Origin of the sequence: Sphingobacterium wenxiniae (genome assembly GCF_900116225.1) — a bacterium.
Lineage (GTDB): Bacteria > Bacteroidota > Bacteroidia > Sphingobacteriales > Sphingobacteriaceae > Sphingobacterium > Sphingobacterium wenxiniae.
Genome location: NZ_FOZZ01000013.1, coordinates 1 through 57,671, shown reverse-complemented (window position 1 = coordinate 57,671; position 57,671 = coordinate 1). Strand labels below are relative to the sequence as shown.

Annotated in this window: 55 protein-coding genes and 1 tRNA gene (1 of these 56 running past the window's edge); 28 read left to right on the top strand and 28 right to left on the bottom strand. The window is 41.1% G+C overall.

Annotation, left to right across the window (positions count from 1 at the left end):
- A protein-coding gene (locus tag BM375_RS14905; RefSeq protein WP_449618946.1) for a translocation/assembly module TamB domain-containing protein crosses the window boundary here: on the bottom strand, window positions 1-3,370 show its 5' portion. Its footprint begins 1,034 nt before the window's first position; only the first 3,370 of its 4,404 coding nucleotides appear in the window; the start codon lies at window positions 3,368-3,370; its stop codon lies off the left edge, out of view.
- A 39-nt stretch (window positions 3,371-3,409) separates the two neighbouring features.
- Between BM375_RS14905 and tsaD the strand changes: the two genes are divergently transcribed.
- The 3 genes from tsaD to BM375_RS14890 all read left to right on the top strand — a co-directional run bounded on the left by tsaD (window position 3,410) and on the right by BM375_RS14890 (window position 6,258).
- Window positions 3,410-4,411, top strand: a complete 1,002-nt coding sequence (gene tsaD, locus BM375_RS14900; protein ID WP_093367212.1) for a tRNA (adenosine(37)-N6)-threonylcarbamoyltransferase complex transferase subunit TsaD — start codon at window positions 3,410-3,412, stop codon at window positions 4,409-4,411.
- Between the two features lie 112 nt (window positions 4,412-4,523).
- The gene (locus BM375_RS14895) at window positions 4,524-5,399 is read left to right on the top strand and encodes an energy transducer TonB (protein WP_093367211.1); all 876 of its coding nucleotides are present in this window, start codon (window positions 4,524-4,526) and stop codon (window positions 5,397-5,399) included.
- Between the two features lie 106 nt (window positions 5,400-5,505).
- Window positions 5,506-6,258: a copper homeostasis protein CutC gene (locus BM375_RS14890; protein WP_093367209.1), complete on the top strand. Its 753-nt coding sequence runs from the start codon at window positions 5,506-5,508 to the stop codon at window positions 6,256-6,258.
- 56 nt (window positions 6,259-6,314) lie between these two features.
- Here BM375_RS14890 and BM375_RS14885 read toward each other — a convergent pair whose 3' ends face one another.
- Together BM375_RS14885 and BM375_RS14880 are read right to left on the bottom strand one after the other, a co-directional pair.
- The gene (locus BM375_RS14885; RefSeq protein ID WP_093367208.1) at window positions 6,315-6,494 is read right to left on the bottom strand and encodes a spore protein; all 180 of its coding nucleotides are present in this window, start codon (window positions 6,492-6,494) and stop codon (window positions 6,315-6,317) included.
- Between the two features lie 31 nt (window positions 6,495-6,525).
- Window positions 6,526-6,596, bottom strand: a tRNA-Cys gene (locus tag BM375_RS14880).
- Window positions 6,597-6,791: 195 nt separating this feature from the next.
- On the opposite strand from BM375_RS14880, the gene BM375_RS14875 reads away from it, so the two are divergent.
- A complete protein-coding gene (locus tag BM375_RS14875; protein ID WP_093367206.1) occupies window positions 6,792-7,436 on the top strand; it encodes a porin family protein in 645 nt (214 codons plus the stop codon).
- 66 nt (window positions 7,437-7,502) lie between these two features.
- Here the strand turns inward: BM375_RS14875 and rpsJ are convergent, their stop codons facing one another.
- The 9 genes from rpsJ to BM375_RS14830 form a co-directional block, all read right to left on the bottom strand.
- A complete protein-coding gene (gene rpsJ / locus BM375_RS14870; protein WP_002993539.1) occupies window positions 7,503-7,808 on the bottom strand; it encodes a 30S ribosomal protein S10 in 306 nt (101 codons plus the stop codon).
- 182 nt (window positions 7,809-7,990) lie between these two features.
- Complete coding sequence (fusA, locus tag BM375_RS14865; RefSeq protein WP_093367205.1) at window positions 7,991-10,114, bottom strand: elongation factor G; 2,124 nt, start codon at window positions 10,112-10,114, stop codon at window positions 7,991-7,993.
- Window positions 10,115-10,223: 109 nt separating this feature from the next.
- Window positions 10,224-10,691: a 30S ribosomal protein S7 gene (gene rpsG / locus BM375_RS14860; RefSeq protein ID WP_093367203.1), complete on the bottom strand. Its 468-nt coding sequence runs from the start codon at window positions 10,689-10,691 to the stop codon at window positions 10,224-10,226.
- Between the two features lie 19 nt (window positions 10,692-10,710).
- Complete coding sequence (gene rpsL / locus BM375_RS14855) at window positions 10,711-11,118, bottom strand: 30S ribosomal protein S12 (protein WP_093367202.1); 408 nt, start codon at window positions 11,116-11,118, stop codon at window positions 10,711-10,713.
- A 113-nt stretch (window positions 11,119-11,231) separates the two neighbouring features.
- Complete coding sequence (locus BM375_RS14850) at window positions 11,232-12,575, bottom strand: mechanosensitive ion channel family protein (protein ID WP_093367200.1); 1,344 nt, start codon at window positions 12,573-12,575, stop codon at window positions 11,232-11,234.
- Between the two features lie 61 nt (window positions 12,576-12,636).
- Window positions 12,637-13,998: a nucleoside permease gene (locus BM375_RS14845; protein WP_093367199.1), complete on the bottom strand. Its 1,362-nt coding sequence runs from the start codon at window positions 13,996-13,998 to the stop codon at window positions 12,637-12,639.
- A 24-nt stretch (window positions 13,999-14,022) separates the two neighbouring features.
- Entirely contained in the window at window positions 14,023-14,649 is a 627-nt protein-coding gene (locus BM375_RS14840) for a bifunctional nuclease family protein (RefSeq protein ID WP_093367257.1), read from the bottom strand.
- A gap of 134 nt (window positions 14,650-14,783) precedes the next feature.
- The gene (locus tag BM375_RS14835; RefSeq protein WP_093367197.1) at window positions 14,784-15,755 is read right to left on the bottom strand and encodes an electron transfer flavoprotein subunit alpha/FixB family protein; all 972 of its coding nucleotides are present in this window, start codon (window positions 15,753-15,755) and stop codon (window positions 14,784-14,786) included.
- Between the two features lie 17 nt (window positions 15,756-15,772).
- Complete coding sequence (locus BM375_RS14830; protein WP_093367255.1) at window positions 15,773-16,510, bottom strand: electron transfer flavoprotein subunit beta/FixA family protein; 738 nt, start codon at window positions 16,508-16,510, stop codon at window positions 15,773-15,775.
- Between the two features lie 506 nt (window positions 16,511-17,016).
- On the opposite strand from BM375_RS14830, the gene BM375_RS14825 reads away from it, so the two are divergent.
- Both BM375_RS14825 and BM375_RS14820 read left to right on the top strand, forming a co-directional pair.
- Entirely contained in the window at window positions 17,017-17,352 is a 336-nt protein-coding gene (locus BM375_RS14825) for a tetratricopeptide repeat protein (protein ID WP_093367196.1), read from the top strand.
- 67 nt (window positions 17,353-17,419) lie between these two features.
- Window positions 17,420-17,833 carry a copper resistance protein NlpE gene (locus tag BM375_RS14820; RefSeq protein ID WP_093367194.1) on the top strand — a complete coding sequence of 138 codons (414 nt, stop codon included), beginning with the start codon at window positions 17,420-17,422 and terminating at the stop codon, window positions 17,831-17,833.
- 47 nt (window positions 17,834-17,880) lie between these two features.
- Here BM375_RS14820 and BM375_RS14815 read toward each other — a convergent pair whose 3' ends face one another.
- Window positions 17,881-20,562: a cation-translocating P-type ATPase gene (locus BM375_RS14815; protein WP_093367193.1), complete on the bottom strand. Its 2,682-nt coding sequence runs from the start codon at window positions 20,560-20,562 to the stop codon at window positions 17,881-17,883.
- A gap of 143 nt (window positions 20,563-20,705) precedes the next feature.
- On the opposite strand from BM375_RS14815, the gene BM375_RS14810 reads away from it, so the two are divergent.
- On the top strand, window positions 20,706-21,689 hold the full coding sequence (locus BM375_RS14810; RefSeq protein ID WP_093367191.1) for a calcium/sodium antiporter: 984 nt from the start codon (window positions 20,706-20,708) through the stop codon (window positions 21,687-21,689).
- 38 nt (window positions 21,690-21,727) lie between these two features.
- Here the strand turns inward: BM375_RS14810 and BM375_RS14805 are convergent, their stop codons facing one another.
- The 5 genes from BM375_RS14805 to rsmI all read right to left on the bottom strand — a co-directional run bounded on the left by BM375_RS14805 (window position 21,728) and on the right by rsmI (window position 26,304).
- A complete protein-coding gene (locus BM375_RS14805; protein ID WP_093367190.1) occupies window positions 21,728-22,861 on the bottom strand; it encodes a cysteine desulfurase family protein in 1,134 nt (377 codons plus the stop codon).
- Between the two features lie 19 nt (window positions 22,862-22,880).
- Window positions 22,881-24,512 (bottom strand): apolipoprotein N-acyltransferase, encoded by a 1,632-nt coding sequence (gene lnt / locus BM375_RS14800; RefSeq protein WP_093367188.1) that lies wholly within the window; start codon window positions 24,510-24,512, stop codon window positions 22,881-22,883.
- 7 nt (window positions 24,513-24,519) lie between these two features.
- Window positions 24,520-25,188 (bottom strand): PH domain-containing protein, encoded by a 669-nt coding sequence (locus BM375_RS14795; RefSeq protein ID WP_093367187.1) that lies wholly within the window; start codon window positions 25,186-25,188, stop codon window positions 24,520-24,522.
- Between the two features lie 81 nt (window positions 25,189-25,269).
- Window positions 25,270-25,572 (bottom strand): GIY-YIG nuclease family protein, encoded by a 303-nt coding sequence (locus tag BM375_RS14790; RefSeq protein ID WP_093367185.1) that lies wholly within the window; start codon window positions 25,570-25,572, stop codon window positions 25,270-25,272.
- A gap of 66 nt (window positions 25,573-25,638) precedes the next feature.
- Window positions 25,639-26,304 carry a 16S rRNA (cytidine(1402)-2'-O)-methyltransferase gene (gene rsmI / locus BM375_RS14785; protein ID WP_093367184.1) on the bottom strand — a complete coding sequence of 222 codons (666 nt, stop codon included), beginning with the start codon at window positions 26,302-26,304 and terminating at the stop codon, window positions 25,639-25,641.
- A gap of 471 nt (window positions 26,305-26,775) precedes the next feature.
- Here rsmI and serS point away from each other — a divergent pair, with 471 nt between their 5' ends.
- The 3 genes from serS to BM375_RS14775 all read left to right on the top strand — a co-directional run bounded on the left by serS (window position 26,776) and on the right by BM375_RS14775 (window position 29,660).
- A complete protein-coding gene (gene serS / locus BM375_RS14780; RefSeq protein ID WP_093367182.1) occupies window positions 26,776-28,047 on the top strand; it encodes a serine--tRNA ligase in 1,272 nt (423 codons plus the stop codon).
- Window positions 28,048-28,798: 751 nt separating this feature from the next.
- Window positions 28,799-28,957, top strand: coding sequence for a hypothetical protein (locus BM375_RS17375; RefSeq protein ID WP_212611695.1), 159 nt, complete (start codon window positions 28,799-28,801; stop codon window positions 28,955-28,957).
- 73 nt (window positions 28,958-29,030) lie between these two features.
- On the top strand, window positions 29,031-29,660 hold the full coding sequence (locus BM375_RS14775) for a hypothetical protein (protein WP_093367181.1): 630 nt from the start codon (window positions 29,031-29,033) through the stop codon (window positions 29,658-29,660).
- 4 nt (window positions 29,661-29,664) lie between these two features.
- Here the strand turns inward: BM375_RS14775 and BM375_RS14770 are convergent, their stop codons facing one another.
- The 3 genes from BM375_RS14770 to BM375_RS14760 all read right to left on the bottom strand — a co-directional run bounded on the left by BM375_RS14770 (window position 29,665) and on the right by BM375_RS14760 (window position 33,036).
- The gene (locus BM375_RS14770; RefSeq protein ID WP_093367179.1) at window positions 29,665-30,366 is read right to left on the bottom strand and encodes a class I SAM-dependent methyltransferase; all 702 of its coding nucleotides are present in this window, start codon (window positions 30,364-30,366) and stop codon (window positions 29,665-29,667) included.
- Window positions 30,367-30,368: 2 nt separating this feature from the next.
- The gene (pncB, locus tag BM375_RS14765) at window positions 30,369-31,580 is read right to left on the bottom strand and encodes a nicotinate phosphoribosyltransferase (protein ID WP_093367178.1); all 1,212 of its coding nucleotides are present in this window, start codon (window positions 31,578-31,580) and stop codon (window positions 30,369-30,371) included.
- A 121-nt stretch (window positions 31,581-31,701) separates the two neighbouring features.
- Window positions 31,702-33,036 (bottom strand): DUF6600 domain-containing protein, encoded by a 1,335-nt coding sequence (locus BM375_RS14760; RefSeq protein WP_212611694.1) that lies wholly within the window; start codon window positions 33,034-33,036, stop codon window positions 31,702-31,704.
- Between the two features lie 226 nt (window positions 33,037-33,262).
- Here BM375_RS14760 and BM375_RS14755 point away from each other — a divergent pair, with 226 nt between their 5' ends.
- The 5 genes from BM375_RS14755 (at window position 33,263) to BM375_RS14735 (ending at window position 37,009) form a co-directional block, all read left to right on the top strand.
- Window positions 33,263-34,021 (top strand): MlaE family ABC transporter permease, encoded by a 759-nt coding sequence (locus BM375_RS14755; RefSeq protein ID WP_093367176.1) that lies wholly within the window; start codon window positions 33,263-33,265, stop codon window positions 34,019-34,021.
- A 7-nt stretch (window positions 34,022-34,028) separates the two neighbouring features.
- Window positions 34,029-34,802, top strand: a complete 774-nt coding sequence (locus BM375_RS14750; protein WP_093367175.1) for an ABC transporter ATP-binding protein — start codon at window positions 34,029-34,031, stop codon at window positions 34,800-34,802.
- A gap of 6 nt (window positions 34,803-34,808) precedes the next feature.
- Entirely contained in the window at window positions 34,809-35,810 is a 1,002-nt protein-coding gene (locus BM375_RS14745; protein WP_093367173.1) for an MlaD family protein, read from the top strand.
- A gap of 1 nt (window position 35,811) precedes the next feature.
- Entirely contained in the window at window positions 35,812-36,501 is a 690-nt protein-coding gene (locus BM375_RS14740; RefSeq protein WP_093367172.1) for an RluA family pseudouridine synthase, read from the top strand.
- 196 nt (window positions 36,502-36,697) lie between these two features.
- Window positions 36,698-37,009 carry a hypothetical protein gene (locus BM375_RS14735; RefSeq protein WP_093367170.1) on the top strand — a complete coding sequence of 104 codons (312 nt, stop codon included), beginning with the start codon at window positions 36,698-36,700 and terminating at the stop codon, window positions 37,007-37,009.
- A 126-nt stretch (window positions 37,010-37,135) separates the two neighbouring features.
- Here the strand turns inward: BM375_RS14735 and BM375_RS14730 are convergent, their stop codons facing one another.
- Window positions 37,136-37,426 carry a DUF4286 family protein gene (locus tag BM375_RS14730; protein WP_093367169.1) on the bottom strand — a complete coding sequence of 97 codons (291 nt, stop codon included), beginning with the start codon at window positions 37,424-37,426 and terminating at the stop codon, window positions 37,136-37,138.
- A 188-nt stretch (window positions 37,427-37,614) separates the two neighbouring features.
- Here BM375_RS14730 and BM375_RS14725 point away from each other — a divergent pair, with 188 nt between their 5' ends.
- The 9 genes from BM375_RS14725 to BM375_RS14685 all read left to right on the top strand — a co-directional run bounded on the left by BM375_RS14725 (window position 37,615) and on the right by BM375_RS14685 (window position 46,557).
- The gene (locus tag BM375_RS14725; protein WP_093367167.1) at window positions 37,615-39,507 is read left to right on the top strand and encodes a S9 family peptidase; all 1,893 of its coding nucleotides are present in this window, start codon (window positions 37,615-37,617) and stop codon (window positions 39,505-39,507) included.
- 4 nt (window positions 39,508-39,511) lie between these two features.
- Entirely contained in the window at window positions 39,512-41,191 is a 1,680-nt protein-coding gene (locus BM375_RS14720; protein WP_093367166.1) for a sensor histidine kinase, read from the top strand.
- A gap of 2 nt (window positions 41,192-41,193) precedes the next feature.
- On the top strand, window positions 41,194-41,892 hold the full coding sequence (locus tag BM375_RS14715; protein ID WP_093367254.1) for a response regulator transcription factor: 699 nt from the start codon (window positions 41,194-41,196) through the stop codon (window positions 41,890-41,892).
- A gap of 126 nt (window positions 41,893-42,018) precedes the next feature.
- The gene (greA, locus tag BM375_RS14710) at window positions 42,019-42,492 is read left to right on the top strand and encodes a transcription elongation factor GreA (RefSeq protein WP_093367164.1); all 474 of its coding nucleotides are present in this window, start codon (window positions 42,019-42,021) and stop codon (window positions 42,490-42,492) included.
- 279 nt (window positions 42,493-42,771) lie between these two features.
- Window positions 42,772-43,188 (top strand): HIT family protein, encoded by a 417-nt coding sequence (locus BM375_RS14705; protein WP_093367163.1) that lies wholly within the window; start codon window positions 42,772-42,774, stop codon window positions 43,186-43,188.
- Window positions 43,189-43,190: 2 nt separating this feature from the next.
- Window positions 43,191-43,835, top strand: coding sequence for a DedA family protein (locus tag BM375_RS14700; protein ID WP_093367161.1), 645 nt, complete (start codon window positions 43,191-43,193; stop codon window positions 43,833-43,835).
- An 8-nt stretch (window positions 43,836-43,843) separates the two neighbouring features.
- Window positions 43,844-44,386 (top strand): inorganic diphosphatase, encoded by a 543-nt coding sequence (locus BM375_RS14695; RefSeq protein WP_093367160.1) that lies wholly within the window; start codon window positions 43,844-43,846, stop codon window positions 44,384-44,386.
- Between the two features lie 8 nt (window positions 44,387-44,394).
- Window positions 44,395-45,711: a hemolysin family protein gene (locus tag BM375_RS14690; RefSeq protein ID WP_093367158.1), complete on the top strand. Its 1,317-nt coding sequence runs from the start codon at window positions 44,395-44,397 to the stop codon at window positions 45,709-45,711.
- Window positions 45,712-45,843: 132 nt separating this feature from the next.
- A complete protein-coding gene (locus BM375_RS14685; protein ID WP_093367157.1) occupies window positions 45,844-46,557 on the top strand; it encodes a 16S rRNA (uracil(1498)-N(3))-methyltransferase in 714 nt (237 codons plus the stop codon).
- Between the two features lie 314 nt (window positions 46,558-46,871).
- Here the strand turns inward: BM375_RS14685 and BM375_RS14680 are convergent, their stop codons facing one another.
- The 3 genes from BM375_RS14680 to BM375_RS14670 form a co-directional block, all read right to left on the bottom strand.
- The gene (locus BM375_RS14680) at window positions 46,872-47,357 is read right to left on the bottom strand and encodes a DUF3299 domain-containing protein (RefSeq protein WP_093367155.1); all 486 of its coding nucleotides are present in this window, start codon (window positions 47,355-47,357) and stop codon (window positions 46,872-46,874) included.
- A 71-nt stretch (window positions 47,358-47,428) separates the two neighbouring features.
- Complete coding sequence (locus tag BM375_RS14675) at window positions 47,429-48,829, bottom strand: ABC transporter permease (protein ID WP_093367154.1); 1,401 nt, start codon at window positions 48,827-48,829, stop codon at window positions 47,429-47,431.
- A 3-nt stretch (window positions 48,830-48,832) separates the two neighbouring features.
- The gene (locus tag BM375_RS14670) at window positions 48,833-49,471 is read right to left on the bottom strand and encodes an ABC transporter ATP-binding protein (RefSeq protein WP_093367153.1); all 639 of its coding nucleotides are present in this window, start codon (window positions 49,469-49,471) and stop codon (window positions 48,833-48,835) included.
- Between the two features lie 199 nt (window positions 49,472-49,670).
- On the opposite strand from BM375_RS14670, the gene BM375_RS14665 reads away from it, so the two are divergent.
- The 4 genes from BM375_RS14665 (at window position 49,671) to BM375_RS14650 (ending at window position 55,502) form a co-directional block, all read left to right on the top strand.
- Window positions 49,671-52,403, top strand: a complete 2,733-nt coding sequence (locus BM375_RS14665; protein WP_093367151.1) for a TonB-dependent receptor — start codon at window positions 49,671-49,673, stop codon at window positions 52,401-52,403.
- A 100-nt stretch (window positions 52,404-52,503) separates the two neighbouring features.
- The gene (locus BM375_RS14660; protein WP_093367150.1) at window positions 52,504-53,694 is read left to right on the top strand and encodes a hypothetical protein; all 1,191 of its coding nucleotides are present in this window, start codon (window positions 52,504-52,506) and stop codon (window positions 53,692-53,694) included.
- Window positions 53,695-53,795: 101 nt separating this feature from the next.
- Complete coding sequence (locus tag BM375_RS14655) at window positions 53,796-54,437, top strand: DUF4468 domain-containing protein (RefSeq protein WP_093367148.1); 642 nt, start codon at window positions 53,796-53,798, stop codon at window positions 54,435-54,437.
- Window positions 54,438-54,680: 243 nt separating this feature from the next.
- The gene (locus BM375_RS14650; RefSeq protein WP_093367147.1) at window positions 54,681-55,502 is read left to right on the top strand and encodes a hypothetical protein; all 822 of its coding nucleotides are present in this window, start codon (window positions 54,681-54,683) and stop codon (window positions 55,500-55,502) included.
- On the opposite strand, the gene tnpC is transcribed toward BM375_RS14650, so the two are convergent.
- From tnpC to tnpA, 3 genes are read right to left on the bottom strand one after another with little or no spacing between them, the layout of a single operon-like run.
- Window positions 55,466-56,941, bottom strand: coding sequence for an IS66 family transposase (gene tnpC, locus BM375_RS14645; protein WP_093367146.1), 1,476 nt, complete (start codon window positions 56,939-56,941; stop codon window positions 55,466-55,468). The two genes, BM375_RS14650 and tnpC, sit on opposite strands and share 37 nt — an antisense overlap.
- Window positions 56,942-56,976: 35 nt before the next feature.
- A complete protein-coding gene (tnpB, locus tag BM375_RS14640; protein WP_093367144.1) occupies window positions 56,977-57,330 on the bottom strand; it encodes an IS66 family insertion sequence element accessory protein TnpB in 354 nt (117 codons plus the stop codon).
- A 1-nt stretch (window position 57,331) separates the two neighbouring features.
- Window positions 57,332-57,613 carry an IS66 family insertion sequence element accessory protein TnpA gene (gene tnpA, locus BM375_RS14635; RefSeq protein ID WP_093367143.1) on the bottom strand — a complete coding sequence of 94 codons (282 nt, stop codon included), beginning with the start codon at window positions 57,611-57,613 and terminating at the stop codon, window positions 57,332-57,334.
- Window positions 57,614-57,671: the final 58 nt, after the last annotated feature.

The window sequence follows — 57,671 nt, the reverse complement described above, 5'->3', positions numbered from 1 at the left end:
GATTGCGCTGCTTAGCCTCTTCATTGGAAGATGAATCCTTGCTAACGAAATATATAAAATCGTTGTCGCTGATTTTGAGCGATGTGTTGAACGGGATAGTGATAACAGTGTTAGCATTGGACTGTGCACGAATATCCATATAGATGGAAGAAGTCGGGCCTTGGAACTTGAAAGAGCCTGAGGCAAATGCAGTCCCGAAAAACAGTTCATTATCCTTGCGTTGCGTATTCAACACATGAAAGTTGTCGGCCGTGACCATGATGTCCAGCGTCGGGTCGCTGAGCTTGTTCAGATCGAGATGACCCTGTGCTGTTGCAACAGCGTTTCTATTATCTTGAAATTTGAAATTTGCTAAATGAAACCGATTCTTATCAATTAAAATGGGCTGATTGTTGAGCTGATAAGCTGTTTGTAGGTAATTGACCTTAAAGTTAGCCTGTTTGACAGTTGCCGTTCCTGAAATGGTTGGATTTAGGATCGTACCGGTGATAAGGGCATCTCCACTGATTTTTCCATCCAAATCGGACACCAACGTTTTGAGAAAGGGTTGGATCAAGAACAGGTCGCTATCTTTTACCTTGCCTTGTAACTGCAAAGCATTAGTGGTCGATTTAACATCATACGTACCGGCCAATTCAAATCCATTGCCCTGTACATTCAAAAGTTGCGAATGCAGCTGCATGAGTCCACTGTTTGGTTCAAAATCCGCATCAATGGTCAGTGTTCCGATAGGAAGATGGTTGTAGATAATGGGTGAGGTCTGGATATGTGCGGACAGGCTTGGGGAATTAAATACAGAATGAATTTTCACATTTCCATTCATCTGTCCTTGTAGCTGTATTCCTAAAGGTCGGGTAATACCGGAAAAGGAAGCCAGACTGAAATCCTTGAACGCAACGGCAACACGGTCATTTTCATCGGACAAAATACCATCGATGTTGACCTGCTGATTATCACGCCTCAAAATTAGGTTATTCAAGTAAAACTTACCTTTGGAAACCCGTAAGTCAGCATCTTGGTTGACAGACCAATCTTCTTCGTTCAATACAATTTTTGACCTTTCAAAGCGAATATAAGCAGGCTGATTATAGGCAAAGTGTATATTGCCATGTAAATCAAAGAAATTGGAGCGCTGTTCTTCGGAAAGTACAATATTGAAATGTAGGCTATCATTTGACAGCTCATTCGTAATCCGGATATTGTCTATGTAAGCTGAGTCTGACAGACTAAAACGATCTGCATCTACTTGCAAAGCGAAGGCTCTGCCATCCGCACTTTCGGTAATATTTAGATTCTTCAGCTTCATCCCTTTATAGGAAACCATCGGGCTGAATGCCTTAAAATTTGCGGTGTAGTTATCTGTAGAAAACTGTGCGTCCAGACGAGCACCATCTTCTAATTTCAGATTTGGGTCGAAGAGAGCTGATACAGGTTCAAAAGCTTTAATATTGACTTTTAGGTCAAAATTCTGGGGATTGTATGGTTTTGCCTCAATGTTAATGGCAGGTGCATAACGCATGGCTAATGAGCGGAAGTACGGTGCAATGCTGTTCAGATCTATTTCACCGTTGAGTTCCAAGTCTGCCACATCGGACTTTAGAATCATTTGTTTTGATTTCTCGTCACCTGTTGAAGAGAAATCCAGGTAACTTATTGAAAACTCGCCTCGTGTCGAAGTAAATTCGATATGGTCGGATAAGACTTCTCCGTTTAAAGAATTGAGCGTGTTGCCGCTTAACACTGCTTGTAGGTCAGAATTTTTGATCAGGATACTATCTCTCTCAAAAAGGTGTGTGCGTTTTAAATTGAGATGTTGCACCGCACTCTGAAAAGTATATATAGGAACGTCCTCAAATAGATTGACTTCACCTTTAAAATTTAAGCTGGCGTACGGATCTTGTACTTTTCCTTCGGCAGCTAAAATCTGGTTGATAAAGCTGCTGTTAAAATTTATATGATCATACGTATGGCCCTTAATGAAGATTTGTTGAAGCGCTCCATCTGCGGTGAGATGCAGATTCTCCTTTTTAGTTCCCTCACCGTCAAATTCTACGGTAAAACCACTTGTGCCAAGGATATTGGCCTGTATGAGGTTTCCGAGGTTAAACCCTTCACTTTGAATATGCCCAGTATATTGAAGGATTGGACGAAGGTTAATAGCTGTTTGTGTGCGAATGATGCCTAAGTCCGTTTTGGCAGTTCCATTGATTTTGAAGTCATGATAAAGCCCGGAGAGTTTACCTTGGTAAGTAAGCTGTCCAAATCGATGTGTCATTTCCGGCAGATCGAAGGATTGCATATTTGCTAATGGAGGGACCAATCTTTCCAGATCTTGTGCAGAGGAAGTCAACTCCTCTAATTCCATCTCGAATTGGGTGCGTTCAATTATAGGAAGTCCATCAATAGTAAAATTGCCGCTCAGCTTGGTTTGCTTTCCTGTTCGTAGCTGTACGTCTTGTGCCTTGATATGTTCAACTGTTCCAGAGACCGTAGCTTGATCGATGTTCGTTGTGAACTGTACCTGTTGCATAGATGGAGCGAAATATTCGATATCCTTGGAGTCTACGTAACTATTGATCAATGTGCCCTGAATATGCACTTTTTTTATAAAGTCTGAAAAATCGGCAAAAGACTGATATTCAAATAGGAGATAATCCTGTAGATTGGATTGATTGGTCTTGAGCTTTAATCGGTCGAATTCCATTTTAGTATTGGAAACATAAGATAGAGCCGATAACTCTTGTAGGAAAAAACCTGATTTTTCTTTCAATGTCAACTCTTCTACTTTCGCGGAAACATGTTCCTTATCATAGTGAATATCCGAAAGTGAACCGCTCAGTTCGGATATTTCTAGATCCCCGAAATCAATACCTTGATGATGATGTTTGACTGTGTGGTTAACTACCTTGACCGTGTTGTTAAACAGTTCGACCTGCTGTAGATCCAAGTTCATGGAAGAGGATGGGGCATCATCATCGGTTTTTGGTGAACTGAAATAATCAATCAAAAAACTAAAGTTGTTGCTGTCTTTGTAGATGTGATAATCTACATAAGCTTCTTCCAGCCGAAGTCGCCTGATGACTATTTCTTGTTGGAAAAGTTTGACCAAAGATAGTCGTGCTTCGGCATTTTTGACAGATAGAATTCGGTTTCCTGTTCGGTCTTCTATCAAAATGTTATGTATCTCCAAAGAAGAAAATGGTTTGAAATAGACCTTTTCAACTTCGATTTTTGTCTGTAATTCTTGGCTAAGATAGCTGGCAACTTTTTTGCTGACATAGGTCTGGACAGTAGGATAGCGTAGAGCAAAAATAGCAGCTGCGGTCAGCAGGAGAATGCCGAGCAGGGTATAAAGCGTTATTTTTAGTATTTTTTTGATATTTTTGTGCTCTATTTAAAATCTATCACCATGGCAGTTATCCTCGGTATTGAATCATCCTGTGACGAAACTTCAGCATCTATCTGTATAGACGGCGAAATCAAGTCAAATATTATAGCGGGACAGGCCGTTCACGCAAAATATGGCGGCGTTGTACCCGAGTTGGCCTCCCGTGCCCATCAGCAAAATGTTATTCCTACAGTGGATCAAGCCATCCAAGAAGCAAAAATAAGCAAAAAAGAAATAGATGCAGTAGCTTTTACACGAGGTCCAGGTCTTTTAGGCTCACTTTTGGTCGGAACTTCCTTCGCCAAATCCTTTGCTTTGGCTCGTCAACTCCCATTGATTGAAGTAAACCATATGCAGGCACATATTCTAGCGCATTTTATTGAAAGTCCAAAACCTGCATTTCCATTCTTATGCCTGACTGTATCCGGAGGCCATACGCAGATTGTATTGGTCAAGGATTATTTCGAGATGGAACTGCTAGGACAGACTTTGGATGATGCCGCAGGTGAAGCATTTGATAAGACAGCAAAGATATTGAATCTGCCTTATCCAGGCGGGCCATTGATAGATAAGTATGCCCAGGAAGGCAACCCTGAAGCTTTTAGGTTGCCCGAACCACAGATTCCTGGATTGAATTTTAGTTTCTCAGGATTAAAAACTGCTATTCTGTATATGGTACAGGGAAAAGAAGCTGAAAATCCGAACTTCTTACAGGAAAATATGGCTGATGTCTGTGCGTCTGTGCAAAGCCGGATTGTGTCAATTTTACTTAATAAAGTGAAGAAGGCTGTTAAGCAGTCTGGCGTGAAGGATGTAGCCATTGCTGGCGGAGTATCCGCTAATTCCGGTTTGCGTCAAGGATTGTTGGAGTTAGGTGAAAAGCATAACTGGAATGTGTTTATTCCCAAATTTGAATATTGTACGGATAATGCTGCGATGATAGCTATCGCTGGCTACCATAAGTATCTAAAAGGTGAGTTTGTAGCGCAAGATATTGCTCCTTTAGCTCGGATGCACGTATAATGCTAGAACAGATCCTTTAAACGGGCCACCGATTCCTGGCCACTATATTTATGGAATTTCTTTTCGTTTCACATCATACATTAAAAAGTGATAACCCCCAAATTTTAATGTTATGTGGAACAAACTCGATATTTATGAAAAAGAATGGCTGAATGTCATCTTTGCAACTCGTAACCAAGCTTACGGTGCGTATGAACTGCGTAGGTTGTCAACACAAGCAACCAACAAGGCGCTATTGTTGGTTATGCTTGCTGTGGTTTTACTCGTTGGAGCGAAGCTCACTTACGATAAGATGCCTACCGTGGAAAAGAATACGACAACGGTATCCTTATCCGACCCTATTACGATAGATGAATTGGTCGAAAAAGTACCCGAGAAAGAAGAAGAGCCATTGCCTGCGGAACAAGCCCCTGTTCAGAAGATTGCCCAAGACCTTCCGTCCATTGATTTGATTCGCCATGTAGAACCAAAAGTGGTGGATGCCCATCGTGTTGCCGAAGATGTCGCAAGCCAAGATGATCTGAAAGATAAAATGTCTGCCAGACTAACGCTTCGTAAGGTCGGTGGAGGTTCTTCTGTTGTGAAAGGTGAGTTTGGTCCAGCGAAGCAGGACGGAGCTATTACAGGACGTTTAAATGACGTAGAGGGGCAGGGCGCGACAGTTGGTGAACTCTTTACAGCCGTGGAAGTGATGCCAAAGCCCAAAGATGGAATGGCTGAATTTGTGAAATGGGTGGCCAAGAATTATAATTATCCGGCATCAGCCTTGGAACAAGGTGTCAAAGGAACAGTACAAGTTTCTTTCGTAGTGGAACCGGACGGAAGTCTGTCAAGTTTTAAAGTGCTTCGGGATATTGGCTTTGGTACAGGAGAAGAAGCCATTCGCCTGTTGAAAAAAGCACCGAGTTGGCATGCAGGAATACAAAATGGACGACCTGTGCGAGTCAGTTATACTTTACCTTTGGCGCTGAATACCATCAATCAATAAGAGGCTTGTCATTTTTAAGAATTTAGACTTCCGAAGTTTCTAAAACTTCGGAAGTCTTTATGTTATAAAGCTGTATAAACTCATAAAAATTTCACAAATTTGAAGTATGGGATTAAACGAAAAAGAAATAAACGGATATAAACTGGAGATTTGCTCCAATTCGTCCTATTCAGCTTTGCAGGCGCAATTGGGTGGAGCGAGTAGAGTAGAGCTTTGTCAGAACCTAGAAAATGGAGGTACAACACCTTCGTTTGGACAGATTAAGCGTACGCGCGAATTGCTTTCTATTGGTATACATGTGTTAATTCGTCCACGAGGTGGTGATTTCGTCTATAATGAAGAAGAATTCGAAGAGATGAAGAGAGATATTCTGTTTTGTAAGGAGGTCGGTTGTGATGGCGTTGTTATAGGTGTGTTAAAGCCAGATGGTTCTGTAGACAAAGAACGCTGTAAACAGTTGCAGGAGCTGGCGGAACCTATGACTGTAGTCTTCCACCGTGCTTTTGATCGATGTAAAGATCCGAAACAGGCTTTGGAAGATGTTATTGAACTGGGGTTTGATCGTGTATTGACGTCTGGACTTCGGAATACAGCAGTTGAGGGTAAGGACTTATTGAAAGCACTAGTTCTCCAGGCAAGCGGTCGTATCGAGATAATGCCTGGAGCAGGAGTGAATGAAGAGAATATTATTGACCTATTAAATCATACCGGAGCAAAATCAATACATAGCTCGGCAAAGATTACCGTTAGGAGTCAAATGAGATATGAGTCAGATGATTTGCAAGGTATGAACGAGCCTACTATGCAGACCTGCAAAGATAGGGTGGCTGAGTTGGTTGAGAAAATACAAAATTTATAATAGCAAAGAAAGGCTATCTCATTCGAGATAGCCTTTCCTTTTATGATTGTTCAGACTTATTTAGCTTCAGCAGCTAATTTGTCTAAAATTTCATTGTTCTTAGTGATTTGACTGTTTTTAGGCATTCTGCTTTTTGAACCTAATTCAAGGTTACGGCCTAACTTCAAAAACTGAACCTCAACGCGTGAAGTAGTTTTATTTCTTCTATCTTTTCTTTTTAAACGTGTAACTCCCATTTGTTTAATACTTTTTATTGTCAATAAAACGAGGTCGGAAGCGGATTCGAACCGCTGTAGGAGGTTTTGCAGACCTCTGCCTAGCCACTCGGCCATCCGACCCTTTCCCATTTGAGGGAATGCAAAAATAAAATTTACTTTTGATATTTACAATAAAATTAAAAAGTAAAAATTAAAAAACAGAAAGCATAAAAATAAGTTGCTGATATATAGTTGTATATGCTGTGTGAAGCTTTGAATTTAATTTTTGGTCTGGATATTGTAAGTGTACCGGTGTAAAACAAAATTGAATTAGATATGAAAAAGATTTTACTTTCATTAGGAGCAGCATTGTTATTAGCTGCAGGAGCACAAGCACAAACGTCTTGGGGATTGAAAGCGGGAGTTAACTTAGGTAAATACAGTAATCCTTCCGATCTTGCTAAAGATTACCAGAAAATGAATCCATCATTCTATATTACTGGATTTGCTGATCTACCCGTAGCGAATAACTTTTCCATCCAACCGGGAGTTTCCTTACAAGGTAAAGGTAATAAGTTGAGTTATGATGGAAATAATTTGGATGGTACCAGCACAACAAATGTAATGGCGTTGGAGATTCCTGTTAATGCGGTTTATTATATTCCAACTGGGTACAGTGGATCAGTATTTTTAGGTGCAGGTCCGTATGTCGGTTATTCACTTAGTGGGAAAACTAAAACAAAAGGTAATTTAGGTGATCTTGGTACAGAAGGTGAGTATGATATTGACTTTACTGGTGATGATAAACACCAAAAACCATTAGACTTTGGTTTGAATTTTATGGCAGGTTATAAGCTTTCCAACGGATTCCTTATCAATGCAGGATATGGACTTGGTTTAACTAATCTATCGCCAAGTGATAATAGCAATAGTAACTATTCAAACCGTGTATTGTCTTTTGGGGTTGGTTTCCAATTCTAAGCAATAATACGATCAAAAAAATAGGCTGACCATTTGGTCAGCCTATTTTTTTTGAATTGAAATCTATCACACTTTAATTTCTACTTCAACGCCTGAAGGCAATTCAAGTTTCATCAATGCATCAACAGTTTTAGAGTTTGATGAATAGATATCCAACAATCTTTTGTAAGCACACAATTGAAATTGCTCACGTGCTTTTTTGTTAACGTGTGGAGAACGCAAAACCGTATAGATTTTTTTCTCAGTAGGCAATGGAATAGGACCACTAACAACTGCACCTGTAGGTTTTACCGTTTTTACGATTTTCTCAGCAGATTTGTCTACTAAATTGTAATCGTAAGATTTCAATTTGATTCTGATTCTTTGGCTCATTTTTATTTGTTTAAGTATGACCATTGATTAGAGCTATTCGCAACCAACGGTCGGTTTGTTTTTTTAGTATTGAGATCCCGAAAACGGGACAAGTTATGAGTATTGCGTAGTGAGATAAGCGTGAATAGTGACATCATAGGTCTCAATACGCTGTACTCTATACCCAATACTCATTTATTCAATTAATCTTCGATAGCTTTGATCTTACCTTTAGATTTTGCTACTACTTCATCAGCTACGTTACGAGGAGCTTCAGCATAGTGGTCAAACTCCATAGTAGAAGTTGCACGTCCTGAAGTAATCGTACGCAATTGAGTCACGTAACCGAACATCTCAGAAAGAGGAACGATAGCTTTGATTACTTGCGCACCATTACGTGTGTCCAAACCTTGCATTTGACCACGACGACGGTTCAAGTCACCCATAACATCACCCATGTTTTCTTCTGGTGTCAATACCTCCACTTTCATGATAGGCTCCATCAACACAGGAGAACATTTAGGCAATGCATTACGGTAAGCCATTTTAGCTGCCAATTCGAAAGACAGAGAGTCTGAATCGACTGCGTGGAATGAACCATCAATCAAACGAACTTTCATACCTGATAGTGGGTAACCAGCCAATACACCATTGTTCATGGAAACCTCAAATCCTTTCTGTACTGAAGGGATGTATTCTTTAGGAATAGCACCACCCACAATTTCATTTACGAATTGAAGCGGAGATTTGGTAGTATCAAAATCTTCATCAGCAGGAGATACCACAACTTTGATATCCGCGAATTTACCACGACCACCTGATTGTTTTTTGTAAACCTCACGGTGCTCAGTAGTACCGTTGATAGACTCTTTGTATGCTACCTGAGGAGCACCTTGGTTAACCTCAACCTTGAATTCACGTTTTAGACGGTCGATCAAGATATCTAAGTGAAGCTCACCCATACCTGAGATTACAGTCTGACCAGTATCTTCGTCTGTTTTAACAACAAATGTAGGGTCTTCCTCAGCCAATTTGCTTAGACCCATGCCCAATTTATCAACGTCAGCTTGTGTTTTAGGCTCAATCGCCAAACCGATAACCGGCTCAGGGAATACCATAGATTCCAAAACGATAGGATGTTTTTCATCACAAAGGGTATCACCAGTTTTGATGTCTTTGAAACCAACAACCGCACCGATATCACCAGCACCAATACGCTCGATAGGATTTTGCTTGTTAGCATGCATCTGGAAGATACGAGAGATACGCTCTTTGTTTCCTGAACGTGTGTTCAATACATAAGAACCAGCCTCTAATACACCTGAATAAGCACGAACGAAACACAAACGACCTACAAACGGGTCAGTTGCAATTTTGAAACCTAACGCTGCGAAAGGCTCAGCTTCAGATGGTTTACGCTCGATTTCTTCGCCTGTGTTCGGGTTTGTACCTTTAACCGCTTCAATATCCAATGGTGAAGGCAATAATTCCATTACCAGGTCAAGCATGGTCTGTACACCTTTGTTTTTGAAAGATGAACCACATACCATAGGAACGATAGCGTTATCCAATACAGCTGCACGTAAAGCATCAAGGATTTCACGTTCAGTTAAAGAATCCGGATCTTCGAAGAATTTCTCCATCAAAGACTCATCATAAGATGCCACTGCTTCCAATAATTTCTCACGATATTCAGCTACCTCGTCCAACATGTCTGCTGGAATTGGAACTTCTGTAAAGGTCATCCCTTTATCAGCTTCATTCCAAACCATACCACGGTTGTTGATCAAGTCAACTACACCTTCAAAACCATCTTCAGCACCGATAGGTAATTGCAATGCTACAGCGTTAGAGCCTAACATTGATTTTACCTGCCCAACAACTTTTAGGAAGTCAGCACCTGAACGGTCCATTTTGTTGACGAAACCAATACGAGGGACTTTGTATCCGTCAGCTAAACGCCAGTTTGTTTCTGATTGAGGCTCAACACCATCAACCGCCGAGAACAAGAATACCAATCCGTCCAATACACGAAGGGAGCGGTTTACCTCTACGGTAAAATCCACGTGACCAGGAGTATCGATAACGTTTACTTGGTATTTGCTGCCACGGTAGTTCCAGAATACGGTTACAGCAGCAGAAGTAATCGTGATACCACGCTCTTGCTCCTGAGCCATCCAGTCTGTTGTAGCTGAACCTTCGTGCGTCTCTCCTAATTTGTGGTTTACGCCAGAGTAGAAAAGAATACGTTCTGTTGTTGTTGTTTTACCAGCATCGATGTGTGCAGCGATACCAATATTTCTAACTAATTTTAAATCTTTTGCCATTTTGTTTTTTGTATGAGATTACATGGATTTAAAAAAGGATTACACAGATGTATTGTTCAATACTTAATCTGTGTAATCCCTTATATCCGTGTAATCAATCTCATTGATATTAGAATCTGAAGTGTGAGAACGCTTTGTTAGCTTCCGCCATTTTGTGCGTATCTTCTTTCTTCTTAACAGCAGCACCTTCACCTTTGGAAGCTGAGATGATTTCTCCTGCTAATTTCTCGTGCATGGTTTTTTCACCACGTTTGCGAGAGTAAGAGATTAACCATTTCATACCTAAAGCGATTTTACGCTCAGGACGCACCTCCATAGGTACTTGGAAGTTTGCTCCACCTACACGACGAGATTTAACCTCTACCGCAGGCATTACATTGTTCAAAGCTTTTTTCCAAGTCTCTAAACCGTTTTCCTGTGTTCTTTGCTCTACTAATTCTACTGCATTGTAAAAGATGGAATAAGCGATGGATTTTTTACCATCGTACATCATGTTATTTACAAAACGTGTTACCTGAACGTCGTTAAACTTTGGATCAGGTAAAATGATTCTCTTTTTTGGTTTTGACTTTCTCATTTTCTTTTCCTCCGTTTAATTATTTTTTACCTTTTGCTGGAGCTGCAGCTTGTCCTGGTTTAGGACGCTTAGTTCCATATTTAGAACGACGTTGGTTACGGCCGGCAACACCGGAAGTATCCAATGCACCACGAATGATGTGGTAACGAACACCTGGTAAGTCTTTTACACGACCACCACGGATTAACACGATAGAGTGCTCTTGCAAGTTGTGACCTTCACCAGGGATGTAGGCATTCACCTCTTTACCGTTTGTTAAACGTACACGAGCTACTTTACGCATTGCTGAGTTTGGTTTTTTAGGGGTAGTAGTGTATACACGTGTACACACACCTCTTCGCTGTGGACATGAGTCCAACGCTGGAGACTTACTCTTTTCCTCCAGAGCTACTCTACCTTTTCTAACTAATTGTTGAATAGTAGGCATTTACCTGTTTTTGTTTTTAATTTGTGTAAAATTAATTTTTAAGTCCGCAAAGATATAAAGAAGTTTTCGGATTGTAAAGACTTGTGTCAATTTGTTTTACAAAAGTTTACAATTTACTTTACTTGTTCACTTTTTAATGATTTCGAAATCTCCGTCAATATAGGCTTTAATGCGTCGCGCAGATCATCCGAAGCCGGCAATTCAAATACTTCCAAATCGAAATATTTGATTGCGGCAAAGAGGTGGTCAAAGATGTCTGACATGGTGTCCTCGAAAAATGCCCAAGCCGTGCCGTTGGTGAACATATATAATTCTAAAGGAAGTCCATGTTCGGTTGGTGAGAGTTGGCGTACCATCAGTGTCATGTTCTTATGGATGTCTGGATGGTGTTTAGCGTACGCAACGATATACGCACGAAACAAACCTACGTTAGTCATGTTTCGTCCATTGACGAGTGTGCTTCTGTCGGCCTTGTTTAGCGCATTGTATTCTTCTATCTCCTCTTGACGTTTATCAATATAAGGCGCAAGCAATTGAATTTTCTTTAATTCCGCGATTTCTTCGTTACTAAGGTATCGAATAGAGGAAATCTTGATATTGATGGAACGCTTGATACGACGGCCCCCAGAATCTTGCATGCCGCGATAGTTTTTGAATGAATCACTCAACAAGGTGTAGGTTGGGATAGTCACAACTGTCTTGTCAAAATTTTGTACCTTCACATTGTTCAAGTTGATCTGTAGCACATCGCCATCGACTCCATACTTGGGCATTTCAATCCAATCACCGACACGTACAGAGTCATTTGCCGAAACCTGAATGCTCGCTACAAACCCCAATATCGTATCCTTGAAGACTAACATCAAGATAGCGGAAGCGGCACCTAACGACACCAAGAACGACCAGGGAGAATTTCCGGTTAATATCGAAAATATAAGCGTGCCGATAATGAAGAACAAGAAAATCTGTATGACTTGCAGGTAACTATCTAGAGGTTTGTCAATAAAGGCTTTGGTATTACGCAGAATGTCCCTTACCGTTTTTAGTAATGCGTTGATAAGCTTGTACACAGCAAAAATGACCAGAATGTCCAAAAATTTTCCCAGACCGTTCATCAGGCTTGGGAAACCAATAAAAATGGGCGGTAACATTTGTTGTGCCAGGATGGTCATGATTAGAAGACTTAAACAGTCCAGCCCCTTATTTTCTAGGAGATAATCATCCCATTTGCTCTTCGTGCGTTTAATGATCCGTATAAAAGTGGATTTGAAGATGCTCAGAACGATATAGTTAATAATGAAAAGAACTGTAAATGCAGCGATTAATAAGCAAACAGAGGTCAGGATATGTGTGATTCGGTCGGAAAGACCGACGGCCTCTATATGTTCAAATGTCCAGTTGTAAATTAAGCTTGAAGTTTCTTTAGATGAGATGTTAATGATGTTTGTTTTTTCCATATTAACAGACAAAGATACAAAAAATGAAAAAGACAGCCAAAAGCTGTCTTTTTACAAAGTCTTATGAAACTGTTTTTTCGTGCTTATGTCGGAAAAGTACAGCAAATAAAATAGCAATGACTAAAGTATAAGCTGCAAAGGCTAACCAGATATGATGCCAATCTTTGAGGAGGATTTCAGCACTTAATAACCCATCCGGTAGTATACTTGACCCACGCTCGTGAATGAATTTTCCTAATAACTCATTCGTTGTGTCTGTTTGTAGATAGTTAGCAAGTCCATTGGCATCCGTGAATCTGAGAGTAAAGTAATAATCGATTACCCAACCAGATACCAAGCTCCCTAGTACAGCGCCAAATCCATTGGTCATCATCATGAATAATCCCTGTGCGGAGCTTCGTATCTGAGGACTGGTGGAACTTTCAACAAACAATGAACCCGAGATGTTGAAAAAATCGAAAGCCATCCCATACACAATACAGGAAAGAACAATCATCCAGAGACCGGAATCTGGATCGCCATAGGCGAACAACCCAAAACGTAGCACCCATGCAAACATTGCGATTAACATCACGTTTTTGATGCCAAATCGCTTCAGAAAAAATGGTATTGCTAAAATGAATAGTGTCTCAGAAATCTGTGATATCGACATGATAATGGTCGAATACTTGATAACGATGAGATTGACATATTTGGGATAGAATTTGAATTCGTCCAAGAATACATCGCCGTAAGCATTGGTTAATTGCAAAGCTGCCCCCAAGAACATGGAAAAGATGAAAAACGATGCCATCTTATAGTTGGTAAATAACTTAAAAGCTTCCAGCCCAAAGGATTGTACTAGTGTTTTCTTTTCGCCACCTATGTTTTTAGGGGGACATTTAGGTAAAGTTAAGGAGAAAAGACTGAGTGCTAAAGCTGCAGCCCCTGCGATATGAAACTGGTGTGCTGTAGCCTTGTTGCCGGATAAATTAACTAACCACATAGCAGCAATGAAACCGATGGTTCCCCATACCCGGATGGGGGGGAAAGCCTTTACCAAATCATATTTTCCTTCGGTTAGAGCCGTATAGGAAATTGAGTTGGAGAGAGCTAGAGTCGGCATGTAGAAACACATAGCTAACAGCATGACGTAGAAAAACTGCTGTGGGTCGTTAACCTGTGGTAGATAAAATAAAGTACCGGCATAGAGCAAGTGTAGTATGCCATAAAGCTTCTCGGCATTTACCCATCTGTCGGCAATAATACCCATCAGCGTGGGCATGAAAAGAGCAGCGATACCCATGGTGGCAAAGATGGCTCCAAATTGAGTGCCATCCCATTGTTTGGTGCCAAACCAATAGTTGGCGATCGTAATTAACCAGGCTCCCCATACGAAAAACTGGAAGAAGCTCATGACGGTTAATCGCAATTTTATAGACATATATTAAATGCTTAAATAGTAAGATTAAGATTTTCTGCGCTCTATTTCGTCCCTGATTTTGGCTGCAGTTTCATATTGTTCGGCCTCTATGGCTTTTTTAAGATTAGTTTCTAATTGCTCATCCGAGAAGTTAGAATAGGGCGACTGTGGCTTATCCTTTTTTGGAACTACAGGTTCTTTATGAAGTGTGTTTTCCTTTGGTGGGATGTTGTCCATATTCTCTAAGAAGGCAAAATCATTGCTCTCTATGATAATACCGGCTGCATCCATAATGAAATCGTATGTATAGATGGGTGTGCCGAAGCGGACGGCCAAAGCTACGGCATCGGATGTTCTGGAATCTATCTCTATGTTTTTTTTGCCATCAGAGCAGAATATTTTAGCAAAGAAGATTCCATCTATCAGATTATAGATGAGTACCTCATCCAAACGAATATCAAAATGATCAGAAAATGTTTTAAAGAGATCGTGGGTCAAAGGCCTGCTGGGGTGCATGTTCTCTATTTGCACAGCGATCGCTTGCGCTTCGAACCCCCCGATGATGATGGGAAGCCGGCGGTTTCCACTCACTTCACCCAACACCAAAGCATAGGCTCCGGACTGTGTTTGACTATACGATAGCCCTACGATATCTAATTTGATTTTCTTCATCATTTATCCCCACGGTTCTACAAAGATGTAAATATTCGAAATAAAATAAAAATGGCCAGACGAAATTTTGCTCGTCTGGCCGCTTGTTTGTCTTTTTCTGTAGAGATGTAAGATCGTGTACCTCTACAGGAAAGCTATCCCTTCTTTAGTTTTAAAGCCTCGATAAGCCTTGGAACGACATCGAAAGCATCACCCACGATACCATAATCGGCCACCTTGAAAAATGGTGCTTCTGGATCTTTATTAATCACCACAATCGTTTTTGAAGAACTAACGCCTGCAAGGTGTTGGATAGCCCCTGAAATACCAATAGCTATATAAAGATTTGGGCTAACGGCTAAGCCTGTTTGCCCTACGTGCTCTGCGTGTGGGCGCCATCCGGCATCCGAAACTGGTTTCGAGCAAGCCGTAGCAGCACCCAATATTTCGGCAAGCTCTTCGATCATGCCCCAGTTTTCTGGGCCTTTCATGCCCCGGCCGGCAGACACTACGATGCTGGCTTCGGGTAGTGCTACTTTATCTGTCGCACGTACTATGTCTTTAATGATGATAGAGAAATCTTTATCCTGTACCGATGGTTGGAAGTCTTCCACGCTAATAGGCGTGTCGGCCTCTTTGGCTTCAAAAGTATTTGGGTTCAGCGTAATGACTTTCGTCGCTGCCGAGGTTTCTACCGTAGCGATCGCCTTGCTGGAAAAGACCGATTTCCTGAATTCCCAGGAGCTCCCGGAAATAGTAGGAAGTTCCAATGCCCCATCAATCAATGCAGCTTCCAGTTTGGCAGCCACGCGAGGAGCTAGGCCTTTTCCGCTGAACGAGTTGCTCAAGATAATGCTTGTTGCTCCGACTTGCCTTGCAACATCGGCGATAACAGCTGCATAAGCCTGATTCTGGAATTGGCTCAGCTTATCCGTATTTACACGAATAACTTTACCTACACCATATTTGCCTACTTTGTTCAGCTCTGTTTCATCAACTTGACCAATGCTAAGTGCCTGAACTTCCTGCTGTGTCAACTCACCAATGGCTTTGGCATAGGAAATGGCTTCAAAAGCTGATTTCTTAAATGCTCCTTCTATGTTTTCGATATATACTAAAATTGACATAAGATTCTTTTTAGGGATTAAATAACTTTGGCTTCACTATGCAACAGTTCGACTAATTGAGCAACATTGTCTGGCTCTATCAACTTTACAGCACCACGAGGTGCAGGCGATTCGTATTGCTTAATTGTCGAGAGGACAGGAACATCTATAGGAGAGATAACTTGGAGCGGTTTGCTTCTAGCTCCCATAATGCCTCGCATGTTTGGGATTTTAGGCTCAGCTACGCCCTCTGCAGCTCCTATGACGATAGGTAAGGATACGCTTAGTACTTCTTTGCCCCCTTCTATTTCACGGTCGATGGTGGCTTCAGTGCCGTTTATTTCAATTTTCTTTGCGATAGCTATTGATGGGATCCCTAGTAGTTCAGCTATATAACTGCCAACCTGCACTCCATTATAATCAATAGACTCACGGCCTGTCAAGATGAGGTCAAAGGACTGTTCTTTCGCGTAGTTCGCAATCTGGTTGGCAACAAACCAAGCATCACGTGGAACAGCGTCCACACGGACAGCCTCATACGCACCGATCGCCAATGCCTTACGGATCGTTGCATCGGAAGCAGCTTCCCCTACGTGAATAACGGTAACATTGCCCTGGCCGCCTTCTGCCAGTTCTACGGCTTTTGATAAGGCAATCTCATCGTAAGGATTGATGATAAACTGTATGCCAGCCGTGTTAAAAGCTGTGTTGTTGTCCGTGAAGGTTATTTTGGATGTGGTGTCTGGCACCTGACTGATACAAACTAATATTTTCATCATAATACATCGTTTTTATAAAGGTGATAAATGTGTATAGGGGTACTTGTGCTGTATGTTCCCTATACGTTTGTTATGTCTATCTGTCTCTCACAAACCTATTGTTTTTTTGAAGTAAATCCAAGCTATACGCAGCGATAATACGCTATGGAGCGTCAAGTAAATGTCATTTTCTATGCAAGCATAGTAATTTTTGTGTAGCAAATTAAAAATATGGTTGTCGATCAGGTAGCAAACTATACTCTCCCTCTCCTTTGCTGTGCCTCGGCTCTGACGAGGGAGAGGGCTGGGGAGAGGATAATGATGCAGGTACACTTACTCTTGACGCCAAAGCGAAAGCCTTCGGGATCTGGGCAACATAAAAAACTGTCTAATAGAATCCTCCGTTTTCTCTCAACACAAACCCATTAAAAAACAATTTATGATGCATTTACCCTGTACACGCCTATTCCCTCAAAATGATACTAATTTCTTAGTACTTTTGCAGTCAGCACAATTACAGAAGCATGAATAGAATTGAAGAACTGTTGCAATTTTTAAAAGATAGCCCAAACGATCCGTTTTTGAAATATGCATTGACTATGGAATACAGAAAAATGGGGGATACAGATAAAACAAGGGAAGGTTTTCTTGATTTGATAACGCAACATGAGGACTATGTAGGTACTTATTATCATTTTGCGAAATTTCTGGAAGGACAGAGGGAAACAGAGCAGGCTCTCCGGATTTATGAAAAAGGCATGGATGTAGCACAACGCATGAGAAACAGGCACGCTTATGGTGAATTGCAGTCTGCATATAAACAAGCTTTGGGTGAAGATGAGGATGATTGGGACGATTAATGCTAAGAAATGTTAACCAGCGATTTATGGTATTCTTTTTGCACAGGATAGCCATATTGAATATGTGATGCGATTAGTTGGATATTTTAGTGGAATTTTGGTAATGCTCGGGATAGTGTTGGGCTGTGTGAATACACGTCAAAATGCAAGTACGGACGGGAGTAAATTTGGAAAGATAACAGAAAACAAGCTGTTGGGTGTATATAAAGGGGACCTGCCTTGTGCAGATTGCGAAGCAATAGCCACAGTTCTGACCTTAGAACCCGATAATCAATATAAGCTTGAATATGTGTATGTTGGGAAAGATATAGATGCCTTCTCTAAGCAGGGGAAATGGTCTTTGGAAGAAGACGAACTAGGCTTGGAGGGGATAGACTATCGCTATAAAGTAGAACAGGGACAATTACGCCAGTTAGATTTATCCGGTAGCGAAATCAAAGGAAATCTAGCAGAACGTTATGTTCTGAAATTGCTGCAATAAAATTTGTTTGCGCTGCCTATTGAAAGAACAGCGCAAACAAAAAACAATTATTTACCACGCCTTATAACGAGTTTTATTATTTCATCTCCCAATAATAATGACAGGCTTAGGCTCATAACGAGTCCCCATTCTTTCACCCCCAGCGCTTGTAATTTGAAAGCCTCTGCCATGAACGGAATATAAAGAACCAAAAATTGTAATCCGAATCCTATAAGAACTGCTCCGAAAAGGTATACATTTGAAAAAAAGCCAATCTTAAATATAGATTTGTATTCATGTCGGAAACTGAATGAATAGAGTAGCTGACAGGCGATGATGGTCAAAAAAGCCAAAGTGCGTGCATATTCATGAACTTCTTCGGGAATAGTATTGGCAAAAGGACTATAGCCGTGTATATAATACCCTGCGGCAAATGCAACTATGGTCAATATACCAATGAAGGTGCCTGCAAGAATAACCCGCTTGCCTGCACCGTGAGAAAAGAAATTCTCGTTTGTTGTGCGTGGTTTTTCTTTCATCACATCCGGGTTTCCAGGATCCATTCCCAAAGCTACAGCAGGTAAGGTATCGGTCACTAGATTTATCCAGAGCAGCTGAGTTGCAATCAGTGGGACAGGTAAGCCAGCGATAATGGCGATTAACATAGTAATTACCTCGCCGACGTTACAAGCTAATAGAAAAATGACTGATTTTTTAATGTTGTTATAAATGTTTCTTCCTTGCTCGATGGCACTGATAATAGTTGAAAAATTATCATCTGCTAAAATCATATCTGATGCATTTTTGGCAACATCTGTACCTTCAATCCCCATTGCTACACCGATGTCAGCAGCATTGAGAGAGGGCGCATCGTTTACGCCGTCGCCGGTCATGGACACGATATTGCCTTTTGATTTGAAAGCTTTGACAATGTTGACTTTGTGCTCTGGAGAAACCCGCGCAAATACCTTGTACTCCTGAATGTGGGATTCTAGTTCTGCTTGTGTCATGTGGTTGATGGCTGCTCCGCTTGTCGCTTCGGACAAGTCAGATGCAATACCTAATTCCTTGGCAATGGCAAGTGCAGTATTCTTATGATCGCCAGTAATCATAACCGTAGTAATGCCAGCCTCTTTAGCGATTGAGATCGCATCTTTCACTTCCTCACGAGGTGGATCAATCATACCGACAACTCCAATCATTACCAAATCCTTTTCGAAGTGTTCAGCTGGTATCTGTTTATCCATCGGTTTGTAGGCTGCAGCCAACGTTCGCAAGGCTTTGTTTGACATGGTGTCTGCAGCGTCCGAAATCAGTTTCTTGTGGGTTTCGGTCATTGGAATGATTTCTCCATCCTCCAGAACATATTTGCACTTCAAAATCAAACGGTCAATAGCACCTTTGGTATAAACGACATATTGTCCATTCTGTTGATGAAAAGTGGACATCATTTTTCTGTCGGAATCAAATGCCCGTTCATCTATTCTCGGCGCTTCTGCAAGCAATGTTTTGCGGTCTATTTTTAAATCGTCGGCTAATTGCAGCAGGGCGATTTCAGTAGGGTCGCCTGTGCCTTCGTCATTCTCCAGCGTAGCATCTGAAGACAAGACCATCGCTTCAGATAACAATATTCCATCAACTGATAAGTCGGTAGATTCAGACACTTTTTTGTGCTTGTCCGTGAAGTTGAAAAACTCCTGCACAGTCATTTTGTTCTGTGTCAAAGTCCCTGTTTTATCGGAACACACGATATTGACCGAACCCAGTGTTTCGACAGCAGGAAGACGTTTGATAATGGCATTTTGCTTGGCCATTTTCGTGACACCGATGGAAAGGACGACCGCTACAATGGCAGCTAACCCTTCAGGAATAGCTGCAACGGCTAAGGAAACGGAAGTCAGGAACATCTCCGCCAAATCCCTGCCCTGAAAGAAGGAAATAACGAAGATCAGTACACAGATTGCCAACGCAGCTTTTCCCAGTGTCTTGCCCAATTGATTCAGCCTGATTTCTAAAGGTGTTTTTGTTTCATCGTCCTGACTGAGGATATTTGCAATTTTGCCGACCTCAGTTTGCAATCCCGTTCCGGTTACGACGCCTGTTCCGCGACCGTAGGTGACCAAGGTGGACATATACGCCAGGTTGGTACGGTCACCAAGCGGAATATATTCTTCGGTAAATGTGGCGTCGGCCTCTTTTGTCACAGCAACGGATTCGCCCGTAAGTGCGGATTCATCGATTTGTAGGTTGACGGCTTCAACAAGGCGAAGGTCGGCAGGGATGTAGCGTCCGGCATCCAGTACGACAATATCACCCGGAACAATATCTTCGGAGTTGACTTCCTTTACTTGACCATCCCGCCGGACCAAAGCTCTGGGAGAGGCCATTTTGCGTAATGCTTCTATAGCATTTCCTGCCCTGACTTCCTGCACTACGCCTAAGGTCGCATTGATAAGAATCACAGCTGTAATGATAATGCCGTCGATGTATTCACCCATGAACACCGTTATAATTACTGCAGCAAATAATACATAAATCAGTGCATCTTGCAACTGCGCAATAAATAGGCGGAATATGGATTTTCGGGTTTCACCTTTGAGCTGGTTTTTGCCATAAGTGGAGAGTCTCGATTGTACTTCAGTTTCCGATAGCCCTGAAGTGGGGTTGGTTTTTAAAGTTTGCGTAAGCTCGGATAGGGGAATTGTGTGATAAAGTGTTTCGTTTTGTTTAGCTTCTGTTGGTTTCGCCATCTGTGTCTGTTCTGTGTGTTTCGTTTGTTAAAGATAAGAAAAGGTTGGAGTAGAAAATGTGATTATGGTCATTTTGAAGGGTTTGTATGTGTTTTTTTGTTCCAAAATAAGATATTTGTAGTACAACCTGAGAGCATATTAATATGAGCATAAGTGCAGTTTTGACTTTTTTATTTGGATTGATCGTGATTACGGTTGGAGCAAATATTTTATTGAAAGGAGCTTCTAAAATAGCGATACTCCTCCGTATTAAACCAATTGTCATAGGTCTCACTGTTGTTTCTATAGGTACAAGTCTACCTGAATTAGCTGTCGGACTGACTGCTATAGGGGAAGGATCTGGGGATATTGCCGTTGGGAATATTGCGGGCACGAACTTGGTAAATATACTTTTTATTTTAGGGTTAAGTGCTGCTATACGCCCTTTAATACTCAATTTAAAAAGTATCAAGATTGAAATGTATACCATGATTCTTGCAGCGATTGTTCTGTTGTTGCTGTCTTTGGACGGCAGTTTGGGCTGGGGTGATGGAGCTTTGATGATAGGGCTTGGGATAATCTACCTTATACTTATCGTTAGGCATAGTAAACGTGAGCCTGCACATGTGCAACGTGAGTTTCAGGATGAATTTGAAACGGTGTCTGCAAAGGAAAAGAAAGATGTGCAGGTATGGACTTGGAATTTTATGCTTTTGTTCTGCGGTATCATCGCCACGATTTACGGGGCAGAGAAATTGGTAGAAGGCGCAACGGATATTGCGCGTTATTTTGGGATGAGTGATGCGCTTATTGGATTGACCATTATCGCCATAGGCACTTCTGCACCAGAATTGGCCACGACTATTGTATCTACAATTAAGAATGACCGCGATGTAGCTATAGGAAACTTATTAGGGAGTAGTATTATCAATATTTTTATCATCTTAGGCGTTACCGCTATATTTACTCCTAACGGTATCCACGTTTCAAAAGATATTCTATGGTTTGATTTGCCTTTGGCAGCTTTGGTTGCTATAGTGTGCTATCCTGTATTTAAATCCGACCAGATGGTTTCAAGAACCGAAGGGATTACTTTTGTAGGACTGTATGTGGCTTATTTGGTGTCACTGTGGGTTTTTAGGGTATAAAAAAGATGAGGCTTTTTAGTGCCTCATCTTTTTTATTTTTATACACCAACGCAAAGCTCTTTTACGGTTTTTACCGTGAAGTCGATTTCTTCTTTCGTGTTGTATTTGCTGAAAGAGAAGCGGACGGATGGACGAGTCGGGTTGCAGTCCAACGCTTTTAATACATGGCTTCCGATCTCTGAACCAGAGCTGCATGCACTGCCGCCCGACGCAGAAATACCAGCGATGTCTAAGCTGAATAAAAGCATGTCTGCAATATGTGTACAAGGTAAGGAAACATTTAATACCGTGTACAATGAATTGTCGGCATCTATATTGCCATTAAAGCAAACGTCTGGAATCGCTTTTGATAGTTCAACCTTCATATAATCTTTCAAACCTTGGATATGTTGCTGATGCTCTTCCATCTCTTGGTAGCACAGTTCCAATGCCTTCGCTAAGCCAACAATACCATAAACGTTTTCGGTTCCACCACGCATATTGCGTTCCTGTGCACCGCCATATAGCAATGGTTTTATCTTGTTGCGGCCATTGATATAAATGAAGCCCACACCTTTAGGGCCGTGAAATTTATGTGCTGCTCCGGTGATGAAGTCTACATGCAAGTCCGAAAGGTCATGTACATAATGTCCCATGGTCTGTACGGTGTCCGAATGAAATACAGCATTAAACTCTTTGCAAATCTCACCGACTTGTTTGATGTCTGTTAAGTTTCCAATCTCGTTGTTGGCATGCATTAAAGAGACAAGTGTTCTGGGATTATTTGCCAGAAGCTCACGAAGATGCGTCAGATCTATATTTCCCTGAGGATCAAGGTGTACGAAGTCTAATTGTATTCGACCAAGTTTCTCCTGCTCCTCAAGCGTATGTAAAACCGCATGGTGCTCCAAAGGTGATGAAATAGCATGGGTGATACCTAAGTCAACGATGGAACGTACAATAGCCATGTTGTCCGCTTCCGTTCCGCCGGAAGTGAAGAAAATCTCCGAAGGCGAAGCTTTGAGCAGAGTAGCTACTGTTTTGCGGGCTTTCTCTACAATCGTCTTTACCTGACGTCCGTGCGAATGTATGGATGAAGGATTTCCGAAACTTTCTTGCATGGTTTCGGTCATCACTTGTATAACCTCAGGATCTATAGGCGTTGTAGCGGCATTGTCTAAATATACTTGCATGGGCGCAAAATTAACTATTCTATTTCTTTTTGTCCACAAAAACTTTCTTCTTTGGCTTCACCAAAAGAAAAACAGTGTATACGCCTGTCAACAGGAATAGATACGTAAATAAATCACCGAATCGGGTGTAGAAAGTCAGATCTTCATTGAGATTGATTTCTTGACTGATGGCTGTCGGTTCCCACCATTTTGTTCGCTGTACAATATCCCCACGTTGATTGATAAAGCCCGAGATACCTGTGTTGGCAGAACGTGCTATCCAGCGACGGTTCTCAATGGCGCGCAATTTGGCATAAAGCAGGTGCTGATCCTTGCCCGAGGTATTGCCCCACCAACCGTCATTCGTCACGATAGCAATAAATTGTGCTCCCTTTCTAACGTATTCCGCAACATAATTGCCCCAAATGGATTCGTAGCAAATAACCGGTGCAGCACCGATGCCACTGGCTGAATAAAGAACAGAAGGCTCTTCCTGGCTACCATAGCCTCCGGTAGTACCTCCGAAATGCGCAAACAAAGGTTTCATAAAGGCCAGTGCTTCACCAAAAGGTAATTGCTCTGCACCGGGGACCAATTTTGACTTATGGTAAAATTGCAGTTTGCTAGAATCGTCTATAAGGACAGCGGCATTGAATGAATCCACAAACATATTGTTGCCAAAGGCTCGCGCAGTATGTGTTCTTTGAACGTTATATATTTTATAGCTTTCAATTCCCGAAAGTACATTGCCGTTTTTGTATCCGTCTAAAAAGCTCAATACGTTTTCGTAAGCCGGATAGGCTCTGAACTCATCTTCGTTGATGCGGTTGGAGGCAGAAATCGCAGTCTCTGGCCAGATGAAAAATTCGGTGTTGGATTTACCAACTGTTCTCGAGAGGTCAATTAAAATGTATAGTTGTTCTTCCGGAGTGATATAGCCGAATTTACCATAGGGGTCAATGTTTGGCTGTACGACTACGACTTCTGAAGGATTGGTATGCTCTTCGAAGCGCATATATTGAATAAGCGATACCCCGATAGGTAAAACAATAGCTACAACAGTTCCAATCATGAGCCTTTTGGGATTAATGGCTTGAATGTCTTGGCGTTTCTGCCATATCAGCAAAAACAAAAAGATATTGGTAAGCCAAATCCACACTGTTCCCCCATAAACTCCCGTCACACTGTACCATTGGATAAGCTGGTGGAAATTTGCAAAACCATTGCCCAAGGTCATCCAAGGGAACGCTAAATCCCAGCTCTGATGTAAGTACTCATAAGCTACCCAAAAGGAAACCAGTCCTAAGAAGCTTGTGGCGATGGAATAGCGTTTGCGCAGTTGGTAGTAAAGTCGGAATGCCGTAGCCATTAGGAAAGGTGCTAAGGCAAATGGGATGAGCGATATCAGAAGAGATACATGCGGAGGCAAGAAGGCATTCATGGCGTTGTACACCCAATAAATGGACGCTGTATTCCAGACAAATCCCGTAAGAAAGCTCAGCCAGAATATTTTACGGCCTTTTCTGCTGTACGATCCGCGCATGGTCTGCTCTACAGCCATCAAAAGCGGAACAAAAGCAATCAGTAAGATTGGACTCGTATAGGGGATAGGTGGCCATGCTACCCACAATAAAAAGGCACTTAAAAGTGCCAGTAGATAATTATTCTTCACTATCGTATTACAGTTGGGATAATAATTCAGCTTTTTTGCTTTCGTATTCTGATTGCGTGATTAATTGACGATCATAGAGCGTTTTAAGCTTTTTCAATTTTGCTGTAAGTTCGTCTTCTTCCTTAGTAATCGGCTCTGCGGAAAGAACTGTAAAGCTCTCTTGCTCCTCTTGAATAGGGGAGTCAATGGTCAATTCTATAGCCGGTTCTTCGATGATTTCCTCTTCTATAATCTCCTCAACTGGGCTGACAAAGGCTGGTTTTTCAACTTCTGTTATAAAGTGTGGGTTGTTTTTGTTTTCCAATGCATCTTTGATGATTTGGTAAAGCTTGCGCGCCTGCACTTTAGGAATATAATCGATGGTTAGGTTTTCCCCAGTGAAAGGGATCACCGTCACCTTCGAACCGAAAATCTCCTCTTTGAAAGCAATATCCTTAATATCGTTCCAGGAGAAAATCTCAAAGTTGGTTGCTAAACCAAGTTTGGTGAATTCACAGAGGAAAATCCGTTTGTTGCTTACCGTGATGCTATCCGGCAATAATGTGACGGCCGGTTTTTTTTGTACGGCAATATATTGGATAAACTCTCCGGTAGTAAGCATGTCAATAATCTTATCATGGATTTTTTCCACGATTTTAGGGTCTTGCCCGTCTTGTAGAAATTTATCTAAGCTCATTTTTTTATTTTTTAATGTCCAATTGTTGTTTGAAAAACACGTCATTGCGAGGAGGTACGACGAAGCAATCTGTATTTTTCCTTACCATAGTTTTACCTCTTTCTCGTATAAGTCATCCCAATTAGGGTTTAGTTCTTCAATTAATCTTATCTTTTGGTGTCTACTTCCTCCTTTTAGCCTTTTCTCTTCGGATATGGTTTCTTCAATATTTGGGAAAAAACGATAATAAACGAGTCTGTTCACCTTGTATTTGTTTGTAAATCCGTTAGGATGAATTTTATGTTGATGTTCATACATACGAGACTGTAAATCTGATGTTACCCCTGTATATAGAACGGTACAACGATTATTTGTCATAATATAAACACATCCTCCTCTTTCCATCTTTAACTTAAAACTGTTTGCCAGATTGCTTCATCCTTCGCAATGACGGCAAACAAGATAATGCCTTTAAGAGCTCCCTGCTACACAAAATACAAATTCTCCCTTAACAGGGTTGTTTTCAAAATGTAATTTTAATTCCTGTAATGTTCCACGTACTGTTTCCTCGTATATTTTACTCAACTCACGTGAAATGGATGCTTGTCTGTCTGCACCGAAATACTGTATAAATTCGTCAATGGTTTTTAGAATGCGGTGTGGCGATTCGTAGAACACCATCGTGCGGGTCTCTTCTGTTAATTGTTTCATGCGGGTTTGTCTTCCTTTTTTTACCGGTAAGAAGCCTTCAAAGCAAAAACGATCGTTTGGCAAACCCGAATTTACCAAAGCCGGTACAAATGCTGTAGCTCCAGGGAGACATTGTATGTCCAATCCTTCTTTGATGGCCTCACGCACCAACAAAAAACCCGGATCAGAGATAGCTGGTGTTCCTGCATCAGAAATCAAGGCGATTTGTTGCCCTTCTTTTAAAAATTTGATGATTTCAGCAACGGCTTTATGCTCGTTGTGCTGATGGTGGGCAAATACTTTCTTTTCGATACCGAAATGTTTCAGCAACGGAGCGCTTGTCCGTGTATCTTCTGCCAAAATCAAATCAGCCTCCTTCAATATTCGGATGGCGCGGAAGGTCATATCCTCCAGATTACCAATAGGCGTGGGCACTAAATAAAGCATGCTCAAAGGTAGGAAATAGTATTGAGTATTGTATAGCTAAGTAAAGAGAAAAAGGTAAGGATAAACAGAAGAAGAGAGGGTGAGGCGAGAAGAATTGAGTAAGAATTTAATTCCCCCGTAGGGTCGGGGGAACTAATCTTCCAGACATACATGGTCATCACCGTCATAGACTAACTCATAAAGCTCTATGCGGTTTTCTAATTCTAATGTTTCGACATCTTTAATCATATTCTTTCTATTTTTTTTATTGTTGATACAAACTTACCAGGTTTTTATGAACTTTAGGTAAGTTGTATATGAATTTATTGTTAAAAATTAAAAACCATATTCAAATATATGTGATTTTTTGATTAAACAATATGTTTTACTGAATTTTTAATATCAAATAAGTTTTTATGTTAGTGTTTTTGTAAAGTTGTGTGTTGTCGATTACACTTCTTATCTTTGCCTTTTCAAAATATTTATTCATATATGTTACAGTTATCTTATATCCGTGAAAATAGGGATGCCGTAATCGAACGATTGGCGGTGAAGAATTTTAAGGATGTGGCGTTGGTTGATGCCGTAATCCAATTGGATGATTCGCGCCGTAAGATTCAGAACGAGTCGGATACGATTGCAGCCGAAGCCAATGCTGCTGCTAAGCAGATTGGAGATTTAATGCGTCAAGGCAAGAAAGAAGAAGCCGAAGCCGTTAAGTCGAAATCCTCGGGATATAAGGAACAAGTGAAGGAATTGACCGAGGAGCTTTCTGCTATAGAGCAGGAGTTGAACGAAAAGATTGTACAGTTGCCTAACTTGCCGCATGCTTCTGTTCCTACAGGTGTTTCGGCAGAAGATAACGAAGTGGTCTTAGAGTATGGATCAGTTCCTGCTCTTCCGGAAGGGGCCTTGCCTCATTGGGAGTTGTTGAACAAATACGATATTGTGGATTTGGAATTGGGTGTAAAAGTAACCGGTGCTGGTTTTCCGGTCTATAAGGGAAAGGGTGCGCGTTTGCAACGAGCGTTGATTAATTTCTTCTTGGATCAAGCGGCAGAAGCGGGATATAACGAGGTGCAAGTGCCTGTTGTGGTGAACGAAGCTTCGGCATTTGCTACTGGACAGCTGCCGGATAAAGAGGGGCAGATGTACCATGTAACCGGTGATGATTTGTACTTGATACCGACGGCAGAAGTTCCTGTTACCAATCTTTATCGTGATGTGATCGTGAAGGAAGAGCAGTTTCCTATCAAACATTCGGCTTATACCCCTTGTTTCCGTAGGGAAGCCGGTTCTTATGGTGCGCACGTGCGTGGTTTGAATAGGTTGCACCAGTTTGATAAAGTAGAGACGGTACAGATCGTACATCCGGATAAATCCTACGAAGTGTTGGAAGAAATGAGCCAATATATCCAAGGGCTTTTGCAGAAATTGGAGTTGCCTTATCGTGTATTGCGTTTATGCGGTGGCGATATGAGCTTCACTTCTGCGTTGACTTATGATATGGAGGTATTCAGTGCAGCACAAGAGCGTTGGTTGGAAGTCTCTTCGGCATCCAATTTCGAGACGTACCAGTCTAACCGCTTGAAGGTGCGCTTTAAAAATGCAGAAGGTAAAATGCAGTTGGCGCATACCTTGAATGGTTCAGCTTTAGCCTTACCGCGTATTGTAGCTTCCATCTTGGAAAATAACCAAACGGAGAAAGGGATACGTATTCCAGCGGTATTAGTGCCTTACACTGGTTTTGAATGGATAGACTAAAAAAGGTATACATAACAGAAGAAGGCTTGCAAACGCAAGCCTTCTTCTGTTATTATCTTTTCCCTATGCGGGCGCACGCGTTTCGCGTGTGCCCTGTATAACTGTTTGTAGATCTAAGTGTAACTTGTTGAAAATGGATACAAGCCACAGGCTTGCACCAGTAAGAAGTCTAAGAACTTTATTCATGAAGTAGAAATTAAACTCCATTCATATTATTTTATTACCCTTAGTAATCGCTATGTTCAAAACTACAGATAGTAAGAGTAGTCCATAAATCACCCAACACAGGCTATTTCGCTAATATAATGCGAACCTATTTCTACGTAACATGGAAACAAAGACAACATACATTACAACAAAGTCAAAGGGAGTTAACAAAAAGACAGTTGTGTTTTAGATTCGTGCAAAGATCTTTTTCTTGGTGATATATGACATTTTTGCATAGTACAGGAAAGTTACCTTTAAGTCAATTCAGTTTTTGTTGTTGTCATTATGGATTCGAGTATATTTTACATACAGAACGATAAAGTCTAGTGTCGTTTATATGGCAACAGCATACAAATTGCAGTTCGCTATTTAATTTAAGGTGAAATCAATATTCTTCTGTAGAAATTTACCTTTCTTTAAAAGCATGTTACGTAGCAAAATAACCAAGACACTGTACAGTGTCTCTATGAATGTGTAGGTTATAATAAAGTCTATTGCATCCCTTGCTTAGAATAGGTACAGCAAGAAAAGGACTCTATACACTGTGCAATTGACAGTTGAGCTCGTAGACATGACGTATTACAGTGTGTATGGGTATATTGTCATGTTGTGGAAAGCAATTGTACATGAGGTGTTGTTCATCCTGATTGGTAATAAGTATATACACAGTGCTCTGCTGTATGTGGTGGAGCGTAGTATGTAGATTGTTATTATTGTTTTGTATCTTCGGGTAAAGAGGATATTTATCCAATTATAAATAGCTTTATTTTTTTGCCATGAAATATATACGTGCAAAGGCAGGCTTCATTCGCTATACCGATGAAAAACTACTTGTTAGAGCTGCGCATATTATAAAATGCATGCAGTCATCAACGGTGTTTACGCAACCTCGTCCGGTACTGTGCGAGATTGAGAAAGCTTATGCCGAGTATAGCGATCTGGTCATTGCTGCTGTTGGAGGGAGCCGAATTATAAAAGCTCAACGGAGAGAAAGTATGAAGGTATTGTGTGTTTTGTTGCAGGAATTAGTTAACTATGTCAATGAGGTTAGTGATGGAAACTTGCCGAAACTCTATAGTTCGGGATTTCCGGTATTGGCAAAAAAACGAAAAGGTACAGCGCCTGATGTTCCTGCCAATCCCTTTGTGTGTGATGGGCGCGTTAGTGGAGAAGTTGCATTTGGTTTTCAACCTGTTGGACGAGATATGATATATGAGTATTGTTTTGCGACGCAAGTCGATCAGCAATATGAGCCAATATGGGGTGAAATAGAGATGCGTACAAAATCATTTAAAGCGTATAAGTCCGGTTTCTTGCCTGGGAAATATATCTTTTTCAAGGTTCGTGCGACAAATGGCCATGGTAGCAGCGCTTGGACAACACCAATAAAATTTTTAGTACGGTAGGGTATTACTTTCTCGGTTCCATTCGCACCAGATACTGGTCATTGTCATCTTCAAATAGGATCTGTACTACCCAGCCTTCTTCATGTGCGATACGGATAAGTTCCTGCTGATCGATGTATAACCATTGGAAAGGTTGACCCATAGTTCCTTTATATTCGTACTGAAAATGGATTTCGCCCAAGTAATGTTCCGGTTTTTGGATGCGGTATTCTTCGTAGAGGTAACTAATGTCCGAAGAGTCGAACAGCAATTGCCCTTTGTCGGATAGCAAGGTCTTGCTATGACAGAGTAATTGGCGGAAACCATCGATCGAGCCAGCAAGGCCGATACCATTCATCAGGAAAAGCAGGGTGTCGTATTTGCCTTCCGTAAGCTCAAAAAAGTCCTTTTGGATGATGTGGCGGACGCCCCGTTGTTTCATAATCTGGCATGCGGAATGGGAAAGTTCCAAGGCATCAACGTTAAATCCCTTCGATTGCAAATGCAAGACATGGCTTCCTACGCCAGCCCCCACGTCAAGAACATGTCCGTCGCATAAAGCTAAAGCGATATGTTCCAATTCGGGAAAATCTTCCTCGTCACGAAAAAAAACTTCTATCGGCATTTCCTCGATGTCGCCATAGCTGCTATGTAGTAGCAAAGGTTCTTTTAATTCTTGAAGCGAATGAAAGTCATATAGTGCTTCACCGTATACATCACGTTCCATATTCAGTCTTCCATCTCCCTTTTTGTCACCCTGAGCGAAGTCGAAGGGTCGATTTTTAATATTTCCTTGGCCATTGTTATTTCTTTTTGCAGCCCGGTATGTTTATTCGGTTCATCCGACAGTTTGATAACGCCTGTCCATTCACCATCTTCCGGTTTGGCTTCGACCATTTTTAATACAATATTCATTCGCGGTAGGCCAACATCATTGGTGAAATCTGTACCGATACCGAAAGAGTATCCGATTTTACCTTCGCAGAAATGTGCGATATGCTCTACCTTGTCGTAGTCCAACCCGTCTGAAAAGATAATTGTTTTAGTTCGTGGGTCGATACCCTGTGCTTTATAATGGTCGATGGTCATCTGTGCGAAGTTCAATGGATCACCACTGTCATGGCGCACGCCATCAAATAATTTAGATAGCTTTTTATCAAATTGTTTGAAGAACACTTCCGTGGTATAGGTGTCAGAAAGAGCGATACCCAAGTCGCCGCGATATACTTCTGACCAATGTTCCAAACCCAAGAGGTTCGCCATTTTGTAGCCATATTTCGCAGCGTGAAACATAAACCATTCATGTGCGTGCGTGCCAATAGGTGTGGTTTGGTATTTCATGGCGAGGTGCACATTGCTTGTTCCGATAAATGTACTGGAAGGGTGATCCTTTAGCGTACGGATAACCAAATCGTGCACTTCATACGAATGACGTCGGCGTGTGCCAAAATCGGCTATCGTGATGTCGAGTTTATCGTATTTGTCCATTTTGTGGGTTACGATGTCACAGACTTCTTGGTCGGGAACACGATTGTCTCCTAGCATTGCATAATAAAGCTCGCAGATCAAGGACATGATAGGCACTTCCCATAGGATCGTGCGGTACCAATAGCCTTCGATAATTACTTGCAGGTCTGTGGCATCTTGTGCTATAGTCACTTCCGATGGATCGTATCTATAACCTTGAAGAAAGTCCAGGTATGTGGGATCTATGTATGGGCATTTCTCCGTGAGGAATATCTTCTCAGCTGATGTAAGCTTCAATGTAGACATCTGTGCAATGGCTTCCTTTAGGCGTTCGCCGAAACCTTCAGGAAACTCATGTTTCCCACGGTTGATGAACTGGTACTTTGCACGGGCTTTGGGAAAGAGTTTCACCACAGCAAATTGCATGGTGAACTTATAGAAGTCATTGTCTAAAATGGAGGTGAATGCTGCCATGAACAAGCTATTTATCGTAAATAAGCAGTGAAGTTAAGCATTTGTGCAGGGAATGCAAAAAGCGGATGGTTTTTTAGGCCATCCGCTATAGTTGTTGTTTCAAATTAAATAGACTCTTTTATTATCTTCTTGTGCGTTCTGACGCTCGTTGTTGTCCTGAGGAACTACTTTGGCTTCTCGATGTAGAAGCCGCACGTTCTACTCGAGGAGAGCTTTGACGACTCGCCGTAGGCGCAGAGCTTCGTGAGCTTGCTTGGTGCACCTGAACAGGAGCGCTGTTTTGTCTTTGTGGCTCACGCGATTTGTTGCGCTGCGGTGCAGACCGCTGTATCGTATTGTTTTGGCGTGAGTCATTATTCTGTTGTGGCTGCGTTGCTCTTGGTGTACGTTGTGGTGCACTGCGTTCAACGTTTTGTGATTGTCTGCTGTTGCGTTCCACAGAGGTACGGTTGGTAGGCGCCTGTGTGCTTTCCTTGCGTACTGTAGGACGTTCTGTCGAAGTACGATTACGGTCCGTTCTTGTGTTGCCTTGAGCTTGTCCGCGGTTGCTATTTTCCACCCTGCGACTGTTTGTTGTACCTTGACGATTTGTTCTGTTTTCAGTTGCAGTACGACTATTCCGGCTGTTGCTGTTTTCGTTGTTGCCGATGCGTAATTCGCGTTGTCCATTGGTATTTTGAGTTACACGGCTACGTGTATCTGCATTTCTATCCGTTACACGACTATTGCTTGCTCCGCGGTCAGGGCGATATAGAGACACTGATCTTTTATCTACCTGATGTCTGCCCGGACGATCTGCAGTACGGATGTCCCTTACCAGTACCCGACGACCGGTATTGCGTTCGATGTCACGACGTGAAGGTCCGCCATAGTAGTGGTGATTGTTCACGACATAGGTATTGTTGATAATTGTCGTGCGGTTATATACTGTCCGTTGCCCGTAGCTCCAGTGGCGATAGATATGTTGGTCGTAGATACGACGGGTTGGAAGGAATATCCACAAATTAACAGGAACTCCGACAGATACTGTTACGCCTACTCGTGGAGCCATTGGCGCCCATCCGTAGTATCCGCCGCCACTGCGCCAATCTACCCATGCAGGTCCCCATTCATATCCAGGTATCCATCCCCAACCTCTGTAGTTGGTGTATACCCAACGGCCATAGTGGAACGGAGCCCAACCCCAATCATAGTGCGACACCCATGTATTGCCGTACTCGGTCATTGCCCAATAGCCGTTGGTGCCATAAGGTCTGAAGTTGGCATCAACATCTGGAAACCAAATATCCCCGTAATGAGCATCTCTATCCCAGTAGCCATAAGGAGATAATTCATTATAGAACACGTCAAAAGATACTGATCCGTATGATTGGGCGGAAGTTGTTTTATGAAAAAATACACTTGAAAAAAATGCTACTAAAGCAACTAAAAGTGTGGATGTATATCTGCGTCTCATGACCTTAAAAATTAAAGTAAAACCATCGTTGTTTGTGGATATGACTGTGAGGGGGCCATAAAGGTTTAACAATCGGTCGAAAATCATAAACAAACGGGCAAGATGTGTGTTTGTTAAAATATTAACAGGTTGGGGTTTAGATAGGCGGATAAAAGTTTGTACATTTGTCGGATATTTTTTCGGCTTGTCTGATTAACAAGACAAATCGCTAAAACAGCAGGTATTCATGGGAAGCAAAATAGAAAAGTTACTTATCGAATTCGCAAAACTTCATCGTTTTATGATGAGTTTCCTGCGAGAGGCAGTTTCTCCACCATACGAATTTAAGGAAATCATCCGTCAGTGTTACGAAATCGGCTGGCGTTCATTCCCTTTGATCAGTTTGACTGGTTTTATCGTAGGTTTCGTTTTTACGAAACAATCGAGACCCTCCTTGGAGGAATTTGGCGCTACTTCGTGGTTGCCTTCCCTGATATCCATTGCTATCGTGCGCGCTTTGGCACCCTTAGTGACGGCATTGATTGCTTCGGGAAAAGTGGGGTCACAAATTGGTGCTGAGCTGAGTTCGATGAATGTTACGGAACAGATTGATGCCATGGAAGTTTCGGGTACAAACCCAACGAAATTCTTGATTTCTACGCGTATCATAGCTACCACAACCATGATTCCTGTATTGTGTTTTTATGTGGCAGGAATTGGGCTTTTGGGAGGGTATCTGAGTATCGCATCCAAAGATGATCTCAGTATTCTTGCCTTTTTTACGCAAGTATTTGAGTCTATAGCTGCAAAAGATATTTTTGCGATGGTTCTGCGCGCTGTGGTATTTGGTTTTACCATTGGGTTTGCCAGTTGCTATGTGGGCTATTATTCTTCTAAAGGAACAGAAGGAGTAGGGAAAGCTGCGAATAAGGCGGTGGTATCTTCTATGTTTTTGGTATTCATCGAGGAGTTGCTCATTGTACAGTTATTGGCGATAATAGGTTAAGGCTACTATGGAAAAGAAGAACATACAAATCGATTATAATGATATCGTTATCCATGTAGATAATGTCAGTAAGTCTTTTGGAGATTTACACGTCCTTCGTGATGTGGATTTGAAACTGTATAATGAGGAAAATCTTGTTGTTCTTGGTCGTTCGGGGACAGGTAAATCTGTTCTTATCAAATTGATTTCCGGATTGTTGAGGCCGGATAAGGGCAATGTGAATGTGTTGGGTGAGGTCGTTAATGAGCTGGATGAACGTGACCTGCGAGCGCTTCGTCAGCGTATAGGTTTCTCCTTTCAGAATAGTGCATTGTACGACAGTATGACGGTTCGGGAGAATCTGGAATTCCCCTTGGTGCGTAATAAGCGTAATCTGACACGGGCAGAGATTAATAAAGAAGTAGAGGAAGTATTGGAAGGTGTGGGACTGTCGCAAGCAATTAACCAAATGCCGTCTGAATTATCAGGGGGACAAAGAAAACGTATAGGTATAGCCCGCACGTTAATTTTGAGACCAGATATTATGTTATATGATGAGCCGACTGCTGGGTTGGATCCTATTACTTGTTTGGATATCAATACGTTGATAAATGAAGTGCAGGAAAGATATAAAACTTCATCTATTATCATTACCCATGATTTGGCTTGTGCCAAGATGGTAGGCGATCGGATGGTGATGTTATTGGACGGCAAATTTGAGCGACAGGGGACATTTGAGGAGATTTTTGACACGGATGATGAACGTGTCAGACCATTTTATGATTATAATTTTATTGTTTAAAGATATATGGGTACAAACGAAAGGAAGCGTTCGCTTACAGTAGGGCTATTTGTTTTGATCGGTTTGATTATATTGGTAGCCGGCATTCTTGTATTGGGGACACAGCAGAATAAATTCAGTAAAAACCTGGTGGTTACTACATTCTTCCATGATGTGAAGGGGTTGAAAGTGGGGAATAACGTCTGGTTTTCTGGGGTGAAGGTGGGAATTGTGAAAGAGATTACATTCCAGAGTGTGGATGATGTGAAGGTAGTGTTGCATATCGAGGAAAAATCAAGCCAGTTCATCCGCGAAGACGTGATGGCGAAATTGGGCTCTGACGGTCTGATTGGTAATGCTATCGTGAGTCTTGTTGGTGGTTCTGATAATGTTCCGCCGATTAAGAATGGAGATGTTATCAAGTCTGTAACGGGTACCGATACGGAAGCTATGTTTGCTACTTTGCAGACTAATAACGAGAATCTGGTGGAGATTACAAAAAACTTTGCTATCCTGTCACAGCAGATGGTGGAAGGAAAGGGGACAGTCGGGGCGTTGATGACGGATTCGACAGTTGCACTTTCGTTGAAAAGCTCGGTGAACTCCTTGAATAAAGTGATGGCGGATGCTAATAGAGCATCTTCTAATTTGGCTGTTTTGATGAATAAGTTGAATAGCAATCAAGGGCTTATCCACGATTTAACGACTGATACAGCGGTATTTGCCAGCTTACGCGAATCTGCTGCGCAATTGCAGGGTGTTACACAGACGGCTTCTGCCTTAATGGAGAACCTAAATGCTACTTCTGAGCGATTGAACGATAAGGATAATGCTATCGGTGTATTGACAAATGATCCGGAGGCGGCAGCTGAAATCAAGCAGATTTTGCAGAATTTGAATGGAAGTACCGCAAAACTTGATGAAAATATGCGGGCTTTGCAAAGCAATTTTTTATTCCGAGGGTATTTTAGAAAGCAACAGAAAGAACAAGCGAAAGCAACTAAAGATTCTCTTGCCGATTTAAAATAACATGGGAATAACAGATAAAGACGTTCTCTACGAGGATAATCATTATATTGCTATTAATAAGCGTGCTGGTGATATTGTGCAGGTGGACAATACCGGGGATACCTCAATGGAGGAAATGGTAGCTGCTTATTTGGCACAGAAATATAACAAGCCGAATGGCGCTTTTATAGGTGTTATTCATCGTCTGGACAGACCGGTGAGCGGCATGATCTTGTTTGCTAAAACCAGTAAAGGTTTGGATAGGATGAACCGCTTGTTTCATGATCGGAAGGTATCGAAGACCTATTTTGCTGTGGTGCGTAATCGCCCGCCGAAGCAAGCTGATACGTTAAAAAATTGGTTACTTCGCGATCGAAAGAAAATGATAACCAAAGCCTACGACCGAGAGGTTAAGGGTGGAAGTATAGCGCAGTTGGATTATGAGGTTCTTGGTGAGTTGGAGGGTTATTATCTACTTAAGGTAACACCACTTACGGGGCGGACACACCAGATTCGTTGTCAATTGGCTTATATGGGTTGTCCGATAGTTGGCGATAACAAATATGGTTATCCCAGAGGAAGCTTAAGACGGACGATCTGTTTACATTCGAGATCGTTGGTATTCATTCATCCGATAAAGGATGAAAAGATGAAGTTGATAGCAGCATTACCTACAGATGGTTTTTGGGAGAAGTTTAACAAGTTGATCTGAGAGAGATGGGAGCACGACAGCATACACAATTATACTGGTTGCCGTCCTTGCGAGGAACGAAGCAATCTGGCAACCATACAAAGCAGATTGCTTCCTCACTATCGTTCCTCGCAATGACGCTTTTTATAACAATGTATTATGTCGTGAACTTAACAGTCAAACGGCTTTTTGTATAAATAAACCCTATCTTTGTCATATGAAACATTTTCGTTTTCTGTTTTTGATATTGAGCGTGTCGGTGACGACGGGCATTGTCAGTCCTGCGGTTTTGAAAGCACAGTGTGCAATGTGCTCTTTAAATGCTGAAAATGCAGCAGCCAATGACAATGCGCAAGGTAAAGGTTTAAACGATGGTATTCTTTTCCTCCTAGCAGTTCCTTACCTTATTGCCGTTGGGATTGGTATTCTGTGGTATAAAAAATATAGAAAAACACAGGCTAAAAGCATAACTCCGTTGGAGAACCTGGGTATAACCAATTCGCAAACCTCTTCCTCTACGGGAGAGTAGGAGTAAGTTTTTTGTCGTGCATTCCCGCCTGAAGCGGGAATGCACGACAAAAGTTCAATTTGTTTTTATTTCCCTAACTTTTGGCTTACTACGTTTTTTCTTTGAAGATCCTTCTTAGATGCGATGCTAATCCAATGCTATATATTGCATCCGGCTATCAAATATAAAAGCTTTCTCAGGATGATGGGTACCGATACGTTCCTGTAGTTTTTCAATGAATTTTTGTTGAAAATGGGCAATCTGTTCATCGTTTTCGACCGTCATTTGAATACAGTAAGTTGTACCTTCGTGGGGACTGTCCAACATCTTTAAGAGCTTAGCTTCAAATGCATTGTTTTTAAGCTCATAGCTTAGCCATTCATATATCGCAGTATGTGCGCTGTCTTCTACAATAACAGATACGTTGTATAAAATCATAATGCAAAAATAGTAAGAAAGATGCGAGAGTAAAGAAGAAAGAGCAAAGAGGCAAGAAATAAGAGCAAATAAGAAAGACAAGAGAATAAAGAGGAAAGACAGGAACCTTTCTTTCCTGTAAAAATAAGGTTGCATTGCCGGAAAATTCTTAAAAAATGTTAATATTTGAGTAGATAATTGGGACGTGTATGTATAGAATTTTGTTTTGGTGTCTTGTGGTAACCTTGGTGTGTACTTCTGTCGGTTGTAAAAACAGCTCGTCAAAGGACAAGCTTATCCCAATAGAAGATTTTTTCGTAAAGCCGGAGAAAACCAATTTCAAGATATCGCCTGACGGTAAAAAGATAGCTTACCTTGGCTTAGAAGATCATTGTCGGAATATATTTGTGCTGGATTTGGTTGATGAAAGTAGATCTAAACAACTGACCTATCAGTCGGATATGAACGTGCAATATTTCTTCTGGGTTTCAGATTCTATGTTGGTCTATTCCAATGCCCATTCTCCAATGGATAGCCTTCGGATATTTTCTATTTCTGTCTCGACAGAAAAATCCATTGCTCTTTTGCCTACGCAATCGACCCGTCTACGGTGGTTAAGTCCACAGATAAGTTATGGGAATTATTTGTTAGCGTCACTCAATAGTAGAGATTCTACTGTTTTTGATTTGTACAAGATTTATCTGGATGGCGCCAAACCTGAACTGGTTACCAAAAACCCCGGAAATATTCTGCATTGGATAGCTTCACCTGACGGCAAGGTGCGTTTAGCCACAACCAGTGATAGTGTCCAGGAAAGTATCCTTTACCGTGCTTCGGAAGCTGAGGCATTTAAACAAGTGGCGATTACAGACTATCAAACCCTTATCAGACCTTTGGGTTACGTGAAAAACTCCTTGACGAATATTTACGCTTTATCTAATGACAATCGGGATAAGCTTGCTTTGGTGGAATATAACACGACAGAAGGCAAGGAAGAACGCGTTGTTTATTCGCATGATAAAGTCGATATTAATCCTTCGGGTTATTCTCCTTATCTGCAGAAACTGGTGTATAGCCAGTATATTGTTAATAATAAGGAATTGCATTTTTTCGATGCAGATTTGGCTCATAAATTCCAACGGCTTTCGGCTCAGTTCGAGAAACAAACATTGGACATATTGGATACGGATACGAGCCTGAATCATTGGATTGTAAAAGTATCTACTGATGTAGATGCTGGCAGTATTTATTATTATGATGCAGAAACCAATCATATTACCTTATTGTCGGATCTTAATCCTAAGCTGAAATCGATGGCACTACAGCCCAAAGAACCTATAACTTTTCAAGCACGTGATGGACTTACTTTGCAAGGATATCTTACTTACCCTTTAGGTGGTAAGAGGAATGGGTTGCCGGTCGTGGCGCTTGTTCATGATGGGCCTAATCGTAGGGAAAGTATGGACTTTGATGCAGAAGCACAGTTTTTAGCGAATAGAGGTTATTTGGTTTTTCAATTGAATTATAGAGGGTCTTCGGGATACGGAAAGCAGTTCTGGGCGGCGGGATTTAAGGAGTGGGGTGGTAAAATTCAATCGGATATCATTGATGGCGTCACTTGGTTAATCCATCAAGGTATAGTTGATAAGAACCGTGTCGGGATTATGGGAGCTGGTTTTGGTGGATATTCCGCCTTGCATGCTGCAACTTATAACTCTTCTTTTTACAAGTGCGCGATATCCATGTCGGGATACACAAATCTGTTTACCTATTTCAAGGAGATACCGCCCTATCAACAGCCTTATGTCCGTTTGTTTCATAATATTATTGGCGATCCGGTGCGTGAGGCAGATATGTTTAAGGCTATTTCGCCTGTTTTTCATGCTGATAAGGTGGGAATTCCAGTGCTTTTTGTACAAGGTGGTCGTGATAGGTTCAGCTCTTTGACAGATGCCAATCAATTTGTGCAAAAAGTAAAAAACAATAATACGCCAATTCGGTATATCTATAGAGAGGATGAGGGGAGAAGGTTCCGCTCAGAAGAAAATATGATAACTTATTATCAAGAAGTAGAAGATTTCTTGGCAAAATATCTGAAATAGGCCCATGGCATATAACCAGCTAAAATACCGTAAGAATTTTGGTCTACTGATTGCTTTTGTCATATTGGTAACGGTTCTCTTTGTTCTGGCCATGCTTTTTGCCCGAAGGGTAATCTACAATTTTGTTGAGACTGAATTCAATAACCGTAAAGTGGAAGTCTTCGACCAATCCGTACAATCTTTCAATGAATTTTTCAATGAAAAGATTCCGGAAATATCGTATTACCAAGGTTTTTTAGATTCTGTCAAGGCTGCTGAATTTGTTAATGACGTGATTCGTAAAAATGCGTTTGTGGAAAAGGCACTCTTTTATGATATCGAAGTTACCAATGCGGATTCCATTGAGTCGGGAATTCGCTACAATCATTTGCTGATTTATCCAAAACGGGTGGTCGATTTTCATCTGGATAGGGAGAATAGGCTGGTTGCAGAGCGTAAGCTACGAAGCGAAGGGAAGGAATACGATGAAGATTTTAACAGCATGATGCTGAAATTTATTGCTTTTCTTGATCGGGTGAACGATTCGACAACCTTGTCTGACAACGATATCTATCGGGTTTTTTATACGCTCAATGCGGGGAAGGTCTCCTACATGAATATCCCGAGGGTCAGTGATCTCTTGGTGTATAAAAACATGATGCATTCGTCCGAAGCACCTGTTGTTACGTATGAACACGATTTGTTTATGTTTTCGGTGAACCCTCAGAAAATACAGATAAAAAATATCGCTCCTAACCTATATGAGCGGATTGAGGTCTTGCCAATTGTATCGGGCAGTGTGTCGGATCAGCGCAATTATTGGGAAACTCAGCTTTCCATGCCGGGAGCATTATCTGATTATAAGCTACAGTACAGCAGTTCGGAAGGCTTCATCTATAAGGAAATTAATAGACGCTTCTTTCCGGTCAGTGTGGGGATTTCGATTATTTATATTATTCTTATCCTTATCGCTTACCTCATTTATCGTAATGCAATTATAAACAGCAAATTGTTTCGTCTACAGTATGACTTTATAAATAATCTTACACACGAATTTAAGACCCCGGTGAGTGTCATCAAGATCGCTGGTAACAATATTCAAAGTGCGGAAAATCTGTCGCAGATGGAGCAACAGATGTATGGCAAGATTCTGGATCAGGAGGCGGATAAACTTAATAGCTTGATGAACAAGCTACTGTCCTTTGCACAGATTGAAAACAAATCTATTAAACCTAACAAAGAAGAGGTGGATGTGATGGAGTTCTGTGAGCCGATATTCGATGCGATAAAATTAAAGTATCCTGATATGCATTTTACGTATCATGTCGATGTGCAGAATAATATGGTCGTTGATACAACCTTATTGGGGAGTGTTTTTCAGAACCTTATTGATAATGCCTACAAATATTCAGAGGTGAATAAAAGGTTCTTACATGTGGATGTGCAGCAAAATAAAAAGAATTTTATTGTTAAATTTACAGATCGAGGAATAGGTATCAATAAAAAGGAATTTAATAGTATCTTTAAGAAATTTTATAGGGTCAAAAATCAATTTAATCAACAGGGAAGTATTGGCTTAGGATTGGCTTTTTGCAAAGAGATTATTGATTTTATGGGCGGAGAGATTAAAGTGGATAGCGTACAGAACGAGGGTACAACCTTTACTTTGCTGTTGCCTCTCGGTCCAAAGAAAAACAAAGAATGAGTATGAGTAAAGATATTACAATTGCAGTTGTTGAGGACGATGAAAACCTCCGGTTTTTGGTTGTACATCGTTTGATGACCGAAGGCTATAATGTCATTCAATCGGCAAATGGTCTAGAAGCTGAGCAGCTTATTATGGATCAGAAGCCTGCAGTGGTCCTGTTGGACTGGATGCTTCCGGGAAAAGAAGGTATTGAAGTATGTGAAGCTGTGCGTAAACAAGGTTTTGAAAATATCATTATCATGATGACAGCTAAGTCACAGGATGTGGACAAAATCGATGCGTACAGTTATGGCGTAACTGATTATATCACCAAACCTTTTAATATGGATGTGTTGGTGGCGATGATTGAGAATAAAGTGCGTTTCTTCTTGCCTAAGAATAGTGACATCTATACATTTGGTGATACGGAACACCATCCAAATATCCATTCTTTGGTACGTGATGGTAAAAAAATCGAGTTGACGATTCTGGAAAATAGGATTCTTCTTTATTTCTTGCAAAATGTAGGTAAAGAGATTACGCGTGAGGAACTGATGGAAGTGGTTTGGGGTTACAGCTCCAATGTAAATACACGTACCTTGGATATGCACGTCGTCCGCCTACGGAAAAAAATTGAGACTAATCCGGATAAACCCCATTATCTACAAACGGTAAGAGGATTAGGGTATAAATTTATCGATACAAAAGAAGAAGAATAAATTTGTTTATATCAAACTTGATTGTTAATTTAGCAATCAAGGAGCAAGACCATGTTGTCCTGAAGAGGGGCGGTATGGTCTTGTCTTTTTTTTGAATTTTTTGCAAATAAAATAATGAGGTAAAATATGGCAGAAATTACGTATTACACACAAGAAGGGCTGGACAAGCTGAAAATGGAATTGCAATATCTGAAAACCGAAGGGAGAGCTAATATTGCGAAAGCCATTGCGGAAGCACGAGACAAAGGAGACCTGTCTGAAAATGCAGAATATGATGCAGCCAAAGAAGCGCAAGGGCTTCATGAAACTAAGATAGCTAAGCTGGAGCAGGTATTGGCCAGTGCGCGCTTGATTGATGAGTCTAATCTAGATACATCTAAAGTGTTGGCTTTATCCATTGTCAAAATCAAAAACAAAAAGAACAACGCAGTAATGACTTACCAATTGGTTTCTGAGACAGAGGCTGATTTAAAGGCAGGGAAAATCTCAGTTAAGTCACCTATTGCGCAAGGGCTTTTAGGTAAGAAGGTAGGAGATACTGTACAGGTAGAAGCTCCTGCTGGAGTTATAGAGTTTGAAGTCTTAGAGATTTCACGTTAGATTTTCAGGTTGGTTATGTGCGGTGTTGCCATAACCGCACATGATTTCAACGATATAATTAGAAACGGTTGCACAAAGTTGCAACCGTTTTTTTATATTTGTGAGATTTTGTTACAAAAGAATTTAGTACATGGCCAAAAATGTCATCGTCATTGCGAGGAAACTAAGCAATCTGATGACATCAAAAACGCAGATTGCTTCGTTATACTTCCTCGCAATGACGCGTTTTTTGTTGATTTATTCAGTTTTGACATGTGCTCTAAATAAAAGAAATATAATATGTCGACAATATTCTCAAAAATTGTTGCGGGTGAGATTCCGGCTTATAAGGTAGCAGAGAGCAATGATTATCTGGCGTTTTTGGATGTAAATCCGTTGACCAGAGGTCATGTATTGGTTATCCCAAAGAAAGAAACCGATTATATATTCGATATTCAAGATGATGAGTATATGGGCATGTGGGTGTTTGCTAAGATTGTAGCCCAAGGTATAAAGAGCGTTTTCCCTTGTCGTAAAGTGGGGATAGCGGTAGTTGGTTTGGAGGTTGCGCATGCACACATCCATCTTATTCCATTGAATTCTGTTGCGGACATGAATTTTGCTTTGCCAAAATTGACCTTATCGGATGATGAAATGAGCCAAATAGCTGAAGATATCCGTCATGCTATTTCGGAAGTGACTAACTCGACTAAATAATTATGCAGGATCTTTGGCATTCGTTCCAACAATTGCTTGACCCGGAATATCTGCTGAGTCACGGAGGCTTTTATATTGTTGTGCTGATTGTCTTTGCTGAAACCGGACTGTTTTTCGGCTTTTTTCTGCCGGGAGACTATCTCTTGTTTTTGGCGGGGCTTTTTTGTGCTTTGGGCAAAATTGATGTTGATATTACCACGATGTATTTTGGTATTCTCGGAGCAGGAATATTGGGCAATTTTACGGGTTATTGGTTCGGTTATCGAACGGGGCCGGTGCTTTTCAAACGAAAGGATTCCGTGCTTTTTAAGCGTAAATACGTCATCATGGCGGAGGAGTTCTATCAAAAATACGGAGGAACGGCACTTATCATAGGTCGGTTTGTTCCGATTATTCGTACATTTGCACCCATATTTGCCGGTGTGGTAAAACTTGACTTCAAGAAATTTGTCATTTATAACGTCTTTGGTGCGTTCCTTTGGGTATCGCTTCTGACGTTGACAGGTTACTTCTTAGGTGTGAAGTTTCCCGGTATAATTGATTATGTAGAGTATATTATTGTGGCGCTGATAGTTATTGCATTTTCACCGATTGCTATAGCATTGTTCAGACGTTGGTTAAAAAACAGAAAACAAAATAAACAGTAAAAAAATTAATGAGTAAACAACACCCTTGGCATCAAATATCTCCGGGTAGTGATGTGCCAAATTCTGTAAATGCTATTATTGAAATCACGAACGGTTCCAAAGGAAAATATGAGCTGGATAAAGAAACAGGGCTTTTGCTTTTGGATCGTGTATTGAGTTCTTCCGTTGTGTATCCAGCCAATTATGGTTTTATCCCACAAACGTATTGTGATGATAAAGACCCATTGGATATTTTGGTTATTTGCTCGGTAGATATTCTTCCGTTGACTTTGGTAGAAGCTAAAGTTATCGGCGTGATGAATATGGTTGACGGCGGAGAGCAGGATGATAAAATCATTGCTGTGGCGAAGAACGACCCAATTTATAACTATATCAGTGATATTGAGCAATTGGCACCTCACGTGATGAAGGAAATTGTTCAGTTTTTCGAAAGCTATAAAGCGTTAGAGAAAAAGTCTGTCGTGGTGGATGGTATTCATGGACGCGAAAAGGCACAACAGATTCTGCTGGAAAGCATCGAACTGTATAACAACGAAATTAGAAACAAATAAAATATTAAATGGGCCTCGATGTTTTTTGGACTATTTTATTGGTGTTAGCCAATGGTTTTTTTGTGGCGGCAGAATTTGCCATAGTTAAAGTTCGCGCCTCACAAATCGAACTACAGGCTAAATCAGGTAGCAATGCTGCGAAAATAGCCAAAAATATAACAGAGAATTTAGATGGATACCTAGCTGCTACACAGCTGGGTATCACATTGGCTTCTCTTGCTTTGGGATGGGTTGGTGAACGGGTCATGACCGAAATTGTTGGGAATTTCTTCTCCTTTCTTGGACTTGATATTTCTACCGGTTGGGCACGTACCGGAGGTCATGTATTGGCGTTTGCCATTATTACCATTCTCCATGTGGTTTTGGGGGAGTTAGCGCCTAAATCCATTGCGATACAGAAACCTGTAGCAACGACTATGCGTCTGGCGATTCCGCTGCGTATTTTCTACTACATTTTCATTCCTTTTATCTGGGTGTTGAACGGATTTGCTAATTTCTTGTTGCGTTTAATCGGTATACAGCCACATCCAAGTGAAGCGTCGCACTCTTCTGAGGAGTTGCAGTATCTTTTGGAAAAAGGTAAGGAAAGTGGTGCGTTGAACACCTCGGAACATGAGTTGATTAAGAATGTGTTTGACTTTAATGAGCGCATTGTGAAAAATATCATGGTGCCACGTACCAAAATTGTTGGTGTGGAAATTGACGAGTCTGGAGACGAATTTATACAGACGGTGACGGAGGAAGGATATTCCCGTATTCCTATTTACGAAGAAAATATTGACCAGATTGTTGGTATCGTACATACGAAGGATATTTTACCTATTTTGGTTAAAGGCAAAGACGTTGTATTGAAAGATATTATGCGTAAGCCTTATTTTATCCCGGAAACCAAGAAAATCAATGATTTGTTGACGGAATTTCAGTTAAAACGTATCCAAATGGCTATTGTACTGGATGAATTCGGCGGTACAGCAGGTATGGTGACTTTGGAAGATATCGTCGAGGAATTGGTTGGTGAAATTCAGGATGAGTATGATGAAGAAACACCGATGGTTGAGCGTATTTCCGAAACGGAATATATGGTTGACGCGGGTTCCAGTGTACATGATGCCAATAGTTATTTGCCATTGGAGCTTCCAGAAAGTTCAGATTACGATACGATAGCAGGGTTGGTCAGCCATTATTTTGAGAAGATACCGGACGTAGGCGAAACGATGGAGATTGAGGGCTACAACTGTACCATTATCAAAAAAACGCAACAGAATATTGAATTTGTGAAGCTTGATCTGGTGGAAACTGCCCATGATGATGAAGACGAGGATTAATTTAGTTGTAAGTGGTCAGTGGTCAGTTATAAGTTTAGTGGTCTGTAATCAGTAAATGAAATAGTATAACACAAGTTTACAATTGTTGGTAAATAATCTCACTACTCACTACGCAATACCCATTACTCAATTATGCACTTATTCTACACGCCAGATATAAATCCTGCACATAAGCAGTTTATCCTTCCCGAGGAGGAAAGTAAACATGCTGTGCGCGTTTTACGCTTGGGGATAGGGAGTGCGGTGATATTGATTGATGGTATAGGCGGGCGGTATGAAGCTGAAATCATTGACCCACATCCGAAACGGACTACTTTACAGATTCTGCGGGTGGTAGAAGGTTATCAAAAATCACCCTATTATTTGCATATTGCTGTCGCGCCAACCAAGAATATTGACCGTATAGAATGGTTTTTGGAGAAAGCAACGGAGATTGGTCTGCAAGAAATCACACCGATTATTTCTGAGCACTCCGAGAGGAAAGAAGTGAAGGTTGAGCGTCTGAACAAGATTGCTATCGCAGCGATGAAGCAATCTTTGAAAGCTTACTTACCGAAAGTAAATCCTGCTATTTCATTGACACAATTTTTTAAGGAACAGGAGGCTGTCGCTATTGATAAAGCTATAGCTCATTGTGTAGATACAGAAAAGAATTATCTGGCGCAAGCTTTCAAACCTCAGGGCAAATACCTTATTCTAATAGGTCCAGAAGGTGACTTTTCAGAGAAAGAAATAGCGGAGGCCTTGGCTCTTGGCTACCAACCAATCTCATTGGGAGATAGTCGGCTTCGTACAGAAACAGCGGCTTTGATGAGCTGTGTGGAAGTCTCTTTGCTGAATCGGTAAACTTGAGTTTTGCTAAAAATATAACAAGCCTTGCGTCATTGCGAGGACGATAGGACGAAGCAATCTTAAAAAAATGTATAGCTTGTCGTATAATAAGGTTGTTAATACCTGTATGATTTTAGATTGTTTTGTCGTCGTTCCTCCTCCTCGCAATGACGGTGAGCTTTTAGACCCTGCTCGTTTGTAACGAGGTATCTTGTCACTCTGAGCTTGTCGAAGAGCGACAATTAAACGTCCGTATACAGCTACTAATGCCGATACTTCGACAGGCTCAGTATGACATTAGCTTGGTAGAGATGTAGCATGCTACGTCTCTACTTAATCAATACAGCGTCAATAATCTGAATCTCGGCATTTCCTTTTAGCGGTTCCGGATTGAACTTCATCTTTCCTTTTACTTTGATAGGCTCTTCCGTGAATTTTACCGAGGTGCCGTCTTTCATAAAGATTTCAACCATTGGTGGGATGCCATTTGTCCCACAGAACATACATTGCATGATAGGTAGTACAGAGAGCATAAAAGTGCTGTGGTTGCGCCCTGAATTTAAAGGAACCAAATACCCTGGTAAATCTACTATTTTATTTTCCAGTGCTTTCAAGACAGGTGGATAGGTAGGGGTGTAAACTTTCTTGTTTCCTTCTTGTGTAACCTTGTACATCATTTTATCAATAGCTTCCCAGGTGCTGTTCATCATGGGGGTATGGTCCGGAACATTCATCTCGGGAAATTGACCGATTTGTGCCTTTGCAAAGCCAATAGATAATAAGCTGATAAATGCTGCTATAATGATATTTTTCATGCGTTTTTTCTTTTTTATTTAAATTCCTTCTCCACTTCCATAACCTCCTATAACTTCATCATCTTATTTCATCACTTTTCTGATAATATTGTTGATATGGATGTCCTGTAAGCTTTGATAGCCGGAATAACTGCCGCTAATAACCCGATAAAGCAGGCCATCAAAACTATCCAAATTTCTTTACTGTTTAGCGCAAATGCCTGAATAAAATCTGCACTTTCACTGGTGTGTTGATTGATGAAATACAAAGCGAAATGACCGAACAGTAGTCCTAGGATTCCACCAATTGCCGTAATCACTAACCCTTCGACTAATACCAGGCTGAAAAGTTTAGTCTGTGAAGCACCCATAGAGCGCATTACTGCCAGATCATATTTACGTTCTTTCAGGGCGTTATATAGGCTGATGAACACGCTAAGACCCGCGATAATCATAATAACATACGCCAATACGGTTAATGAATCTAACCCTACCCCCAATAAGGAGAACAGTCGTGTGCTCTCAATAGCCGGCGATGCTGATTGCATATCAGTGGATTCATTGACCAAACGAGGAAGTACGCCCATGGCGGCAGGGGAGCTGTATTTTACTAGTAAAGCTGTTACTTCTTCGCCACGGTCTTCCAACATGTCTGAAGCTATGCTTTTTACAAAAAACTCTCGGGGAGGTTCTGACACTATTTCTTCTGTCATCGTATCGGACTTTTCTGCGCCATGTGTATGATGATCGTGTGTGTGGTCTTCGTGTGTATGATCATGCTCTTCGTGTTGATGCGCATGATTATGGTCGTGTTCATCATGTTGATGTGCGTGGTCGTGCTGATGATCATGGTCGTGGTCATGATCGTCGCCATGTGTTATGCCATGTACATCCCAAACACTTTCCAAGTTACAGAGTATAAGGTTGTCAACGACTGAACCGGAGGCTTCCAGAATACCAACAACTTTGAAAGGATGTTCATCATGTACATGCCCATCTTCTGATAGGCCATGTGCCGTATGAAATTTATCATTTAGCTTTAATCCTCGTTTGCGGGCTACTTCGCTACCAATGACGGCTTCGAAAGCTTGCTGCCAGATTGCCCCTTCAGCTATCTTTAAATCGTATAGTTGTAGGTAGGTGTCTTCTGTTCCAATTAAACGATGTCCCTTGAAATTATCACCTAAAGATATAGGTACAGCAAGTTCCACAAATGGGTTCTCTGCAAGTTGACGTGCTTTGGTCAAAGAAATATTCCCTGTAGGGTTATCCACATGGTATAAAGAGCTTAAAATAAGTTGTAAAGGACTTCCTTTTGCACCGACAACCAAATCTATGTTTTTGGTGTTATTGGTCAATTGCTTTTCAAATGTATCGCCGGTGATATAGATAATACATAGAATAGCTACCCCAAATGCAGTTAGCAGGATGCTTAATAGTGCAGAGCCAAGCTGTTGTGTAATGTTCTTCCAGACTAATGTCAGCGTATTCATGAATTATAGTTGATAGGCGTTTGAAAAATGTTCTTTGATGCGTTTGTCGTGCGTAGCGATTAATAGGGTAGAGCCATAGTTGTTTGCGATGTCAAACAGCAATTGCAGGACGATTTCCGTGTTTTTGTCGTCCAGTGAGGCTGTGGGTTCATCTGCCAATAAAAGGGCAGGTTTGTTGATAATCGCTCTGGCTATAGCGACACGTTGCTTTTGGCCACGGCTTAATTGATTCGGTCTACTTGAAGCTTTATCTTCTAATTGCAGTTGTGCTAAAAGTTGTAAGATGGTTGTTTCATTAACCGAATTTTTCGCAAGACTTTGTGCAAGCTTAATGTTTTCCAATATTGTTAAATTGGGTAAAAGGTGGGCTTCCTGAAAAATAAAACCTAAGTTCTGCGACCGAAAAGCATCCAAAGCTGATCCTGTAAATCCGTATAAATCTTTTTCCATCAGTTTTACGGTTCCGGTTGTAGGTCTTAAAAAACCACTTAACAAGTGGAGTAAGGTTGTTTTACCAGTTCCCGAATCACCTAATAACAGGCTGTGCTGATGGCGTAGGATCTGAATATCTTGAAAGGTTAAATGCGTGCCTTTATCATACTGATAGCTCAGTGATTGAGCAGATAATACCATGTCTGTCATGTCGTGTAAACGCTTTTAGTCCGCAAATTACTACTTATTTGAGAGAAGGACAAAATAAATTGCTTTGAATTGCGGGAGCTTAAGCTCCCGCAATTCAAAGCTTCACAATTAATTAACAAATCCCTGATGTATTGATAATCTACTGTTAACACGTAGCTAATATTTAGCTTATAATATTGCAACATAATTTTAACATGATATGAATAAGTTAAATTACTATGTTGTTCTTCTGATTGCTGCCTTTGTCTTTCAAGTGACAGCAGTATCTGCCCAGCAATTTGGGGTAAGGGGAAGAGTGTTGGATGTAGAAAACTACCAGCCGCTTGCGGGTGTGAGTATCCGCATTGCGAATACACAGCAAGCGACTTCGACCAATGAACGAGGAGAGTTCTCCTTAAGTCTGCCGGAGAAAGCGGATACCTTTATTTTGGTTAGTACGTTTGTTGGGTATAAAAGTGATTCCACCTCCGTTAGTTTAAACGGTAAAGATTGGGAATTTGTTCCAGTAGCCTTGGTTAATGAAGGTTCTACCTTGGAGGAAGTTGTTGTAGTCAGAAGACGAGAACGTGTTAGTGAGATTGCACTATTGGAAGAACGAAAAGCATCAAGTTTGATGCTGGAAAAAATAGGCGCACAAGAGCTTTCAAGAAAAGGGGTTGGTGATGCTGCTGCGGCAGTAAGTCAATTGTCAGGTGTTTCTAAGCAAGAAGGTTCTACGCAGGTCTATGTAAGAGGTTTAGGTGATAGATATATCTCGACATCGCTGAATGGCTTGCCAATTCCTTCTAGTAATCCCAACTTGAAAAATATAGCATTGGATATATTTACCACAGATGTCGTTGATTTCGTAGGGGTAGATAAGTCGCATCATTCTTCTTTGAGCGGAGACTTCGGCGGTGCAACTGTCAATATCGGTTCTAAGGATTATACGGGCAGTCGTTTGTTTGAGGTTTCTGTAGGTTCTACCATAAACACGAATGCAATAAAGCAATGGGATAATTTTTACTTGCAACAGGGACCTAATCTTTTCGGTTATTCAGATTATAAAGCTCCTGCGGATGCGCAGGGAAGTTACCATTTTAAGAATAGCTGGGATCTAGAAAAGAAAACAGTGACACCATTTAATTTTGGGGTAAAGGCAGGTGATTCATTTAAGGTTGGTGATGAAGGTAGGCTGAGCTTGTTTGCTGTATTTAATTTTGCAAACGGATATGGAGCACGAGATGGTGTGAATTCCAATTTTAGTGCGCAAGGCGCACCTTTGAAGGATTTACGGCAATCTCAACATAGCTATACGGCGAATACGACAGGTATGTTGAATACCAATTATCAGATAAATGCTAAGCATAAATTAACCTACAATTTTATGTATGTCAATGCCGGCAACCAGTATAGTGATGTATTTACCGGATTTATCCGGGACGCCGGTTCAGATGCGGAAAACTATCGCGGGACAATTAATCGTAGTACTTTTTCTAGTACACAGTTGTTGATTAATCAATTGTTAGGAAAACATACATTGACGGATAAGGTAGATTTGAACTGGGGATTTGCCTACAATCATGTGAAAGGCGATATGCCAGACCGTCTGCAAAGTATGTACAGACAGGATGCCAACGGTGATCATTACTTGATTCGTATCAACGCAGCCGACAATCACCGCTATACCTACTATCTGAAAGAAAATGAAATAGCGGCTAATGTTTCGGGTTCGTATAAATTGGATGGCGATAAAGGTAAAGTAACGTTCGGGTATAACGGCAAGATGAAAGAGCGTTCGTTCGATGTTATGCAGTTGAACTTCAATATCAAAAACGGACAACAGGAAACGACTAAGATCAGTCCTTCTAATCTGGATGAATATCTTGGTGCCTCAGGTTATGGTAATTTTTACGACCTAATTGGTTTTGCTGGCAACGCTTTCCAATATTATAATGGTGATCAGGATATTCATGCAGCGTTCGCAAACATTGAATACAAGTTGACAGATCGCCTGACAGGGGTATTGGGACTACGCTATGAAAATATCAAGCAATACGTTGATTTCTACAGTATAGAATACCGTAAAGGTGAGAATACTTTGAAGAAAAATGGCTTTCTACCGAGTCTAAACCTAAAATATGAACTGAATGAACGTAATAATTTACGTTTAGGAGCAAGCAAGACCTACACATTGCCTCAATTCAAAGAGCGGGTTCGCTTCCCTTACGAAGAAGTGACGCAGGTGATCGTAGGAAATCAATATCTGTACGCATCTGACAATTACAATCTTGATTTGAAATGGGAAATGTTTCCAAGAGAAGGAGAATTGTACTCGATAACAGCTTTCGGGAAATATATTCAAAACCCGATTAACGAAATCATGGTGTCCTCGGCATCCAATGATATTTCGTATGCTAATACCGGTGATAAAGGGTATGTATATGGTGTGGAACTTGAAGCGAAGAAATACCTGCTTAACTTGAACAATAATAAGCTTTCTGTGGGTTTCAATACTGCGATTATGAAAACTGAACAAAAATTCAATCCTGATAAAGTGAGCAGGGAAACAGATGGATTGCTCAATATCGACCCTACGAATCCTTCTTCCAAGTTTACAGGAGCCTCAGATTTCATCGTGAATGCAGATTTGTCTTATGTTAGAAATTTTGATGGCGGCAAAAATATAAGTGCGACCGTTATGTACAACTATTACTCGGACAAACTGAATGCTATAGGTACAGGAGGTCTTGGAAATTGGGTAGATAAGGGGATGGGTACATTAGATTTTGTCTTGAAATCTAAGTTGACTAAACACATCGGTGTGGATTTGGCAGCCCGAAATATCCTCAACCCAACTTTTGAAAGATGGCAAGAGAACGCAGACCCTATTAGGGTACTTTCTTACAAGAGAGGGGCGTTCTTTAGTTTGGGTGTAAATTATAGATTTTAAAAGCATTTTTAACAATATCCTAATATAGCGTTAATCATAGCTACATATTAAACATCTTTCTTTGTATTAGAAAAATAAGAAAAATAAAAACTCAAAAAAAATGAAAAGATCAACTTCTACACTGTTAATGTTGGCTCTATTTGCAACTGCACCAATGGCTTTTACTGCTTGTAGTGATAAGGATGACCCAATCGTAACAATTGATGATGATATCCGCAACAACCTGAAAGGGGAAGTGAAAAGTGGAGAAAACTTAATCTTGGAAAGCGGTACATATAAGCTTTCAGGTCCTTTGGAAGTGAAGTCGGGTGGTAAGTTGACCATCAAGCCTGGTGTAGTTATCGAGGCCACCCCATTCAAAGAGGGTGAAGAGGTTCGTTATATTGCTGTAGCGCAAGGCGGACAGATTTTTGCGGAAGGAACAAAAGATAAACCTATTGTTTTTACTGCTGCAAATAAAACACAGCAAGCTTGGGGAGGAATCGTATTGTGCGGTAGAGCTCCGATTAACAAAGGAACTACAGCAAATGCGGAGGTTTCTGGCTTACCTTATGGTGGTACTGTCGCTAATGATAATTCGGGTATACTTAAGTATGTTCGTATCGAATATTCGGGATACCTATATAGTGCGGATAAAGAGTTTAACGGGTTATCTATGTTTGGTGTAGGTAATGGTACAACGATTGAATATGTGCAGGTACACGAAAGTTCTGATGATGGTTTTGAGTGGTTTGGTGGTACTGTAAATACAAAGTATTTAGTGGCAACAGCTAATGAGGACGATCAGTTTGACTGGACCGAAGGTTGGAACGGCACAAATGAGAATTGGTATGCTAAGGAAGCTTCTTCTAAAGGAAATAGAGGTATTGAAGCGGATAACAACTCGAATAACCATTTAGCCGATCCTATCTCTAACCCTACTATTAAGAACCTGACCTTAATTGGGCGCGGTGCTACAGGTTCTGAACCACAAGCTATGAAGTTACGTGTTGGAACAAAAGCAACGATTGACAATGTGGTGTTGAGCAACTGGTCTGTTGGTTTTGATGTAGAGCACAACGAGGGCATTGGGTATATAGCAGATGGTTCTTTGAAAGTGACGAATGTAAAATTTGATCAAGTGGTAACTAAATCAAAAGGTACAAAAACAGTTCCTGCAGGCTCGCCAGAAGGAACGAAAGGTGAGTCCGTAGATGTTTCTGCAATCTTTACAGAAAATAATGCTGCTACAGGAGCAGGAGCAGGTACTGCTACTCCAGAGTGGGCTAAAGGTTGGACTGTAGGATTGTAATATCCAAAGAATAAATACTTCCTCTTTATATATTAAGTCGGCTTTTCATGTGAAGCCGGCTTTTTTTGATTTATATCGTTAAGCAATTTATTTAAAAATATATGAAAACTAAATTAGTACACTTTCTTTTACTTTGGTTTATGCCCATGTTGGTTTTTTCTCATAGTTCCTCCGCTCAAATGTATAAACCTAATACTGATCAAGTGGACAGTGTAGCGTTGCATATCCCGCTTAAAGATGGAAAAGTAGTATATGGGGAATTTATACCGTATGGAGGGAATAAAGAACAGGTATACGCTACTCTAAAAAGATGGTTTGTAGACAGTTTCCCAGATATTCATAGTGCTATTCAAATCGATGATCAAGAAAGTGGTATATTGGTTGGTAAATCGGTGAGAAAATATAGCTTTAAATTTGGCGCCAATAAATCAGACTTCTCAATGTTTTTTACGGTCGCTATAAATATTGATGCCAACACTGTTGAGATGAGTGTTTATAATATATACGGGAGTGATAAACGTAGGAATAGCTTACAGATGTATTTGGAAGCTACTAATGCGATGTTGAACGAGAATATAAATTTTGATCAGTACAACTCGGTCGAAAGATTTGATGTAGACCTGACACAATCTTATTTCGACTACCTAAAGGGTAAGCGGAAAAAATATAATGGAAAAGCTATCTATACTATGGATAGCGAGGTTAGGAAAATTTTTGAATCGGCAAGGAAAGTATTGAAGTAAATGCGTTGTTTTTTTATACTGACTCTTTGATACAAAAAATGCGATGTTCGATAAGACTTCGCATTTTTTTGTATTTACACACTTTATGAGAGAGTGTTTAAAAAAATTGTGATAGTCAATTTTAATAGAAACTTAATCTGGTCATAATGTAGGGTTCATTCATATAGTATATTTTTATATTATATATTTATACTGATTACTCTGTGAATGTCTTATGTTTTGTGAAATACAACCCAAATAATTATGATGTCAGTTATTAAAAGCATCATCTTAATTTTCTTTCTGTCATTTCATTCAGCATTGATAGCGAAAAACTGTAGTGAAGGATATGCTATTGCTTATACCCAAGATTCAATTACCATAAAATCTCCCTCAATAAATAAACCTACTAGTAATTTAATCAAGGAACTTGAAATTAAGCCTGTTTATTCTAACAGCTCATTTAATTGGTCTATTGCAGGGAATAATAATGCCCCCAATGTCCTGTCTGAATTGAACTGGCGAGATATCCGATCGTATGGTGTAAACATAGATATGGGATTATGCTTTAACGATGTTGCAAAACCTTATCTGTCCTTTGCCGTAGAAAAGAATTATAAGGGAATAGGTACAGATGTTGATTATTCAGATGACAACAGACAGACTATCGTCTATAATCGAGCATTTGAAAGTGACAAAGGGCATTATATGAAGTTGTCTCTACTACACCCTATAACAAAGCGTGGAAACCTACTTGTAGGTTTGACATCATCATTCCAGCGGTTAAATCTATTTCATGAAGACGTCGGCAAGAATAGTATGTATGCCGCTACGTGGTTTGGGGTGGAAGGAAAATTGTGGAATTCTGTATATAATGAAAAACGATTCGCTATAGCGGTCAATAATAGTGTCAGACTATCAAGATACCTTGGTAAAGCTAAGTGGTTGATGAGAGAAGATTTGAGACAGCCTGTTAGTTTTAAGCATTATACGTTTATGGGGGAACTTGAAAGTTCTATTAAATTGTTTCTCAGTATCCTCCCTACGAACTACAGGTCAGCTAATTTTTTGAAGTTTTGCGGATAAAGATCCTTTAAGTTTTTATGGTTTATTGACATAATGTTTTCCAACGTATGCTTTAACCACTGCCAAGGATTTACTTCATGTTTTTTGCAGATTGCAAAAAACGAGTATATCATTGCTGCACGCTGAGCTGCTTCATGGCTTCCTGCAAAGAGATAGTTCTTTCGTCCCAGGGCAACCGGGCGAATAGCATTTTCCACAAGATTATTATCAATAAGCAGATTCCCATCATACAGGTATGCTGAAAGCGCATCCCATCTGGCGTATGCATACGCCATGGCCTTTCCGATTTGACTTTTGGGGAGTGTATTTTTTATTTCCTCAAAGATCCATTTTCCTAGCGCATTGATGACCGGTAGAGATTCGGTCAACCTCAATTCTTTGGTCTGCGTAGCATCCAGACCATGGCCCTTTAGCTGACGTTCAATGGCATACAGTTTTTGGATCATCAACAGTGCTTTTTCAGCTCTTGGCCTATCATTGTCCAATGCTTTTTCAAACTCACGACGTGCGTGTGCCCAGCAGGCCAAGTGCGTGATATCTTTCTTTTTACCGTATTTTTCGTAAACGGCGTACCCGTCCGTCTGTAGATACCCTTTGAAGTTTCCAAGCATGGGGACAGCAGCAATACCGCCACGGGTAGGGCTATAGTCAAACAATACCGTTCCCTCTAATGGGGCGTGATATACCCAATAATACCCTTGATGGGCAGCGCCTTTTTTGTCGCTGTCCAGTACTTTTATCGGGGTCTCGTCGACCTGTAAATATCCTTTTGTTTTGGTTTCGAAGACAAGCTGTTCATACAGTGGTTCGAGCTTTTCGAGCGCCTGCCTGGTCCATCCTTCAATGGTTGAAGAGGCTATTTGTATGTTTTCCCTGGCAAAGATCTGTTTCTGTCGGTATAATGGAAGGTGGTCTGCATATTTCCCTGTCAGTATCATCGCTAATAGGCCCGCTCCGGGAATACCTTTGTCGATGACACGTTCGGGAAGCTCGCCGATCTTAACGCCATCACCGTTTTTAGGCGTGTACTTATAACGGATATAGCGCCTGATATAGAACTTGGCAGGCTCGCACTCCAGTTCTTCGGTGATCTCTTTGCCGATGCATACCATATCCGTCAGGTCTCCTTCTGGATGTATTTCTATTTCTTCTACAGGCAAATGCTCGGGAAGTTTCGCACGTCCTTTGTGGTTAGGACGTGTGCGGGTATACTCGATCTTTTCCTTGATTTCTTCCTGCTGCCGTTCTACTTCTGCGGGCTCTGACTGAAATGGAAGTTCGGTCTGGTTGGGGTTGCCCTCGAAGCGCTCGCGCTTCTGTCCGAACTGCATGCGTTTGTACATCGCAAGCTGTGATTCCAGATAATCGATCTTTTCATCACGGCTGGAAATGACCTTCAGAAGGTCTTCTTTCGAGAGAGATTCCAGCGCTGTTTCCATACCCTAAAGGTACGTTTTTTTCTGCGCTGATGCAATCAAAAAAGCTGTTTTTGATGCAATGAATAACGTTTTTTCTGTATGCTCTTTACCACCTGTATCCCCTCGACCATCAGCACCAGGTCGCTCCAGGAAAGTTCGCCATTTTTCAGCTCCGATGATCCAAAAGTACCCTGCTCCAGACGCTTGTAGTACAGCACAAAGCCGCCGTGTTCCCAGTGCAGCAGCTTGATATGCGTACGGACCCGGTTCAAAAATACAAATACCTCACCACTGGTCGGCTGGCGCTGCATCACCGAAATAACCAGGCCGCATAGACCGTCAAAACTCTTGCGCATATCGCAATGGCCATCGTACAGATAGAACCGGTGAGAGGAACCCAATGAAAACATATCAGTAAAGGCGGATCAGCTGGGAAAGTAAACTAAGGTCGGTATCTACCTTAATCCGGACCCCATTGGGATAGATCACCTCTACATCACTATTTCTGCCGGACTTATCGAGCGTTATAAATCTTCCCCTGTCAGTGTCGTTTTCTTTGCTGCGCGAAAACCAATAATAAAACGTAGCCTCATGGATCCCATTTTCCTCGCAGTAGCGTTTCTTGCTCATGCCGCTCTGCTGCCAGTCCGCTATCATCGAAAGCATCTGTGCTCTTTTTTCCTCTTTGCTCATACAGCAAAGCTAGGACTTAGATGAATGCTAAAAAATATGTACTTGGTAGGGCGGATAC

Coding starts and splice junctions, on each gene's coding strand:
- tsaD (WP_093367212.1), top strand. CDS start 3,410: ATGGCAGTTATCCTCGGTATTGAATCATCCTGTGACGAAACTTCAGCA.
- BM375_RS14895 (WP_093367211.1), top strand. CDS start 4,524: ATGTGGAACAAACTCGATATTTATGAAAAAGAATGGCTGAATGTCATC.
- BM375_RS14890 (WP_093367209.1), top strand. CDS start 5,506: ATGGGATTAAACGAAAAAGAAATAAACGGATATAAACTGGAGATTTGC.
- BM375_RS14885 (WP_093367208.1), bottom strand. CDS start 6,494: ATGGGAGTTACACGTTTAAAAAGAAAAGATAGAAGAAATAAAACTACT.
- BM375_RS14875 (WP_093367206.1), top strand. CDS start 6,792: ATGAAAAAGATTTTACTTTCATTAGGAGCAGCATTGTTATTAGCTGCA.
- rpsJ (WP_002993539.1), bottom strand. CDS start 7,808: ATGAGCCAAAGAATCAGAATCAAATTGAAATCTTACGATTACAATTTA.
- fusA (WP_093367205.1), bottom strand. CDS start 10,114: ATGGCAAAAGATTTAAAATTAGTTAGAAATATTGGTATCGCTGCACAC.
- rpsG (WP_093367203.1), bottom strand. CDS start 10,691: ATGAGAAAGTCAAAACCAAAAAAGAGAATCATTTTACCTGATCCAAAG.
- rpsL (WP_093367202.1), bottom strand. CDS start 11,118: ATGCCTACTATTCAACAATTAGTTAGAAAAGGTAGAGTAGCTCTGGAG.
- BM375_RS14850 (WP_093367200.1), bottom strand. CDS start 12,575: ATGGAAAAAACAAACATCATTAACATCTCATCTAAAGAAACTTCAAGC.
- BM375_RS14845 (WP_093367199.1), bottom strand. CDS start 13,998: ATGTCTATAAAATTGCGATTAACCGTCATGAGCTTCTTCCAGTTTTTC.
- BM375_RS14840 (WP_093367257.1), bottom strand. CDS start 14,649: ATGAAGAAAATCAAATTAGATATCGTAGGGCTATCGTATAGTCAAACA.
- BM375_RS14835 (WP_093367197.1), bottom strand. CDS start 15,755: ATGTCAATTTTAGTATATATCGAAAACATAGAAGGAGCATTTAAGAAA.
- BM375_RS14830 (WP_093367255.1), bottom strand. CDS start 16,510: ATGAAAATATTAGTTTGTATCAGTCAGGTGCCAGACACCACATCCAAA.
- BM375_RS14825 (WP_093367196.1), top strand. CDS start 17,017: ATGAATAGAATTGAAGAACTGTTGCAATTTTTAAAAGATAGCCCAAAC.
- BM375_RS14820 (WP_093367194.1), top strand. CDS start 17,420: ATGCGATTAGTTGGATATTTTAGTGGAATTTTGGTAATGCTCGGGATA.
- BM375_RS14815 (WP_093367193.1), bottom strand. CDS start 20,562: ATGGCGAAACCAACAGAAGCTAAACAAAACGAAACACTTTATCACACA.
- BM375_RS14810 (WP_093367191.1), top strand. CDS start 20,706: ATGAGCATAAGTGCAGTTTTGACTTTTTTATTTGGATTGATCGTGATT.
- BM375_RS14805 (WP_093367190.1), bottom strand. CDS start 22,861: ATGCAAGTATATTTAGACAATGCCGCTACAACGCCTATAGATCCTGAG.
- BM375_RS14795 (WP_093367187.1), bottom strand. CDS start 25,188: ATGAGCTTAGATAAATTTCTACAAGACGGGCAAGACCCTAAAATCGTG.
- BM375_RS14790 (WP_093367185.1), bottom strand. CDS start 25,572: ATGGAAAGAGGAGGATGTGTTTATATTATGACAAATAATCGTTGTACC.
- rsmI (WP_093367184.1), bottom strand. CDS start 26,304: ATGCTTTATTTAGTGCCCACGCCTATTGGTAATCTGGAGGATATGACC.
- serS (WP_093367182.1), top strand. CDS start 26,776: ATGTTACAGTTATCTTATATCCGTGAAAATAGGGATGCCGTAATCGAA.
- BM375_RS14775 (WP_093367181.1), top strand. CDS start 29,031: ATGAAATATATACGTGCAAAGGCAGGCTTCATTCGCTATACCGATGAA.
- BM375_RS14770 (WP_093367179.1), bottom strand. CDS start 30,366: ATGGAACGTGATGTATACGGTGAAGCACTATATGACTTTCATTCGCTT.
- pncB (WP_093367178.1), bottom strand. CDS start 31,580: ATGGCAGCATTCACCTCCATTTTAGACAATGACTTCTATAAGTTCACC.
- BM375_RS14760 (WP_212611694.1), bottom strand. CDS start 33,036: ATGAGACGCAGATATACATCCACACTTTTAGTTGCTTTAGTAGCATTT.
- BM375_RS14755 (WP_093367176.1), top strand. CDS start 33,263: ATGGGAAGCAAAATAGAAAAGTTACTTATCGAATTCGCAAAACTTCAT.
- BM375_RS14750 (WP_093367175.1), top strand. CDS start 34,029: ATGGAAAAGAAGAACATACAAATCGATTATAATGATATCGTTATCCAT.
- BM375_RS14745 (WP_093367173.1), top strand. CDS start 34,809: ATGGGTACAAACGAAAGGAAGCGTTCGCTTACAGTAGGGCTATTTGTT.
- BM375_RS14740 (WP_093367172.1), top strand. CDS start 35,812: ATGGGAATAACAGATAAAGACGTTCTCTACGAGGATAATCATTATATT.
- BM375_RS14735 (WP_093367170.1), top strand. CDS start 36,698: ATGAAACATTTTCGTTTTCTGTTTTTGATATTGAGCGTGTCGGTGACG.
- BM375_RS14730 (WP_093367169.1), bottom strand. CDS start 37,426: ATGATTTTATACAACGTATCTGTTATTGTAGAAGACAGCGCACATACT.
- BM375_RS14725 (WP_093367167.1), top strand. CDS start 37,615: ATGTATAGAATTTTGTTTTGGTGTCTTGTGGTAACCTTGGTGTGTACT.
- BM375_RS14720 (WP_093367166.1), top strand. CDS start 39,512: ATGGCATATAACCAGCTAAAATACCGTAAGAATTTTGGTCTACTGATT.
- BM375_RS14715 (WP_093367254.1), top strand. CDS start 41,194: ATGAGTAAAGATATTACAATTGCAGTTGTTGAGGACGATGAAAACCTC.
- greA (WP_093367164.1), top strand. CDS start 42,019: ATGGCAGAAATTACGTATTACACACAAGAAGGGCTGGACAAGCTGAAA.
- BM375_RS14705 (WP_093367163.1), top strand. CDS start 42,772: ATGTCGACAATATTCTCAAAAATTGTTGCGGGTGAGATTCCGGCTTAT.
- BM375_RS14700 (WP_093367161.1), top strand. CDS start 43,191: ATGCAGGATCTTTGGCATTCGTTCCAACAATTGCTTGACCCGGAATAT.
- BM375_RS14695 (WP_093367160.1), top strand. CDS start 43,844: ATGAGTAAACAACACCCTTGGCATCAAATATCTCCGGGTAGTGATGTG.
- BM375_RS14690 (WP_093367158.1), top strand. CDS start 44,395: ATGGGCCTCGATGTTTTTTGGACTATTTTATTGGTGTTAGCCAATGGT.
- BM375_RS14685 (WP_093367157.1), top strand. CDS start 45,844: ATGCACTTATTCTACACGCCAGATATAAATCCTGCACATAAGCAGTTT.
- BM375_RS14680 (WP_093367155.1), bottom strand. CDS start 47,357: ATGAAAAATATCATTATAGCAGCATTTATCAGCTTATTATCTATTGGC.
- BM375_RS14675 (WP_093367154.1), bottom strand. CDS start 48,829: ATGAATACGCTGACATTAGTCTGGAAGAACATTACACAACAGCTTGGC.
- BM375_RS14670 (WP_093367153.1), bottom strand. CDS start 49,471: ATGACAGACATGGTATTATCTGCTCAATCACTGAGCTATCAGTATGAT.
- BM375_RS14665 (WP_093367151.1), top strand. CDS start 49,671: ATGAATAAGTTAAATTACTATGTTGTTCTTCTGATTGCTGCCTTTGTC.
- BM375_RS14660 (WP_093367150.1), top strand. CDS start 52,504: ATGAAAAGATCAACTTCTACACTGTTAATGTTGGCTCTATTTGCAACT.
- BM375_RS14655 (WP_093367148.1), top strand. CDS start 53,796: ATGAAAACTAAATTAGTACACTTTCTTTTACTTTGGTTTATGCCCATG.
- BM375_RS14650 (WP_093367147.1), top strand. CDS start 54,681: ATGATGTCAGTTATTAAAAGCATCATCTTAATTTTCTTTCTGTCATTT.
- tnpC (WP_093367146.1), bottom strand. CDS start 56,941: ATGGAAACAGCGCTGGAATCTCTCTCGAAAGAAGACCTTCTGAAGGTC.
- tnpB (WP_093367144.1), bottom strand. CDS start 57,330: ATGTTTTCATTGGGTTCCTCTCACCGGTTCTATCTGTACGATGGCCAT.
- tnpA (WP_093367143.1), bottom strand. CDS start 57,613: ATGAGCAAAGAGGAAAAAAGAGCACAGATGCTTTCGATGATAGCGGAC.